General features: G+C 65.6%; 50 protein-coding genes and 1 other RNA gene (2 of these 51 only partly in view). 29 read left to right on the forward strand and 22 right to left on the reverse strand.

Features of this window, described 5'->3' with window-relative positions; genetic code table 11:
* Together ACM42_RS20985 and ACM42_RS20990 are read left to right on the forward strand one after the other, a co-directional pair.
* Window positions 1-1644, forward strand: partial view of a xanthine dehydrogenase family protein molybdopterin-binding subunit gene (locus ACM42_RS20985; protein WP_271529711.1) — the 3' portion only. It extends 525 nt beyond the left edge of the window; only the last 1644 of its 2169 coding nucleotides appear in the window; the start codon falls outside the window, past its left edge; the stop codon is at window positions 1642-1644.
* Window positions 1641-2984 (forward strand): c-type cytochrome, encoded by a 1344-nt coding sequence (locus ACM42_RS20990; RefSeq protein WP_271529712.1) that lies wholly within the window; start codon window positions 1641-1643, stop codon window positions 2982-2984. The genes ACM42_RS20985 and ACM42_RS20990 overlap by 4 nt, the downstream gene beginning before the upstream one ends.
* A gap of 207 nt (window positions 2985-3191) precedes the next feature.
* On the opposite strand, the gene ACM42_RS20995 is transcribed toward ACM42_RS20990, so the two are convergent.
* The 5 genes from ACM42_RS20995 to ACM42_RS21015 all read right to left on the reverse strand — a co-directional run bounded on the left by ACM42_RS20995 (window position 3192) and on the right by ACM42_RS21015 (window position 5888).
* On the reverse strand, window positions 3192-4016 hold the full coding sequence (locus tag ACM42_RS20995; protein WP_271529713.1) for a TIGR00282 family metallophosphoesterase: 825 nt from the start codon (window positions 4014-4016) through the stop codon (window positions 3192-3194).
* On the reverse strand, window positions 3994-4590 hold the full coding sequence (locus ACM42_RS21000) for a 5-formyltetrahydrofolate cyclo-ligase (protein ID WP_271529714.1): 597 nt from the start codon (window positions 4588-4590) through the stop codon (window positions 3994-3996). The genes ACM42_RS20995 and ACM42_RS21000 overlap by 23 nt, the downstream gene beginning before the upstream one ends.
* A 186-nt stretch (window positions 4591-4776) precedes the next feature.
* Window positions 4777-4937, reverse strand: a non-coding RNA gene (gene ssrS / locus ACM42_RS21005) — 6S RNA.
* Window positions 4938-5187: 250 nt separating this feature from the next.
* The gene (locus ACM42_RS21010) at window positions 5188-5571 is read right to left on the reverse strand and encodes a cell division protein ZapA (protein ID WP_028182480.1); all 384 of its coding nucleotides are present in this window, start codon (window positions 5569-5571) and stop codon (window positions 5188-5190) included.
* On the reverse strand, window positions 5568-5888 hold the full coding sequence (locus tag ACM42_RS21015) for a DUF4164 domain-containing protein (protein WP_014439722.1): 321 nt from the start codon (window positions 5886-5888) through the stop codon (window positions 5568-5570). Before ACM42_RS21015 ends, ACM42_RS21010 begins: the two co-directional genes overlap by 4 nt.
* Window positions 5889-6256: 368 nt before the next feature.
* On the opposite strand from ACM42_RS21015, the gene tkt reads away from it, so the two are divergent.
* The 8 genes from tkt to ACM42_RS21055 all read left to right on the forward strand — a co-directional run bounded on the left by tkt (window position 6257) and on the right by ACM42_RS21055 (window position 15951).
* Window positions 6257-8242 (forward strand): transketolase, encoded by a 1986-nt coding sequence (tkt, locus tag ACM42_RS21020; protein WP_271529715.1) that lies wholly within the window; start codon window positions 6257-6259, stop codon window positions 8240-8242.
* A gap of 150 nt (window positions 8243-8392) precedes the next feature.
* Window positions 8393-9400 carry a type I glyceraldehyde-3-phosphate dehydrogenase gene (gene gap / locus ACM42_RS21025; protein ID WP_271529716.1) on the forward strand — a complete coding sequence of 336 codons (1008 nt, stop codon included), beginning with the start codon at window positions 8393-8395 and terminating at the stop codon, window positions 9398-9400.
* 151 nt (window positions 9401-9551) lie between these two features.
* Window positions 9552-10748 (forward strand): phosphoglycerate kinase, encoded by a 1197-nt coding sequence (locus ACM42_RS21030; RefSeq protein WP_271529717.1) that lies wholly within the window; start codon window positions 9552-9554, stop codon window positions 10746-10748.
* Between the two features lie 39 nt (window positions 10749-10787).
* Entirely contained in the window at window positions 10788-11855 is a 1068-nt protein-coding gene (fba, locus tag ACM42_RS21035) for a class II fructose-bisphosphate aldolase (RefSeq protein WP_271529718.1), read from the forward strand.
* A 376-nt stretch (window positions 11856-12231) separates the two neighbouring features.
* Window positions 12232-13272 carry a class I fructose-bisphosphate aldolase gene (locus ACM42_RS21040; protein WP_271529719.1) on the forward strand — a complete coding sequence of 347 codons (1041 nt, stop codon included), beginning with the start codon at window positions 12232-12234 and terminating at the stop codon, window positions 13270-13272.
* 3 nt (window positions 13273-13275) lie between these two features.
* A complete protein-coding gene (locus ACM42_RS21045) occupies window positions 13276-13965 on the forward strand; it encodes a thiamine phosphate synthase (RefSeq protein ID WP_271529720.1) in 690 nt (229 codons plus the stop codon).
* Window positions 13966-13973: 8 nt separating this feature from the next.
* Window positions 13974-15050 (forward strand): tetratricopeptide repeat protein, encoded by a 1077-nt coding sequence (locus tag ACM42_RS21050; protein WP_271529721.1) that lies wholly within the window; start codon window positions 13974-13976, stop codon window positions 15048-15050.
* Window positions 15051-15159: 109 nt separating this feature from the next.
* Window positions 15160-15951: an inositol monophosphatase family protein gene (locus tag ACM42_RS21055; RefSeq protein ID WP_271529722.1), complete on the forward strand. Its 792-nt coding sequence runs from the start codon at window positions 15160-15162 to the stop codon at window positions 15949-15951.
* Window positions 15952-16022: 71 nt separating this feature from the next.
* On the opposite strand, the gene ACM42_RS21060 is transcribed toward ACM42_RS21055, so the two are convergent.
* From ACM42_RS21060 to ACM42_RS21070, 3 genes are all read right to left on the reverse strand, one after another.
* Window positions 16023-19181: a multidrug efflux RND transporter permease subunit gene (locus ACM42_RS21060; protein ID WP_271529723.1), complete on the reverse strand. Its 3159-nt coding sequence runs from the start codon at window positions 19179-19181 to the stop codon at window positions 16023-16025.
* Between the two features lie 6 nt (window positions 19182-19187).
* The gene (locus tag ACM42_RS21065) at window positions 19188-20381 is read right to left on the reverse strand and encodes an efflux RND transporter periplasmic adaptor subunit (RefSeq protein WP_271529724.1); all 1194 of its coding nucleotides are present in this window, start codon (window positions 20379-20381) and stop codon (window positions 19188-19190) included.
* 228 nt (window positions 20382-20609) lie between these two features.
* Window positions 20610-21629: an SAM-dependent methyltransferase gene (locus ACM42_RS21070; protein WP_271529725.1), complete on the reverse strand. Its 1020-nt coding sequence runs from the start codon at window positions 21627-21629 to the stop codon at window positions 20610-20612.
* A gap of 168 nt (window positions 21630-21797) precedes the next feature.
* Between ACM42_RS21070 and ACM42_RS21075 the strand changes: the two genes are divergently transcribed.
* The 3 genes from ACM42_RS21075 (at window position 21798) to ACM42_RS21085 (ending at window position 24433) form a co-directional block, all read left to right on the forward strand.
* Entirely contained in the window at window positions 21798-22811 is a 1014-nt protein-coding gene (locus ACM42_RS21075; protein WP_199751374.1) for a flagellar motor protein MotA, read from the forward strand.
* Window positions 22812-22958: 147 nt separating this feature from the next.
* Window positions 22959-23987, forward strand: coding sequence for a peptidoglycan -binding protein (locus ACM42_RS21080; protein ID WP_271529726.1), 1029 nt, complete (start codon window positions 22959-22961; stop codon window positions 23985-23987).
* A complete protein-coding gene (locus ACM42_RS21085) occupies window positions 23987-24433 on the forward strand; it encodes a GNAT family N-acetyltransferase (protein ID WP_271529727.1) in 447 nt (148 codons plus the stop codon). The genes ACM42_RS21080 and ACM42_RS21085 overlap by 1 nt, the downstream gene beginning before the upstream one ends.
* 53 nt (window positions 24434-24486) lie before the next feature.
* Here ACM42_RS21085 and ACM42_RS21090 read toward each other — a convergent pair whose 3' ends face one another.
* Window positions 24487-26337, reverse strand: a complete 1851-nt coding sequence (locus ACM42_RS21090; RefSeq protein ID WP_271529728.1) for an ABC transporter ATP-binding protein/permease — start codon at window positions 26335-26337, stop codon at window positions 24487-24489.
* A gap of 196 nt (window positions 26338-26533) precedes the next feature.
* On the opposite strand from ACM42_RS21090, the gene rpmE reads away from it, so the two are divergent.
* Window positions 26534-26761: a 50S ribosomal protein L31 gene (gene rpmE / locus ACM42_RS21095; RefSeq protein ID WP_028182497.1), complete on the forward strand. Its 228-nt coding sequence runs from the start codon at window positions 26534-26536 to the stop codon at window positions 26759-26761.
* Window positions 26762-26872: 111 nt separating this feature from the next.
* Here rpmE and rcdA read toward each other — a convergent pair whose 3' ends face one another.
* Both rcdA and ACM42_RS21105 read right to left on the reverse strand, forming a co-directional pair.
* The gene (gene rcdA, locus ACM42_RS21100; RefSeq protein WP_271529730.1) at window positions 26873-27382 is read right to left on the reverse strand and encodes a protease adaptor protein RcdA; all 510 of its coding nucleotides are present in this window, start codon (window positions 27380-27382) and stop codon (window positions 26873-26875) included.
* A gap of 609 nt (window positions 27383-27991) precedes the next feature.
* Window positions 27992-28183, reverse strand: a complete 192-nt coding sequence (locus ACM42_RS21105) for a DUF1192 domain-containing protein (protein WP_271529731.1) — start codon at window positions 28181-28183, stop codon at window positions 27992-27994.
* 113 nt (window positions 28184-28296) lie between these two features.
* Between ACM42_RS21105 and ACM42_RS21110 the strand changes: the two genes are divergently transcribed.
* Both ACM42_RS21110 and ACM42_RS21115 read left to right on the forward strand, forming a co-directional pair.
* Complete coding sequence (locus ACM42_RS21110) at window positions 28297-29295, forward strand: NAD(P)H-quinone oxidoreductase (protein WP_271529732.1); 999 nt, start codon at window positions 28297-28299, stop codon at window positions 29293-29295.
* A 151-nt stretch (window positions 29296-29446) separates the two neighbouring features.
* On the forward strand, window positions 29447-32323 hold the full coding sequence (locus tag ACM42_RS21115) for an EAL domain-containing protein (RefSeq protein WP_061880935.1): 2877 nt from the start codon (window positions 29447-29449) through the stop codon (window positions 32321-32323).
* Window positions 32324-32516: 193 nt separating this feature from the next.
* On the opposite strand, the gene ACM42_RS21120 is transcribed toward ACM42_RS21115, so the two are convergent.
* Window positions 32517-32780 (reverse strand): DUF7662 domain-containing protein, encoded by a 264-nt coding sequence (locus ACM42_RS21120; RefSeq protein ID WP_271529733.1) that lies wholly within the window; start codon window positions 32778-32780, stop codon window positions 32517-32519.
* Window positions 32781-32924: 144 nt separating this feature from the next.
* On the opposite strand from ACM42_RS21120, the gene ACM42_RS21125 reads away from it, so the two are divergent.
* Window positions 32925-34421: a sensor domain-containing diguanylate cyclase gene (locus ACM42_RS21125; protein ID WP_271529734.1), complete on the forward strand. Its 1497-nt coding sequence runs from the start codon at window positions 32925-32927 to the stop codon at window positions 34419-34421.
* Between the two features lie 196 nt (window positions 34422-34617).
* Here ACM42_RS21125 and ACM42_RS21130 read toward each other — a convergent pair whose 3' ends face one another.
* On the reverse strand, window positions 34618-35493 hold the full coding sequence (locus tag ACM42_RS21130) for a UTP--glucose-1-phosphate uridylyltransferase (protein ID WP_271529735.1): 876 nt from the start codon (window positions 35491-35493) through the stop codon (window positions 34618-34620).
* 205 nt (window positions 35494-35698) lie between these two features.
* Here ACM42_RS21130 and ACM42_RS21135 point away from each other — a divergent pair, with 205 nt between their 5' ends.
* Together ACM42_RS21135 and ACM42_RS21140 are read left to right on the forward strand one after the other, a co-directional pair.
* Entirely contained in the window at window positions 35699-37084 is a 1386-nt protein-coding gene (locus ACM42_RS21135) for a lytic murein transglycosylase (RefSeq protein WP_271529736.1), read from the forward strand.
* Between the two features lie 168 nt (window positions 37085-37252).
* Window positions 37253-38965: an SGNH/GDSL hydrolase family protein gene (locus ACM42_RS21140; protein ID WP_271529737.1), complete on the forward strand. Its 1713-nt coding sequence runs from the start codon at window positions 37253-37255 to the stop codon at window positions 38963-38965.
* A 165-nt stretch (window positions 38966-39130) separates the two neighbouring features.
* Here ACM42_RS21140 and ACM42_RS21145 read toward each other — a convergent pair whose 3' ends face one another.
* Both ACM42_RS21145 and ACM42_RS21150 read right to left on the reverse strand, forming a co-directional pair.
* Window positions 39131-39499, reverse strand: a complete 369-nt coding sequence (locus ACM42_RS21145) for a CsbD family protein (protein ID WP_271529738.1) — start codon at window positions 39497-39499, stop codon at window positions 39131-39133.
* Window positions 39500-39559: 60 nt separating this feature from the next.
* Entirely contained in the window at window positions 39560-40297 is a 738-nt protein-coding gene (locus ACM42_RS21150) for an SDR family NAD(P)-dependent oxidoreductase (protein ID WP_271529739.1), read from the reverse strand.
* A 97-nt stretch (window positions 40298-40394) separates the two neighbouring features.
* Between ACM42_RS21150 and ACM42_RS21155 the strand changes: the two genes are divergently transcribed.
* Together ACM42_RS21155 and ACM42_RS21160 are read left to right on the forward strand one after the other, a co-directional pair.
* Window positions 40395-41174: an SDR family NAD(P)-dependent oxidoreductase gene (locus ACM42_RS21155; RefSeq protein WP_271529740.1), complete on the forward strand. Its 780-nt coding sequence runs from the start codon at window positions 40395-40397 to the stop codon at window positions 41172-41174.
* 98 nt (window positions 41175-41272) lie between these two features.
* Entirely contained in the window at window positions 41273-42160 is an 888-nt protein-coding gene (locus ACM42_RS21160; protein WP_271529741.1) for a TauD/TfdA dioxygenase family protein, read from the forward strand.
* Window positions 42161-42380: 220 nt separating this feature from the next.
* On the opposite strand, the gene ACM42_RS21165 is transcribed toward ACM42_RS21160, so the two are convergent.
* Window positions 42381-43025, reverse strand: a complete 645-nt coding sequence (locus tag ACM42_RS21165) for a YqgE/AlgH family protein (RefSeq protein WP_028178395.1) — start codon at window positions 43023-43025, stop codon at window positions 42381-42383.
* Window positions 43026-43166: 141 nt separating this feature from the next.
* Here ACM42_RS21165 and ACM42_RS21170 point away from each other — a divergent pair, with 141 nt between their 5' ends.
* A complete protein-coding gene (locus ACM42_RS21170) occupies window positions 43167-44006 on the forward strand; it encodes a protein-disulfide reductase DsbD domain-containing protein (RefSeq protein ID WP_271529742.1) in 840 nt (279 codons plus the stop codon).
* 83 nt (window positions 44007-44089) lie between these two features.
* Window positions 44090-45466: a flippase gene (locus ACM42_RS21175; RefSeq protein ID WP_271529902.1), complete on the forward strand. Its 1377-nt coding sequence runs from the start codon at window positions 44090-44092 to the stop codon at window positions 45464-45466.
* Window positions 45467-45477: 11 nt separating this feature from the next.
* Here ACM42_RS21175 and ACM42_RS21180 read toward each other — a convergent pair whose 3' ends face one another.
* On the reverse strand, window positions 45478-46452 hold the full coding sequence (locus ACM42_RS21180; protein ID WP_271529744.1) for a LysR family transcriptional regulator: 975 nt from the start codon (window positions 46450-46452) through the stop codon (window positions 45478-45480).
* 135 nt (window positions 46453-46587) lie between these two features.
* Here ACM42_RS21180 and ACM42_RS21185 point away from each other — a divergent pair, with 135 nt between their 5' ends.
* From ACM42_RS21185 to ACM42_RS21210, 6 genes are all read left to right on the forward strand, one after another.
* A complete protein-coding gene (locus ACM42_RS21185) occupies window positions 46588-47610 on the forward strand; it encodes a carbon-nitrogen hydrolase family protein (protein WP_271529745.1) in 1023 nt (340 codons plus the stop codon).
* Window positions 47611-47676: 66 nt separating this feature from the next.
* A complete protein-coding gene (locus ACM42_RS21190) occupies window positions 47677-48996 on the forward strand; it encodes a substrate-binding protein (protein ID WP_271529746.1) in 1320 nt (439 codons plus the stop codon).
* A gap of 9 nt (window positions 48997-49005) precedes the next feature.
* Entirely contained in the window at window positions 49006-49881 is an 876-nt protein-coding gene (locus ACM42_RS21195; protein ID WP_014439677.1) for a branched-chain amino acid ABC transporter permease, read from the forward strand.
* On the forward strand, window positions 49878-51752 hold the full coding sequence (locus ACM42_RS21200; RefSeq protein WP_271529747.1) for a branched-chain amino acid ABC transporter ATP-binding protein/permease: 1875 nt from the start codon (window positions 49878-49880) through the stop codon (window positions 51750-51752). The genes ACM42_RS21195 and ACM42_RS21200 overlap by 4 nt, the downstream gene beginning before the upstream one ends.
* Window positions 51739-52443 carry an ABC transporter ATP-binding protein gene (locus ACM42_RS21205; protein ID WP_194389927.1) on the forward strand — a complete coding sequence of 235 codons (705 nt, stop codon included), beginning with the start codon at window positions 51739-51741 and terminating at the stop codon, window positions 52441-52443. The genes ACM42_RS21200 and ACM42_RS21205 overlap by 14 nt, the downstream gene beginning before the upstream one ends.
* A gap of 169 nt (window positions 52444-52612) precedes the next feature.
* Window positions 52613-53437: a sulfite exporter TauE/SafE family protein gene (locus tag ACM42_RS21210; protein ID WP_131871933.1), complete on the forward strand. Its 825-nt coding sequence runs from the start codon at window positions 52613-52615 to the stop codon at window positions 53435-53437.
* Window positions 53438-53569: 132 nt separating this feature from the next.
* Here ACM42_RS21210 and ACM42_RS21215 read toward each other — a convergent pair whose 3' ends face one another.
* The 5 genes from ACM42_RS21215 to cysW form a co-directional block, all read right to left on the reverse strand.
* Window positions 53570-54358, reverse strand: a complete 789-nt coding sequence (locus tag ACM42_RS21215; protein ID WP_271529748.1) for a 3-hydroxybutyrate dehydrogenase — start codon at window positions 54356-54358, stop codon at window positions 53570-53572.
* 1 nt (window position 54359) lies between these two features.
* Window positions 54360-55535: a patatin-like phospholipase family protein gene (locus ACM42_RS21220; RefSeq protein WP_271529749.1), complete on the reverse strand. Its 1176-nt coding sequence runs from the start codon at window positions 55533-55535 to the stop codon at window positions 54360-54362.
* A 78-nt stretch (window positions 55536-55613) separates the two neighbouring features.
* The gene (locus ACM42_RS21225) at window positions 55614-56117 is read right to left on the reverse strand and encodes a CAP domain-containing protein (protein WP_271529750.1); all 504 of its coding nucleotides are present in this window, start codon (window positions 56115-56117) and stop codon (window positions 55614-55616) included.
* Between the two features lie 127 nt (window positions 56118-56244).
* Window positions 56245-57279, reverse strand: coding sequence for a sulfate/molybdate ABC transporter ATP-binding protein (locus ACM42_RS21230; RefSeq protein ID WP_271529751.1), 1035 nt, complete (start codon window positions 57277-57279; stop codon window positions 56245-56247).
* Window positions 57269-57671, reverse strand: partial view of a sulfate ABC transporter permease subunit CysW gene (gene cysW, locus ACM42_RS21235; RefSeq protein WP_271529752.1) — the end only. Its footprint extends 509 nt past the window's final position; 403 of the gene's 912 nt are visible here — the last part of the coding sequence; its start codon lies beyond the right edge, outside the window; the stop codon is at window positions 57269-57271. The genes ACM42_RS21230 and cysW overlap by 11 nt, the downstream gene beginning before the upstream one ends.

Here is a 57671-nt window from a genome sequence, read left to right on the forward strand (position 1 = left end):
GCGCTCGCAGCCCAAGGTCAGACGCCGCCGAAGGACGCTGCGCTGAAGGACCCCAAGGATTTCGTCATCATCGGCCAGCCCTTGAAACGGCTCGACACGCCGGACAAGGTCAACGGCAAGGCCGTCTACGGCATCGACGCGATCCTGCCCGGCATGAAGTTCGCGACCGTCGCCGCCTGCCCGGTATTCGGCGGCAAGGTCGGCAAGGTCGACGACAGCGCCGCGGTGAAGCTTCCCGGCGTGCGCAAGGTCGTCGTGCTCGAGGACATGGTCGCCGTGATCGGCGATCACATGTGGGCGGCCAAGAAGGGGCTCGAAGCGCTCAAGATCGAGTGGGACGAGGGGCCGAACGCCGAGATCACCACCAAGGACATCTGGGACGACCTGCGCAAGGCCAGCCAGAAGGACGGCGCAGTCGCAAAATCCGACGGCGACATCGCCAAGGCGCTCGCGAGCGGCGACAAGTTCGAGGCGGCCTACGAGCTGCCCTTCCTGGCGCACGCCTCGATGGAGCCGATCAACGCCACGGTGCACGTGAAGCCCGACTCCTGCGAGATCTGGACCGGCACGCAGATCATGACGCGCGTGCAGTCGGAGGCCGCGAAAGCCGCGGGCCTGCCGATCGACAAGGTGATCGTCAACAATCACCTGCTCGGCGGCGGCTTCGGCCGCAAGCTCGAGCCTGACATGGTGGTGGCGGCGGTGAAGATCGCCAAGCAGGTCGACTATCCCGTGAAGGTGGTATGGACCCGCGAGGAGGACATCCAGCACGACGTCTACCGCCCGGTCTATCGCGACCAGATCAAGGCGTCGCTGGTCGACGGCAAGGTCGCGGGGTGGAGGTACAAGGTCGCCGGCTCCGCCGTGCTGGCGCGCTGGCTGCCGCCGGCGTTCCAGAAGGGCATCGACATCGACGCGATCGACGCCGCGGTGGATGCTCCTTACGACTTCGCCAACTTCCATGTCGAATATGTCCGCGCGGAGCCACTGTCGGTGCCGACAGGTTTCTGGCGCGGCGTCGGCCCGAACAACAACGTGTTCGCGGTCGAATGCGCGATGGACGAGCTCGCGCGCAAGGCGGGCAAGGACCCGATCGAATTCCGAAAGTCCATGCTGACGAAGAATCCGCGCATGCTCGCGGTGCTCGACCAGGTCGCGGAGAAATCCGGCTGGGGGCAAAAGCTGCCGCCGCGCGTCGGCCGCGGCGTCTGCGTGCAGCCGTCATTCGCGAGCTTCATCGCAACGGTGGTGGAGGCCGAGATCGACGACATCGGCGAGATCACGCTCCGCCGCATCACCTCGGTGGTCGACACCGGCATTGCCGTCAACCCCGACACCGTGAAGGCGCAGATCGAGGGCGGGCTGATCTTCGGGCTCACGGCCGCACTCTATGGCGAGATCACCATCGACAAGGGCCGCGTGCAGCAGTCGAACTTCCACGACTACCGCATGATGCGCATCAACGAGACGCCGAAGATCGAGGTGATCGTCGTCAAGAGCGGCGAGGCGCCCGGCGGCATCGGCGAAGCCGGCGTCAATGCCGGACCGCCGGCGCTACGCAACGCGATCTATGCCGCAACCGGCGTGGCGCTGCGGCGCCTGCCGATCGATCGGAAACTGCTGGCTGCGGGGAAGAAGGCATGAGCGGCAAGATGCGTATCCTCGCAGGTCTCGTTGTGATCGCCATTGTCGCGGTGGCGCTCGGCGTCTTCATCATCCGCGGACCCGGTCCGCTCGACTTCGCAGGCGACACGAAAGTGGCGCTGGCGGATTACCGTGCGGGCAAGCCGACCGGCGTGCCGGCGAAGCTGGAGAAAGCCGGCATCGTCGAGCGCGGCGAATATCTCGCCAAGGCCGCCGACTGCATGGTCTGCCACACCAAGCCGGGCGAGAAGGAGTACTCCGGCGGGCTCGCCTTCAAGCTGCCGTTCGGCACGCTCTATTCCACCAACATCACGCCGGACAAGGACACCGGCATCGGCAATTACAGCGACCAGGATTTCCTGAACGCGGTCCAGCACGGCAAGCGCCGTGACGGCGCGCGGCTCTATCCGGCGATGCCCTACACGTCCTACACCTTCATGACCGACGAGGACGTGCTGGCGGTGAAAGCCTATCTGTTCAGTCTGCCGGCGGTGCGCGCGAAGGCACCGGACAACACGCTGTCGTTCCCGTTCAACCAGCGCTGGGCGATGATCGTCTGGTCGGCGGTATTCAATCCGGACACGCGCTTTGCGCCCGACACCTCGAAGAGCCCGGAGTGGAACAGGGGCGCGTATCTTGCGGAGGCCTTGGCGCATTGCGGCGAGTGCCACACCCCGCGCAATCTCGGCTTTGCGCTGGACAACCGCAGGAAGTTCGCCGGCGCCATCACGGCGGGCTGGCGCGCCTTCAACATCTCCTCGGACAAGGCCACAGGCCTCGGCAACTGGAGCGACCAGGATCTGATCTCGTATCTGTCGCTCGGCCATGCGCCGGGTCATGGCTCGGCCTCGGGTCCGATGGGTGAGGCGGTCGACCACAGCTTGAGCAAGCTCGCCCCCGAAGACATCCGCAGCATCGTTGCTTACCTGCGCAGCGTGCCGCCGCAACCTTCGCCCGACCTGCCCGCCACCACGGCACCGGTCGCCCCCGCCTCGCACCGCGACGGCGTCACGGCGGACGCCCGCGGCAAGCAGGTGTTCGCCAGCGCCTGCGCCAGCTGCCATGGCTGGAGCGGCGAGAGCCCGGTGTCGCCGATGGCGACGCTCACCGGCACCTGGGCCGTCAACGACCCCGCCGCCACCAATGTCGCGCAGATCGTGCTCTCGGGCACCAAGCGCCACACGCCTGACGGCGCGCTGTCGATGCCCGCATTCGGCAAGGCCTACACGGACGACGAGATCGCGGCGGTGGCGAACTACGTCACGGCGCGGTTCGGAACGAAGGGCTCGAAGCTGACGGCGAAGGACGTGGCGGAGTTGAGGGAGCAGACGGCGGAGTAGCGTATGGCGAGATTGATGCGTGATCGCGCGTCAATTTCCGTTGTCGTCCCGGACAAGCGTAGCGAAGCGGAGCGCAGATCCGGGACCCATAACCACAGGATGTGGTTTGGCGAAGACTCGCAGTTACCAGCTTCGTGCAACAACTTCTCCCTGGGGTTATGGGTCCCCGCCTTCGCGGGGACGACACCTAGGGTGGAGCGTGGTTCTTCAGCTCAGCCAGAACTTCGGCGTCGCCGGCTCCAGCCTTCCGCCCACACGTACCGGCGCAATTTTGAGCGCAAGGCCCGTGGCGTCATCCGTCTCCACCGCGACGCCGCTGAGCGTCGCCACGCCCGCGGCAGGCTCGAACCGGGCCGACGGAATCCCCGATGTGAACCGGCGCAGCGGTTCTTCCTTCTGCATGCCGATGATGGAATCGTAATCGCCGGTCATGCCGGCGTCGGTCATGTAGGCGGTGCCGCCTGCGAGGATCTGGTGGTCGGCGGTCGGCACATGGGTGTGTGTGCCGACGACGAGGCTGGCGCGGCCGTCGCAGAAGAAGCCGATGCCCTGTTTCTCGCTGCTCGCCTCGCAATGAAAATCAACGACGATGGCGTCGGCGGCGACGCCGAGCGGGCAGGCGCCGAGCTCGCGCTCGAGCGCCGCGAAGGGATCGTCGAACGGGGTCATGAAGACGCGACCCAAAGCGTTGACGACGAGGGCATGCTTGCCGTTCTTGGTCTCGACCAGCGCGGCGCCGCGGCCGGGCGTGCCGCGCGGATAGTTCGCCGGACGCACCAGGCGATCGGCGCGCTCGATGAACACCAGCGCCTCGCGCTGGTCCCAGGAGTGATTGCCGAGCGTCACCGCATCGGCGCCGGCCTCGAGGAATTCCTGGTAGATCGCTTCCGTGATGCCGAAGCCGCCCGCCGAATTCTCGCCGTTGACGACGACGAAATCGAGCGACCAGTCCTTGACCATGCCGGGCAGATATTCGGCGATGGCCTCGCGCCCGCTACGGCCGACGACATCACCCACGAAGAGAATGCGCAACTTCAGAACTCCGGAAATCGAACACGTCCGATTCCGTTAGCACATAATCCAGCGCGACGTCGTGCGATAGTGCCGGAACCGCCTCGATTTCCTGCGCCGCAAAGGCAAGCCCGATGCCGATGATGTGCTTCGTTTTCCGCAGATGCGCGAAGGTGAAATCGTAATGCCCGGCGCCATAGCCGATGCGATGGCCGAGACGGTCGAAGGCCGCGAGCGGTGTCAGCATGATGTCGGGGATGACCTCGGCCGCTGCCGGCGACGGCTCGGGAATGCCGAGCGGACCGAGCATCAGGCGGTCGTTCGGATGGAAGATGCGGAAGATCAGCGACTGGCCACGCGCGGTGACGCAAGGCAGCGCCAGATTTGCGCCCTGCTCGGCGAGCTTTCGCATCAACGGCATCGGATCGATCTCGTTGCGGATCGGCGAATAGCCGGAGACGATGCTGCCGGGCAGCAGCTCGAACGGCAACCCGCGCTTGGCGAGTTTTGCGGCTGCGGCGATGCGCTTCTTGTCGCTCAGCGCGTCACGCCTGGCGAGGGCCTTGGCACGGAGTTCGGCTTTGGAAGCGGACATGCGCTTTGGTCCCCACGTCATCACCCGCGAGTGCGGGTGATCCAGTATTCCAGAGGCGGTGGTGATTCACACAGAGGCCGCGGCGTACTGGATGCCCCGCCCCGTGCGCAATGCGCACTCGGGGGGCATGACACCTGTTGAACTGGCCGCAGTCGTTTCAACAAGCACAAACCAAGCAGACAAAAGTACGAAGCCGCGAACGCCGTTGAAGCACTCGATCCCGGAGTTCCCTACGAAAGTAGGTGGGCACCATATGTCCGGGCCCACGGGCCCGGCCAGGGACAGTTCCCTAAAGGATCGATAAGGCCCCGGGGATATATGGCTCCTGACGCACGTCGCAGCCTCGCCTGGGCAATGTAACAACTGTACTGGGGAAGTGCCAGTGCGGCACATCAGACCGGATGGTGTTTGGGTGAAACGCTCGCGCCGCGGGCTGGCTCAGCCTCTCCCGCTTGCGGGAGAGGTCGGCGCAGCGCGCCGGGTGAGGGTTGTCTCCTCTTGGGGGGTTCTCGATTGTCGAAACACCCTCTCCCCAGCCCTCCCCCGCAAGCGGGGGAGGGAGTGCGCCAGCTTCGTTGCAACCATCGAGGCTTTCACCTACCCGATCGCGATGCCGCCTCCGACGGTCCGGTTCAGGACCTGGGTCGACTTCTCGATGCGTTCGGCCGCGGCGTTGAGCGCGTTCACCACTGCGGTCTGCGTCATCCGGGCGCGTTCGACGGCGGCGTTGCGGAAATCCCGGAGCTCGACCAGCTCCTGCTCCATGGTACGGATGCGGTTGCCGGCGTCGATCAATTCGTCGCACACCGTCAGCGCCGCCATCACCGTGAGGCGCGCATCGCCGATCTCGCCGAATTTTCCGCGCAGCGACTGGATGCGCGTCTCCAGGCTCTCGGCGAGCTTGAGCAGCCGCACCTCCTGGCCCTCCTCGCAGGCCATGCGGTATTGCCGGCCGTTGATGGTGACGTTGATGTGGCTCATCCGTCCTCTCCGGTATCGAGCACCGAGCGTATCGTGACGATTGCGGAATCCAGCCGGTCGGAAATCTCGCGATTGGTGCGCTCGAGCTTGCGCGCCTTCACCAGCGCGCCGTCGAGCTCGTCGGCGAGACGCGAGCGATCAGCGCCGAGCGCCTGGATCCGCGCCGCGAGCTCGTTCTCGTCGCGATCGGCATCGCGTCGCCGCTCGACCGCGCTTTCGAGTGCGTCGAGCGCGGCCGTGAGCCTGCGGGTCGCAATCTCGATCTCGACGGCGGATGATTCCGTCATGGCAGAGCTATTGGACACGCGATCGTTCATGCAGTCAGCGGCGGAACCTGGCGGCCTTTGCCCAGTGGCCTTTCCCTGGAGCTTGCCGTCCGGCAAAAGACTCGGTTCGGCAAGCGGTTAGAAGCAGAAATTTACGTGGCAAGCTAGCCCAGCGCAACGCCGCCGCAAAACTATGCACCGATCAATCGGGACGCGGCTGCGATCGTCCGATTCCGTCCGGCATGATCGCGGGGGAAAACCGATCTCCCCATGGCAACTTTTACGGCTAAACCGGCGTTTGAGTGCCTTGGACTCCCGGAACCGAGGTGCTATCCCAGCCCCGACCCTTTCAGTGGCCGCCAGGCTCCTCCCGCGCGGGCGTACCTCGCCAAGCGCCTCATTTCAGACGGATTTCAGACATGACGCAGGTCGATCACACCCGTATGGCCAACGCGATCCGCGGCCTTTCGATGGACGCTGTCGAGAAGGCGAAATCGGGCCATCCCGGCCTGCCGATGGGTGCCGCCGACATCGCCACGGTGCTGTTCACGCAGTTCCTGAAATTCGACGCCGCCGCGCCGGCCTGGCCGGACCGCGACCGCTTCGTGCTCTCGGCCGGCCACGGCTCGATGCTGCTCTATTCGCTGCTGTACCTGACCGGCAATGCCGAGATGACGCTGGACCAGATCAAGCAGTTCCGCCAGGTCGACTCGCTCACCCCCGGTCACCCCGAGAATTTCCGCACCAAGGGCATCGAGACCACCACCGGCCCGCTCGGCCAGGGCATCTCGACTGCGGTCGGCATGGCGCTCGCCGAGAAGATGCTGGCCGCCGAGTTCGGCAAGAAGATCGTCGACCACCACACCTATGTGCTCGCCTCAGACGGCGACCTGATGGAAGGCGTGTCGCAGGAAGCGATCGCGATGGCCGGGCACTGGAAGCTCAACAAGCTGATCGTGCTCTACGACGACAACGGCATCTCGATCGACGGCCCGACCTCGCTCTCCGATTCCGTCGACCAGGTGAAGCGCTTCAAGTCGGCGGGCTGGGCCGCCGAGAAGATCGACGGCCAGGATCAGGCAGCGATCGCCGCCGCCATCGCCCGCGCGCAAAAATCCAACAAGCCGACGCTGATCGCCTGCCGCACCACCATCGGCTTCGGCGCGCCGCACAAGGCCGGCACCTCGAAGGTGCATGGCGAGGCGCTCGGCGCCGATGAGCTCAAGGCCGCCAAGGAAAATCTCGGCATCTCGCTCGAGCCGTTCTTGGTGCCCGACGACGTGCTGAAGGCGTGGCGCGCGGCCGGCAGCCGCGGCGCCGCGGCACGCCAGGAATGGGAAGCACGGCTCGGCGAGCTCGGCAGCCGCAAGCGCGCCGAATTCGAGCGCCGCCTGCGCCATGAGCGGCCGGCATCGCTGGCCAAGGCGCTGAAGGCACACAAGAAGGAGCTGCTGGAGAAGCCGCTGACGGCCGCGACGCGCAAATCGTCGGAGGCTGCGATCGAGGCGATCGCCGCCGCGATGCCGATGGAATTCCTGGCCGGCTCGGCCGATCTCACCGGCTCCAACAACAACAAGGCGAAGTCGGCGACCGCCTTCTCGGCCAAGACGCCGAAGGGCCGCTTCATCCATTACGGCATCCGCGAGCACGGCATGGCCGCCGCGATGAACGGCATCTTCCTGCACGGCGGCTTCGCGCCGAACGGTGCGACCTTCCTGGTGTTCACCGACTACGCACGTCCCGCGATGCGCCTCGCCGCGCTGATGGGCACGGGCGTCGTCTACGTGATGACGCACGATTCCATCGGCCTCGGCGAAGACGGGCCGACCCATCAGCCGGTCGAGCATCTCGCCGCGCTTCGCGCCATTCCGAACATGCGTGTGTTCCGTCCCTGCGATTCCATCGAGGTCGCCGAGTGCTGGGAGCTCGCGCTCAACCGCGTCGACGGTCCGACCGTGCTGGCACTGACGCGGCAGAACCTGCCGCAGCTGCGTACCACCGCACCGAATGACAATCCCTGCGCAGCCGGCGCCTATGAGCTGGTCGCAGCCCAGGGCGAAGCCAAGGCGACGCTGTTCGCCTCCGGCTCCGAAGTCGAGATCGCGGTCGCGGCCCAGAAGCAGCTCGCGGAACGCGGCATCGCGTCACGCGTCGTCTCCGTTCCCTCGCTCGAGCTGTTGTTAGCGCAACCAGAGGCCAAGCGTGCCGCAATCATCGGCAACGCGCCGGTCAAGATCGCCATCGAGGCCGCCGTGCGCTGGGGCTGGGACGCCGTGATCGGCCAGGCCGGCGAATTCATCGGCATGCATTCCTTCGGCGAAAGCGGTCCCGCCAAGGAGCTTTACAAGCATTTCGGCATTACCGCCGAGGCTGCGGTTAACGCTGTGCTGAAGCGCATTTCCTGAGAGTTGAGCTTGCCCCAAAAAAGGACTACGTAATCTCTCATATGATCAAGCACCGCCCGGCCGAACCGGGCGCCCGCCCCTAAAAAAACCCTCGCAGGCGCACGAAAGCGCGTTGTGCGGGATGACAACGGTCATTGAAGGAGACGAAACATGGCAGTCCGCGTCGGAATCAACGGTTTTGGCCGCATCGGCCGCAACGTCCTGCGGGCTATCGCCGAGTCAGGCCGCAAGGACATCGAGGTGGTCGGCATCAACGATCTCGGCCCGGTCGAGACCAACGCCCATCTGCTCCGTTTCGACAGCGTCCATGGCCGCTTCCCCGGCACCGTCACCGTCGATGGCGACTCCATCAGCTTCGGCAACGGCAAGATCAAGGTGACCGCCGAGCGCGATCCCGCGAAGCTGCCGTGGAAGGATCTCGGCGTCGACATCGCGCTGGAATGCACCGGCATCTTCACCTCGAAGGACAGGGCCTCCGCGCATCTGACCGCCGGCGCCAAGCGCGTGCTGGTCTCCGCGCCGGCCGACGGCGCCGATGCCACCATCGTCTACGGCGTCAACCACGACACCCTCACCAAGGATCATCTGGTCGTCTCCAACGGCTCCTGCACCACCAACTGCCTGGCGCCGGTTGCCAAGGTGCTGAACGATCTCGTCGGCATCGAGACCGGCTTCATGACCACGATCCACGCCTATACCGGCGACCAGCCGACGCTGGATACGCTGCACAAGGATCTCTACCGCGGCCGCGCCGCGGCGATGTCGATGATCCCGACCTCGACCGGTGCTGCGAAAGCGATCGGTCTCGTGCTGCCCGAGCTGAAGGGCAAGCTCGACGGCGTCGCGATCCGCGTGCCGACCCCGAACGTCTCGGTGGTCGACCTCAAGATCGTCGCCAAGCGCGCCACCGACGCCAAGGAGATCAACGCGGCGATGAAGCGCGCCAGCGAGCAGCAGCTCAAGGGCATCCTCGGCTACACCAGTGCGCCGAACGTCTCGATCGACTTCAACCACGATCCGCACTCCTCGACCTTCCACGAGGACCAGACCAAGGTGCAGAACGGCACGCTGGTGCGCGTGATGTCCTGGTACGACAACGAGTGGGGCTTCTCGAACCGCATGGCGGACACCGCCGTCGCGATGGCGAAGGTGATCTGAGCAAGGTCTCGTGTCCCGGGCGCGGTGCAGCGCCTAAGCGCTGCTCCGCAGAACCGGGACCATTCAACCGCGGGACTCGCTGTCATGTGGGTCCCGGTTCTGCAGCGCACCGCTTCGCGCTGCGCAGCGCCCGGGACAAGAGAGCCCAGAGATGACCAACAAATTCCGCACCCTCGACGACGTCGACGTGAAGGGCAAGCGCGTATTGCTGCGCGTCGACCTCAACGTGCCCATGGAGAACGGGCGCGTCACCGATGCCACCCGGCTCGAGCGCGTCGCGCCGACCATCACCGAAATCTCGAACAAGGGCGGCAAGGTCATCCTGCTCGCGCATTTCGGCCGGCCGAAGGGGCGCGATGCCAAGGACTCGCTCAAGCCCGTCGCCGAGGCGCTGTCGAAGGTGGTGAAGAAGCCGGTCGCCTTCGCGGACGACTGCATCGGCGAGCCTGCGGCCGAGGCCGTGGCCGGCTTGAAGGACGGCGACATCCTCTGTCTCGAAAACACCCGCTTCCACAAGGAAGAGGAAAAGAACGATCCGGCCTTCGTCGCGGAGCTCGCAAAGCTCGGCGACATCTGGGTCAACGACGCCTTCTCGGCCGCGCACCGCGCCCACGCCTCGACCGAAGGCCTCGGCCACAAGCTGCCGGCCTATGCCGGCCGCACCATGCAGGCCGAGCTCGATGCGCTGGAGAAGGCACTGGGGTCCCCGACCAAGCCCGTCATCGCGATCATCGGCGGCGCCAAGGTCTCGACCAAGATCGACCTGCTCGAGAATCTCGTGACCAAGGTCGACGCGCTCGTGATCGGCGGCGGCATGGCCAACACCTTCCTGCACGCCCAGGGCGTCGCGATCGGCAAGTCGCTGGCCGAGAAGGACCTCGCGCCGACCGCGCTGCGCATCATGGAGAAGGCGGACGCCGCCAACTGCGCCATCATCCTCCCCGTGGATGCGACCGTCGCCTATCATTTCGCGGCCAACGCGCCGTCGCATGCCTATGGGCTCGATGCGATCCCGGCCGACGGCATGATCCTCGATGTCGGCCCGCAATCGGTCGCGCGCGTCCACGCGGCGATCGACGATGCGGCGACCCTGGTCTGGAACGGACCGCTGGGCGCCTTCGAGATGCAGCCGTTCGACCGCGGCACGGTCGCGGCCGCCAAGCATGCGGCCGAGCGCACCAAGGCCAAGAAGCTGGTCTCGATCGCGGGCGGCGGCGACACTGTCGCTGCGCTCAACCAGGCCCATGTGGCCGGTGACTTCACCTATGTGTCGACCGCCGGTGGCGCGTTCCTCGAATGGATGGAAGGCAAGCCGCTGCCCGGCGTCGAGGTTCTGCGTATCAAGTAAGCAAGCGGCCTTGCAGGCCCCAACGGGAGAAAGACACAGATGGCTCGGATCACGTTACGTCAACTGCTCGACCACGCGGCGGAGAACGATTACGGCGTACCGGCCTTCAACATCAACAACATGGAGCAGGCGCTGGCGATCATGGACGCGGCCAACCAGGTCGATGCGCCCGTCATCATCCAGGCCTCGCGCGGCGCCCGCTCCTACGCCAACGACGTCATGCTCAAGCACATGATGGACGCGGTGACGGAGATCTATCCGCACATTCCGGTCTGCGTGCATCTCGATCACGGCAACGAGCCGGCGACCTGCATGACCGCGATCCAGGCCGGCTTCACCTCGGTCATGATGGACGGCTCGCTCAAGGCCGACGGCAAGACCCCCGGCGACTGGGGCTACAATGTCGGCGTCACCAAGACCGTGACCGACATGGCCCATCTCGGCGGCATCTCGGTCGAAGGCGAGCTCGGCGTGCTCGGCTCGCTCGAAACCGGCATGGGCGACAAGGAAGACGGCCACGGCGCCGAGGGCAAGCTCAGCCACGACCAGCTCCTGACCAATCCGGACGAGGCGGTGAAGTTCGTCAAGGAGACCAAGGTCGACGCGCTCGCGATCGCGATGGGGACTTCTCACGGTGCCTACAAATTCACCCGCAAGCCCGACGGCGACATCCTCGCCATGAACGTGATCGAGGAGATCCACCGCAAGCTGCCGAACACCCATCTCGTCATGCACGGCTCCTCGTCGGTGCCTCAGGATCTCCAGGACATCATCAACGCCTATGGCGGCAAGATGAAGCCGACCTGGGGCGTGCCTGTCGCCGAGATCCAGCGCGGCATCAAGAACGGCGTGCGCAAGATCAACATCGACACCGACAACCGCATGGCGATGACCGGCCAGATCCGCAAGGTGCTCAAGGACAATCCGGAAGAGTTTGACCCGCGCAAATATTTGAAGCCGGCGATGGAAGCGATGACCAAGCTGTGCAAGCAGCGGCTTCAGGAGTTCAATACCGCCGGCCAGGCCTCCAAGATCAAGAAGGTGCTGACCACCGCCGAGATGGCCAAGCGCTACGCCAAGGGCGAGCTCGACCCCAAGGTGGCGTAAGCGATCCCCACGTCGCGTAGCGATCGCGACGGTGGCGTAAGCCACATACTCTCTCCGTCATTCCGGGGCGCCGCAAAGCGGCGAGCCCGGAATCCATAACCACGGCCTAGAGCATGATCCGGAAAAGTGCGAAGCGGTTTTCCGAAAAGATCATGCTCAAACAAGGACCTAAGGCGCGATGACGATTCATCCAAATCTCATCGCGCTTTAGTTATGGATTCCGGGCCTGCGCCTCTCGGCGCATCCCGGAATGACAGTTTTCTTGTGGTACGGTACTTCCTCCCCCCTTACCCTGCGACGAACGTTAACTCGGCAATTGCCCGAGAACGGTCTATTTTTGCGGGCAAGGGCAGACTTGTTTTGGGAGGACCTCTCGATGAATCTGACTGAGCTCAACAGGATCGCCACCGCCATGGTCGTATCAGGCAAGGGCATCCTCGCCGCCGACGAATCCTCCGGCACCATCAAGAAGCGCTTTGACGCCATCGGCGTGGAATCGACGGAAGAGAACCGCCGCGACTATCGCGAGATGCTGTTTCGCGCCAAGGACGCCATGAGCCAGTACATCTCCGGCGTGATCCTCTATGACGAAACGATCTGGCAGGATGCCAAGGACGGCACGCCGCTGGTCAGGCTGATCGAGGAGAGCGGCGCCATCCCGGGGATCAAGGTCGACGAGGGCACGCAGGCCCTGCCGATGTGCCCGGGCGAGCTGGTGACCGTCGGGCTCGACAGGCTCGCCGAGCGGCTGAAGAAATACTACGAGCGCGGCGCGCGCTTTGCCAAATGGCGCGCGGTGATCGACATCGGCAGCGGCACTGACGGCCGGGGCATCCCCTCGATGACCGCCATCAGCGTCAACGCCCACGCGCTGGCGCGCTACGCCGCGCTGTGCCAGGCCGCGCAGATCGTGCCGATCGTCGAGCCGGAAGTGCTGATGGACGGCGAGCACGACATCGACCGCTGCTATGAGGTGACGCAACGCGTGCTCAACAAGACGTTCCAGGAGTTGCGCGTGCAGCGCGTCGCGCTCGAAGGCATGGTGCTGAAGCCGAACATGGCAATCTCAGGCAAGAAGTGTCCGCAGCAGGCGCCCGTCGAAGAGGTCGCGGAGAAGACGATACGGCTGCTCAAGGCCTGCGTGCCCGCAGCCGTGCCTGGCATCGCTTTCCTCTCCGGCGGCCAGTCCGACGAGGAGGCGACCGCGCATCTCAATGCCATGCATAGACTCGGCCCGCTGCCCTGGGGCCTGACCTTCTCCTACGGCCGCGCGCTCCAGGCCGCGCCGCAGAAGGCCTGGTCCGGCAAGGCCGAGAACGTCGCGGCCGGACAACGCGCCTTCAGCCATCGCGCGCGGATGAACGGCCTCGCCTCCAAGGGCGAGTGGCAAAGCAGCCTGGAACAGAAGGCAGCCTAGATCTTGTCGAACAAACCGCCTCCGCCGCGCCCGGCGCCGCGTCTCTACCTCGCGACGCCTATTGTCGAGGACCCCGCGAGGCTCGTCGCCGAGTTGCCGGGGCTGCTCGCTTCGGCCGACGTCGCGGCCGTGCTGCTGCGGCTGAAGGAGACCGACCAGCGCACCATGATCTCGCGCGTCAAGGCGTTGGCACCGCCGGTGCAGAAGGCAGGCGCAGCCCTCCTCGTCGACGGCCATCCTGACATCGTCGCGCGCGGCGGCGCCGACGGCGCGCACCTCACCGGCCTTGCCGCGCTGGAAGAGGCGGTGCCCTCGCTCAAGCCCGATCGCATCGCCGGCGTCGGCGGGCTTGCCACGCGCCACGATTCCATGAGCGCGGGCGAGATGGGCGCCGACTATATGCTGTTCGGCGAGCCCGACGAGAAAGGCCAGCGCCCGTCATCCCAGGCCATCGCCGAACGGCTGGACTGGTGGGCCGAGCTGTTCGAGCCGCCCTGCGTCGGCTTTGCCACGTCGCTGGAAGAGGCCCGCGATTTCGCCGCCAGCGGCGCCGATTTCGTGCTGGTCGGCGACTTCATCTGGGCCGATCCGCGCGGGCCCAAGGCCGCGCTGGTCGAGGCCGACGCTGCGATCAAGAAGGCCCATGCGACGGCGCCGGCGAGCCAGGATCCTGCGGGTCAGGAGCACGGCTAGCGCCCGACATGAAGCTTCCGCACACCACCATGCTGGCCGCGCTGCTGCTCACGGCGCCCGCGGCCGCGCAGCTCCAGATCACGCCGCCGGCTGCAACGCCGAGCGCTCCCGCCGAAAAACAGAAGCCCAAGCCGCACACGATCACCAAGAAGAAGGAGGTCGCTCCCGCGCCGAAACCTTCGGCCTCCCCCAAGCCGTCCCCCTCGCCCAAGCCGGCCGCGACCGTGATCCCCGCGCCGCCGACCGACGATCCCAACGTCGATCTGGTGTTCGGCGCCTATCAGCGCGGCCAGTACAAGACGGCATTCGAGCTCGCCACCGCCCGTGCACAAGCCGGCGATTCCAAGGCGATGACCATGCTCGGCGAGCTCTATTCCAACGCCATGGGCATCCGGCGCGACTACGCCAAGGCGGCCGGATGGTACAAGCGCGCCGCTGATTCCGGCGATCGCGAGGCGATGTTCGCGCTCGCCATGCTGCGCATGTCGGGCCGCGGCGGCCCGGTCGACAAGGGCGAGGCGGTCAAGCTGATGGCCTCCGCCGCCAAGCTCGGCGAGCCCAAGGCCGCCTACAACCTCGCCTTGCTCTATCTGGACGGCCAGACCCTGCCGCAGGACGTCAGGCGCTCGGCGGAGCTGCTGCGCCAGGCCGCCGATGCAGGCCTGCCCGAGGCGCAATACGCGCTCGCGACTTTCTACAAGGAAGGCACCGGTGTGCCGAAGGACGCGGAACGCGCGGTGCGGCTGCTCCAGGCCGCCTCGCTCGCCGACAATGTCGATGCCGAAGTCGAATATGCGATCGCGATGTTCAACGGCACCGGCACGCCGAAGAACCAGCCGGCGGCCGTCGCGCTGCTTCGCAAGGCGTCCCGCCAGGGCAGCGCGATCGCGCAGAACCGGCTGGCATGGGTGCTGATCAACGGCGTGGGCACACCCATGGACAAGGTCGAGGGCTTCAAATGGCACCTGGTGGCCAAAACGGCCGGCAAGGGCGATCCTGAACTCGACAAGCAATTATCCGATCTGCCCGCGGAGGAGCGGGCCAAGGCCGAGGCCGCCGCCAAGAAATGGCTCGGGACCAAATGACTTGACGCAATGACTTGACGCAAGCGCCCCCGCAGGGCACCCAATCCTCAAACAGGCGCGATGTCCCGCCCTTGCCCCTGATCCCCGCCCCCGACCAAGTCCAGAGCTCATGCTTTATTCCGCCACTATCAACGTCATGGTCAAGGCCGCGCGCCGCGCCGGCCGCAGCCTCAAGCGCGATCTCGGCGAGATCGAGCATCTCCAGGTCTCGCTGAAGGGGCCGGCGAATTTCGTCTCGCTCGCCGACAAGCGCGCCGAGGAGATCCTCTATCAGGACCTCGCCAAGGCCCGGCCCGGCTACGGCTTCATCGGCGAAGAGGGCGGCACCCGCGAAGGCACCGACAAGAGCCACACCTGGATCGTCGATCCGCTCGACGGCACCACCAACTTCCTGCACGGCATCCCGCAATTCGCGATCTCGATCGGCCTCGCGCGTGAGGGCACGATCATCGCCGGCGTGATCTACAACCCCGCCAATGACGAGCTCTACATCGCCGAGCGCGGCAAGGGCGCCTTCCTCAACGACCAGCGCCTGCGCGTGGCCGGCCGCCGCCAGCTCAACGAATGCGTGGTGGCCTGCGGCCTGCCCCATATCGGCCGCGGCGACCACGAGGAATTCCGCCGCGAGATGACCGCGATCCAGAATCGCGTCGCGGGCCTGCGCCGCTTCGGCGCCGCTTCGCTCGACCTCGCCTTCGTCGCCGCCGGCCGCCTCGACGGCTATTGGGAGCGCAACCTGCAGCCGTGGGACATCGCCGCCGGCCAGATCATGGTGCGCGAGGCGGGCGGCACGGTGAGCGACATCGACACCCCGGGCGATGCGCTGGTAACCGGGCACGTCGTGTGCGGCAACGAGTTCGTGCACGGGGAGTTGGTGAAGATTTTGCGGAAGACGGCATAAGGCGAAAGCCGCCGGCTTCGCCTCGTCATTCCGGGCTCGCATCGCACGCCCGGGAATGACGGAATGAACCGTCAGTGGCTCGTGTGCGCCCGCGCCGGGGGCCCGTAGGCCTCATGGTCCTTCGCCGCCGCCGGCTCCCGGTCCCCGCCCAGCACGCGCTGCACCGAGACGAAGAACACCGGCACCATCAGGAGCGCCAGGATCACCACCGCGATCATACCGCCCATCACGATACTGCCCAGCGCCTGCTGGCTGGCGCCGCCGGCACCATGCGCGATCGCCATCGGCAGCACGCCGCAGATGAAGGCGAGGCCGGTCATCAGGATCGGACGGAAGCGCAGGCGACAGGCCTCGATGGTGGCTTCCACCAGCGGCTTGCCTTCCTTGCGCAGATCCTTCGCGAACTCGATGATCAGGATCGCGTCCTTCGCGGCGAGGCCGATGATGGTGATCAGGCCGACGGTGAAGTAGACGTCGTTGGGCAGGCCGCGCAGCATGGCGGCGACGACGGCGCCGACGATGCCGAGGGGCACGGTCAGCAGCACCGCGAGCGGAATGGTCCAGCTCTCGTACAGCGCTGCCAGACACAGGAACACCACGAATACCGAGAGCGCCAGCAGGAACGGCGCCTGCGAGCCCGAGAGCTTTTCCTGGAGCGATTGTCCGGTCCATTCATAGCCGAAGCCGCGCGGCAGTCTGTCAGCAAGCTGCTCCATCTCGGCGATCGCATCGCCCGAGGTGAAGCCGGGTTTCGCTTCGCCGGAGATGCGCACCGCCGGATAATAGTTGAAACCGGCGATCTGCGTCGGACCGCGTGCCCATTCCACCGTGGCAAAGGACGAGAACGGCACCAGCTGGCCGCGGCTGTTCTTGACGTTGTAGTTGAGGATGTCCTCGGTCCGCATGCGGTCGCGCGCGTCGGCCTGCACGACGACACGCTGCATGCGGCCGCGGTTCGGGAAGTCGTTGATGTAGTTCGAGCCGAGATTGGTCGAGATCGTGTTGTTGATGTCCTCGAAGGTGACGCCGAAGGCGCCGGCCTTCTCGCGGTCGATCATGAGATTGACCACGCCTGCCTCGGGCAGGCCTTCGATGTAGACCTTCTGAAGCACCGGGCTCGCATTGGCCGCCGCGATCAGCTGGTCGGCAGCGCGCATCAAGGCCGAATAGCCCTTCTGGCCGCGGTCCTGAAGGCGGAACGAGAAGCCGGAGGAGTTGCCGAGATTGTCGATCGGCGGCGGCTGCAGCGCCGAGATCTTGGCGTCGCGGATCGATGAGAGGTCGCGGTTGATGTCGTTGACGATCGCCGCGGCGGAATCCTTGGGCCCTCGCTCCGACCAGTCCTTCAGCGTGATGAAGGCCTGCGCGGTGTTCATGCCCTGGCCGGAGAAGCTGAAGCCCGTGAGGAAGGTGACATCTTTGACTCCCGGCCGTGCGGCAAGATATTTTTCGACCTTCTCGATCACGGCCTCGGTGCGGGCGTAGGACGAATCCGACGGCGTCTGCACGTCGGTGGTGACGAAGCCCTGGTCGTCGACGGGCAGGAAGCCGCCGGGCAGGCTGACGAAGGCCCAGGACAGGCCGACCAGCAGCGCGGCATAGACCAGCATCAGGCGTCCGGTGCGCTTCAGCGAGAAGCCGACTGTACCCGCGTAGCGGAACCGCGCGGCCTCCAGCATGTGATTGAACCAGCCGAACACGAAATTGCTGGAATGACCGTGCCCCTTGGCGACAGGCTTGAGCAGGGTCGCACACAGCGCCGGCGTCAGCGACAGCGCGAGGAAGGCGGAGAAGCCGATCGCGGCGACCATGGTGACGGAGAACTGGCGGTAGATGATGCCGACCGAGCCCGGGAAGAACGCCATCGGCACGAACACCGCCATGAGCACCAAGGTGATGCCGATGATGGCGCCGGTGATCTGCGACATCGCCTTGCGCGTGGCTTCCTTCGGCGGCAGGCCTTCCTCGGCCATGATGCGTTCGACGTTCTCGACCACGACGATGGCGTCGTCGACGAGGATGCCGACCGCAAGCACCATGCCGAACATCGAGAGCATGTTGATGGAGTAGCCGGCGAGCAGCAGCGTGGAACAGGCGCCCAACAGCGCCACCGGCACCACGATGGTCGGAATGATGGTGTAGCGGATGTTCTGCAGAAACAGGAACATCACGACGAACACCAGCACCACGGCTTCCACCAGCGTCGTCAGCACCTTCTTGATCGAGGCCTCGACCACGGGCGTGATGTTGTAGGGGATCTCGTAGGTGATGTTGGCCGGGAAGAAGCGCGACAGCTCCTTCATCTTCGCTTCGACCGCGCTCGCGGTCGCCAGCGCATTGCCGGTCGGCGACATCAGCACCGACAGACCCGCGGTCGGCTTGCCGTTGAGGCGCGTGTTGAACTGGTAGCTGAGCCCGCCGACCTCGACGCGCGCGACATCGCGCAGGCGCACGGTCGAGCCGTCGGCATTGGCGCGCAGGATGATGGCGCCGAATTCGTCCGGCGAGGAGAGTTGCCCCTTGACCAGCACCAGCGTCGAGGTGCGTTGGCTGGACGTCGAGGGTTCGGCACCGATGCTGCCGGAGGCCACCTGCGCGTTCTGCGCGGCGATGGCCTTGTTGACGTCATCGGCGGTCAGCCCATAGCCGACGAGCCTGGCCGGATCGACCCAGACGCGCAAGCTGCGCTCGGTCGAATACAACGTGGCGCGACCGACGCCGGGAATGCGGCGGATCTCACCCAGCACGTTGCGGATCATGAAGTCGCCGAGGCCGACCTCATCCAGGCTGCCGTCGGTCGAGCTCAGCGTGATGATCTGAAGCACCGCACTGGAGGCTTCCTCGATCAGGATGCCCTGCTGCATCACCGCGCGCGGCAGGCGCGCCTCGACGCGCTTGATGCGGTTCTGGACTTCCACCGAGGCGTCGTTGGTATCGGTGCCCGGCTGGAAATTGGCGATGATCTCGACCTGCCCGAGCGAGTCGCTGGTCGATTCGAAATTGAGAATGCCGGAGGCGCCGTTGAGCTCCTCCTCGATCAGCCGCGTGACGCTGTTGTAGAGGTTTTCAGGCGACGCACCGGGATAACTGGTCGAGATCGAGATCGAGGGCGGCGCGATGATCGGATATTGCGCGATCGGCAGCAGCGGCACCGCGATCGCACCGATCAAGCAGATGAACAGCGCGACCACCCAGGCGAAGATCGGCCTGTCGATGAAAAAGCTCGGCATAGCGCGTTACCGCGTGAGCTGCTGGGCGTGCCGGTTGTCCGCGGTCGCTTCCACCTCCGACCAGGATTGCGGCTTGACCTTGTCGCCGGCCGCGAACTTCTGGAACCCTTCGACCACGACCTTGTCACCGGCCTTCAGGCCTTCGGTGACGAACCAGAGTCCGTCCTGCACCGATCCCGTGCGCACCGGCTGCACCGCGATGTGGTTGTCGTCCTTGACGACGAACACCTCGCTGCCACCGCCGCCGTTGCGCTGGACCGCCTGCTGCGGCACCGCGATCGCGTCGGAATCGAGACCCTGGTCGATTCGGACCCGGACATACATGCCCGGCAGCAGTTCGCGCCTGGGATTGGGGAACTCGCCGCGCAACGTCACCTGCCCGGTGTGGGCGTCGACCTTGGCGTCGGAGAACAGCAGCTTGCCGTCGAGCGAATAGATGGTGTTGTCGTCGAGCACCAGGCGCACCTTGGCGGCATCGGCGGCGATGCGATCGAGGTCGCCGGTCTCGAAGGCACGGCGGAGCTGGTTGAGTTCATTCACCGACTGGGTGAAGTCGGCATAGATCGGATCGAGCTGCTGGATGGTGGCGAGATTGGTCTCGTTCTGCACGGCGAGCGCGCCTTCGCTGACCAGCGCCGCACCGACCACGCCGTCGATCGGCGCGCGTACCGTGGCATAGTCGAGATTGAGCTTGGCCCGCGCGAGCTCGGCCTTGCGGCCCTCGACCTCGGCATGGGCCTGGCGTTCGACCGCGATCGCCTTCTCGTTCTCGGCTTCCGGGGCAGCGCGATCCTTGGTGAGGGTGGCGATGCGATGCGCCTGCTGTTTGGCCTGCATCAATGCCGCTTCGGCCTTGGCAAGCGCGGCCTCGTTGGCCATCACCTCGACCTCGAACGGACGCGGATCGATACGGTAGAGCGGATCGCCCGCCTTCACCTCGCTGCCCTGGCGGAACAGACGCTGGACCACGGTGCCGGAGACGCGCGGCCGCACGTCGGAGACGCGCGTCGGCGCGATACGGCCTGGCAGTTCGCGCACCACGGCGCGCGGCTGCGGCTTGACGACGACGACGCTCACGTCAGGGGCGGTCGGCTGAGCGGCGGATACGGCGGAGCTGGATTCGTCGCAAGCACCAAGGAGCGGCGCAAGGGCCGCGAGCATCAATGCAACGCATGCCGATCGCGCGCGAAGTCCTGACATGAAATGTGGTGCCCCGATGTTGTTGATACTGATCACGCTCCGTGGGCCCGTGCTGGACTCCTTTCGCGCGCCGATGGCCTCAAAATAGAATGGACTTGCTGCGACGCAACGCGTGTTGCGGGCGGCTCATTGTCACACGGCCTAACCCGTTGACTTCAGCTGTCTTTTAGCGACTCACCTGATTGTGAATCCAGTTCCACCGCCGCGTGCTGCGACCGAACACCGCAATCAATCGGCGGCCTTCATCCGATAATGGCTGATTCCCCATTCGGTTCCACCGGCGTAGCCGAACAGGCCGGATGTTGCGAGGAGGAACCAGCGCCAGCGACGCATCCAAAGAGCAGTCTCCTCGCCATAGACCCTGCGCAAGGACGCCTCGATGGGCCCGCGATGCGCATCGAAATTGGCGAGCCAGTCGTTGGCGGTGCGCTGGTAATGCGTACCGCTCCAGCACCATTCCTTCTCGATCGCAAAGATATCGTCGAATTGCCTGACGAGGTGATGACTCGGCATCAGCCCGCCCGTGAAGACGTGCTGCGCGATCCAGTCGTTGCGGTCGAGCCTGTCGAACAGCTGCGAGCCCGCGCGATGGGTGGCGACGTGCATGAAGAACCGCCCCTCCGACGCGAGCCATGACCGCACGCGTGTCATCAGCTTGCGCCAGTTCGTCATCTGCCCGAACATCTCGACCGAGACGATGCGGTCGAACTGGCCTTCGGGCGCGAACACGTTCATGTCCGCGGTGACCGCGCGCAGGTTCAGGAGTCCGCGGAGCCGCGCCTCGTCCTCGACATGAGCGCGCTGCGCTTGCGAGCTCGACACCACCGTCACCTTTGCATGGGGAAACTGCCGCGCCATCCACAGCGACAGCGAGCCCCAGCCGCAACCGAGCTCGAGGATGGTCTGGCCGTCGGCAAGACCGGCATGCTCGACGGTCTGGCGCAGCGCCTCCTCCTCCGCCTCCTGCAAGGTGCTCGCGTCGGTCCTGTAGAAGCAGGAGGAGAATTTACGGTTGGGGCCGAGCACTTCGGCGAAGAAGGAAGCAGGCGCCTCGTCGTGCCGGGCCCCCGCGCCCTCGGCAACCGGCCGCAGCATCATCCGCCCGGCAAAGGCGGCATCCTCGGCGGCGCCCAGCGCCGACAGGCGAGTCGCCGTGCGGGAGCACAAGCGCTGGATCGCGGCACGGATGACCACATCCGGCAGCGGCACGTGTTCGGCACTCCCAATGATCGCGGAAACGACGCTCATGCGCCTCCCGAATGGCGAGCTTCTGCAGATACCTGCTCATCAAAGCGCCGCTTCCGGTCCGGGTTCCCCAGGCTGTCCCCGAAATTGGCGCATCCGGCGCTTTTTTTGGGCGGGCGCTGTGCCATAGTGCGCACCGCAAGCAAGCTTACGTAACGGATGATACCGGCCATGCCGTCTGGCACTTCCCGCTCCACCTTGGATATCGAGTACACGAAACTGTCCTCGCCCAGCGTCTTCCTGGTGCGGATGCTGGTCTTCCTGGTGCTGTGCACGCTGGTAGGCGTGGTGCTCTACAAGCAGATCATCCAAGCTTTCTTCGCCAATCCCGGGCTCAATGCCCTGATCGGGGCAGTGCTGTTCATCGGCATCGTGCTGGCCTTCCGCCAGGTCATCCGGCTCTATCCCGAGGTCTCCTGGGTCAACAATTTCCGCATCGCCGACCCCGGCCTGGCGCCGGCCCGGCACCCGAAGCTGCTGGCGCCGATGGCGGCGATCCTCGGCGGCGAGCGCTCCGGGCGGATGACCATCACCCAGACCACGATGCGGCATTTGCTCGATTCCATCGCGACGCGCCTGGACGAGGCCCGCGACATCTCGCGATACATGACCGGCCTCCTTGTCTTCCTCGGCCTGCTCGGCACCTTCTGGGGCCTGATCGAGACGGTCGGCTCGGTCGGCAAGGTGATCGACGGGCTTAAGGTCGGCGGCGATGCCGGCTCGCTGTTCGACACGCTCAAGGAGGGCCTCGCCGCCCCGCTCGGCGGCATGGGGATCTCGTTCTCCAGCTCGCTGTTCGGTCTCGCCGGCTCCCTGATCCTCGGCTTCCTCGACCTGCAATCGAGCCAGGCGCAAAACCGCTTCTACACCGACCTCGAAGACTGGCTCGCCACCACCGTGCGCGAATATGGCAACGGCGAAGCGCCCGTTGCGGCAGGCGGCGGCGTCGCCAGCGGCGAGCTCCAGGCCGCGGTCGAACGGCTGCGCTCCGTGTTCGAGGAAGGCAGCGCCAGCCGTGGCACCACGGCTGCGATGGCAAGCCTTGCCGAGGCGATCCAGGCGCTGGTCTCGCACATGCGCACCGAGCAGCAGATGATTCGCGAATGGGCCGACGGCCAGGGCGAGCAGAACCGCGAGATCCGGCGCCTGCTGGAGCGCATCGCGCGTCAGCCCGAGAAGAGCTGAGGCGGTATCGTGGCCCGGACGCGACGCAGCATGAAATGATGCGTCGTTGAGGCGGGGCCCAGCGTCAGGGACAATATGGGTCCCGGCTCTGCGCAGCAGCGTTGCACGCTGCAGCGCGTCCGGGATACGAAAGTGGAGACGGACAACATGGCTCTAGCGCGCGGCCGCCGCAGCGAAGGCGCCTTCAACTACTGGCCCGGCTTCGTCGACGCGCTGTCGACGCTGGTGCTGTCGATCGTGTTCCTGCTGTCGGTGTTTCTGGTCGTACAGTTCTTCCTGTCGCAGGAGGTCACCGGCAAGGACAAGGCGCTGGAGCAGCTCAACGCCAAGATCGCCCAGCTCAACGAGCTCCTGTCGCTGGAGAAGCTCGGCAAGCTCAGCCTCGACGACCAGGTCTCGCAATTGAAAGCGGGCCTCGCTTCGGCCGAGTCCGAGCGCGACCGCATCAAGGGTCTCTATGACGGCCTTGCTGCCGCCGGCAACGACGCGCAAGGCAAGACCGCCGAACTCGGCAAGGCCCTGGACTCGGAGAAGGCCGTCTCGGCGCGGGCCCTGGCGCAGATCGAGGTGTTGAACCAGCAGATCAGCGCGCTGCGCCGGCAATTGGCAGCTCTGGAAGAGGCGCTGGATGCCAGCGAGAAGCGCGACAAGGAATCGCAAAATCGAATTGCCGATCTGGGCTCTCGCCTGAACGTTGCCCTGGCGCAGCGCGTGCAGGAATTGTCGCGCTACCGCTCCGAATTCTTCGGCCGCCTGCGCGCCATCCTCGGCAACCGCCCCGACATCCGCATCGTCGGCGACCGCTTCGTGTTCCAGTCCGAAGTGTTCTTCGACACCGGCCAGGCGACCTTGCTGCCCGAGGGCCGCGCCGAGCTCGACACGCTGGCGACTGCGCTGATCGAGCTCGACAAGAAGATCCCGAGCGAGATCCCCTGGGTGCTGCGCGTCGACGGCCATACCGACGTGCGCCCGGTCAGCGGCGCGAACTTCAAGTCGAACTGGGACCTGTCCGCGGCGCGCTCGATCTCGGTGGTGCAATATCTGATGTCGCTCGGCGTGCCCGCCCAGCGCCTCGTCGCGGCCGGCTTCGGCGAATTCCAACCTCTCGATCCCGCCAACACCGAGGAGGCCTACAAGCGCAACCGCCGCATCGAGCTGAAGCTGACGGAGCGGTAGTGAGCGCGCTCCAGCTTCGCCCCTACCGCCCCGAGGATGAAGCGGCTGCGATCGAGCTCTGGCATCGCACCTGGCAGCAGGCCTATCCGCAGATCGACTTTGCGGCACGGCTGGAATGGTGGCGCGAGCGCTGGCGCAAGGACCTGGTGCCGAAGGCCTCGATCGCGGTGGCGGAGCAGGACGGTGCGCTGATCGGTTTCGTCACGATCGATGGCGAAGGCTATCTCGACCAGCTCGTGGTCGATCCGGAGCACTGGGGCTCGGATGCTGCGCGGCTGCTGGTGGATGAGGCCAAGCGTCTCTCGCCGGCAGGCATCACGCTGCTCGTCAACAAGGACAATGCCCGCGCCATCCGCTTCTACGAGCGCAACGGCTTTGCCCATGGCGGCGACGATGTGAACCCGACCTCGGGCCGGCCGGTGCTGAAGATGGAATGGCGGGCGTGATGCCCCGGCACTTTCCGCCGTCATTGCGCTCGCGATGACGCCGTATGAGGCGTCTACGCCCCTTCGAACTGCAACCGCGCCAGCCTTGCATAAAGTCCGTTCGCCGCCACGAGCTCGGCATGCGTGCCCTGCTCGACGATCCGGCCCTGGTCCATCACCAGGATGCGGTCGCAGGAGAGCACGGTTGCGAGGCGATGCGCGATCACCAGCGTGGTGCGGTGGCGCATCAGCTCTTCCAGCGCGGTCTGCACCAGCGTCTCGCTTTCGGCGTCGAGCGCGGAGGTGGCCTCGTCCAGCAGCAGCAGCGGCGCATCGCGCAGGATGGCGCGCGCGATCGCGATGCGCTGGCGCTGGCCGCCGGAAAGCGTCACGCCGCGCTCGCCGAGCGCCGTCTCGAAACCTTCGGGCAGGCGGCGGATGAACTCGGCGGCATGCGCCAGCTCGGCGGCGCGCTCGACCTCGGCATCGGTCGCATCGGGCCGGCCGAAGCGGATGTTCTCGCGGGCGGTCGCGGCGAACACCACCGAGTCCTGCGGCACCAGCGCGATGCGGGCGCGGAAATCGCGCGGGTCGGCGGATTTGACCGGCACGCCGTCGAGCGAGATCGTCCCGCTGCGCGGATCGTAGAAGCGCAGCAAGAGATGAAAGATGGTGCTCTTGCCGGCGCCGGAGGGACCGACGATCGCGACCTTCTCGCCGGGGCGCACGGTAAACGACACGGCGTCGAGCACCTTGACGTCGGACCGCGCCGGATAGGCGAAGCTGACCTGATCGAAACCGACCTCGCCGCGCGCCGGCACCGGCAGCGCCCGCGGCGCCGCGGGCGCGGTGATCTCGGGCCTCACATGCAGGATCTCGAACAGGCGCTCGGCCGCGCCCGAGGCCGCCGAGACCTCGCCCCAGACCTCGCTGAGCTGGCCGAGGCCCGCCGCGGCGAACACGGCATAAAGCACGAACTGGCCGAGCCGGCCCGGCGTGATCGCGCCGCTCAGCACGTCGTGCGAGCCGATCCAGAGGATGGCGACAACGCTCGCGAACACGATGAAGATGATGATGGCCGTGAGCACGGCGCGGGCCTGGGTCGAGGTTCGAGCGGCCTCATAGGCCTGTTCGACCTCGCCGCCGAAACGCTTCTCGGCAAATTGCTCGCTGGTATAGGCCTGCACGGTGCGGATCGCGCCGACCAGCTCGCCGGCATAGGCCGAGGCTTCGGCGAGCGTGTCCTGCGCATTGCGCGACAGGCGCCGCACCCAGCGCCCGAAGGCCACCAGCGGCAGCACGATCAGGGGAATGGCCAGCAGCACGAAGCCGGACAGCTTCGGGCTCGTGATCACCATCATCGCCGCGGCGCCCAGAAACATCATCAGGTTGCGCAGCGCGATCGAGACCGAGGCGCCGACGGCCGATTTGAGCTGGGTGGTGTCGGCGGTCAGGCGCGAGATCAACTCGCCGCTGCGGGCGGAATCGAAGAAGGCGGGGGAGAGCGAGAGCAGATGGGCGAAGACGTCGCGCCTGAGGTCGGCGACGATGCGCTCGCCGATCGTCATCACGAGGTAGTAGCGCGCCGCGCTCGCCAGCGCGAGCACACCCACCACCGCGAGCATCACCGAGAAGTAGCTGTTGATCAGCTCGATGCCCTCAGGCGTCAGGCCGAAATCGATCATCCTGCGCACCGCGATCGGCACCAGCAGCATCGTCAGCGCGGCGACCGTGAGCGCGACGAAGGCCAGCGCCGCCCGGCCGCGATAGCGGCTCACATAGGGCGCGAGCGCAAGTAGCGGCCGCAGCTTGGCGCGCCCCTTGGCGGGCTCTTCGATCAGCTCGGCCTCGATCGACGAGATGTCCGCGGCGTTCATTGCGGGCCGATTGACATCCTGGTCATCAAGCCGTTCCACTGCGCTCATGATATCCGACCTATTGCATTGGTTTGCTCCCAATAGGCCGGTGCAAGGGTAGTGGCAAATCCGGGAAGTCCCCTAGGGGCAAACCCGGTTCGACAACCGGCACGGCTTGTTTTGCCGGGTATCGTGCGGTATAGAGCCGCCCAAATCCGTCATTCGCTAGCCACCCAAGAAGGCGCCGGAGCGCCGAGGAATTGCCATGAAAGCCGAAATTCATCCGGATTATCATACGATTAAGGTCGTCATGACCGACGGAACCGAGTACCTGACCCGCTCGACCTGGGGCAAGGAAGGCGACACGTTGAACCTCGACATCGACCCGAAGTCGCACCCGGCCTGGACCGGCGGCTCCACGCAGATCATGGACCGCGGCGGCCGCGTCTCGCGCTTCCAGAAGAAGTTTTCGGGCTTTCTCAAAAAGGATTGAGCCGGCCGCAAGGCCGAGACGCAAAACGCCCCCGGCAGACCGGGGGCGTTTTTTGTTTTCTACCACACCGTCATTCCGGGTTCGCGCGCCCCGGAACGACGATGAAATAGCTTACCGCTCGAACGCCGCCTTCAGCGCGTTGAGGTGCGGCACCAGCGGGTTGCCGATCGCCACGTGCTCGACCGGCGGGGTGTGGATCGTGCTGTCGAGGCGGCGCACGCGAGTCTGCAGACTCATCGAGCGATGGATCAGGTCCTGGAGCTGCGCGGGCAGCTTCTCGACGGTGTCGGCGGGACCGGGATCGGCGGCGGTGAGCTTGACCTTGGTCTTCTCGCGGTTGGCCTGGCTCAGCGTCATCTCGCCCTCCTTCACCGCGCGGTGCAGCAGCAGCCAGGAAGCAAGCTGCATCAGGCGCGTGGTGAGGCGCATGCTCTCGGTCGCATAGGTGAGGCTGACGGCGCGATCGAGTGCCTTGGCCTCGACGCGGCCGGCGCCGTCGAGATAGGCGGCGGTCTCTTCGACGAGGTCCATGCCTTCACGGAACAGAGCGCCGAACGCCGCAGAATTGGTGAACCGCTCGCTGAGCTGAACGAGAGCGCCTTCGGCCTGCAAACGTTCCATGGTTAACGCCCCTTACGCAACTGTTTGACTGTCCGGCTTGGCGCCGGCTTATGATGAACAAATCATTGCGCGCCGGGAGCGCGGAGTCCAGTGACAAGCGCGGATATGGTTTCCGCGGGTCATTCCTCGCAATGCAACTGCGCGGATATTCTTGTTTCGACGCGTGTTCTGGACGCGAAGCGGCATCCGCTCCGCTTTGCGCAAAAAAAGAGCCGCCGGAGACCGGCGGCTTTGAAAGTTGATAACAGGGAGGCGTCAAACAGAGTGGACAGGAGCCACTCGGTGTCCAAACGAGGACAGTTCCAGTCATAAACCCGAAAGCTTAATCGACCGTAAACGAGCTAATTTTTTGAGAGTTCGTTAGCCATGTCGGCCAGCGGCCGAGTGGGTGCGGAACAAGAGTTGGCGGTCACCCAACTCAGCGACACACTCCGCCGTCATCCCGGACAAGCGGAGCGCAGATCCGGGATCCATAGCCACCGGCGGATGTGGTGACGGGGACTCGGAGTTGCCGGCCTCGCGCAACGACCTCGTCCTGGGAGTATGGGTCCCGGATCTGCGCGCGCTTGAGGCGCGCTTGTCCGGGACGACCGCTGTTGATGTGGCCGGCTACGTCTTGAAAATGCTGTTCGCCGCATCGCGCGAGGCGCGCTTCCTGGTGGCGGCTTCCTCCAGTCTTGCGATCTCGGTCTTGAGCAGTGCGACGCGCTCGGTCAGTTCCTCGACCGACAACAGTGAAAGATCCTGGCCGATCTCGTGCGTGATCTTCCTGCGCGGGCGGTCGTCGTCTTCCATCGCCATCCTCGTTCCTCCTGCGTTCGCGCGGACCACAATGCCGAGGCGGTTGCCAGCTTGGACCGCGCTGGCTAAGCAAGGGTCTCGTTGCATCCCGCACCTTTGCTCAAGGACCCATCATGGACAAGCTGCCCGCGCAAATGACCGTGATCGCCATCTCCAAGCCCGGCGGACCGGAGGTGCTGGTGCCGGAACAACGCCCCGTTCCGCAGCCCGGTCCGGACGAGATCCTGGTCAAGGTCGAGGCCGCGGGCGTGAACCGGCCTGACGTCGCGCAGCGCTCCGGCGCCTATCCGCCGCCGCCCGGCGCCAGCGACCTGCCTGGCCTCGAGATTGCGGGCGAAGTGGTCGCAGTCGGCAGCAATGCCAGGCGGCACAAGGTTGGCGACAAGGTGATGTCGCTGGTCGCCGGCGGCGGCTATGCGCAGTACTGCATCGCCCAGGATGCCCAGGCGATGAGCGTGCCGCCGGCACTGTCCATCAAGGAAGCCGGCGCGCTGCCGGAAACCCTGATGACGGTCTGGCACAACGTGTTCGAGCGCGGCGGCCTCAAGGCCGGCGAGACGCTGCTGATCCATGGCGGCTCCTCCGGCATCGGCACCATGGCGATCCAGCTTGCGAAAGCATTCGGCGCGAAGGTGTTCGTCACCGTGGGATCGCAGGACAAGATCGACGCCTGCCTCAGGCTGGGCGCCGACCGTGCCATCAATTACAAGACCGAGGACTTCGTCGCCGTGGTCAAGGCTGAGACCAACAACGTTGGCGTCAACCTGATCCTCGACATGGTCGCTGGCGACTATGTCGATCGCAACTATGATGCCGCGGCGGTCGATGGCCGCATCGTCCAGATCGCGACCCTCAACGGCCCCAAGGTCAGCGTCAACATCGCCAAGGTGATGGTCAAGCGCCTGACCCATACCGGCTCGACGCTGCGCCCCCGTACTAATGCGGACAAGGCGGCGATGGTGGCCGCGATCGAGGCGAAAGTGATCCCGCTTCTGCGCGAAGGCCGTATCAAGCCGGTCATGGACAGCGCTTTCCCGCTGGAAAAGGCGGCGGATGCCCACCGGCGCATGGAAACCAGCGCACATATTGGCAAAATTGTGTTGGAGGCCTAGGCCGCCGGCCCACAGGCCAGGCCGGAAACCCTTTGATTTTCCTCGCTTTCGTGGCATCTATCGCGACGCGCCGAACCACTTCGGTCCGGTTTGAATCGCCTTCTAGATTCGCCTTGCACTCAGAGTTTGCGTCGAACGCGGAGAATTGACCTTGCGTCTGATCAGATGCCTCGCGCCCATCGCGCTGGGCCTCATGATTCTTGTCGCCGCGTATCCCGCGCGCGCGCTGGACGCCGTCAGCGTCCGTAGCGACGCGCCCGCGATCGACCTCACCGGCGTGCTCGAGCATCAGCGCAGCGATGCCGATCGCATCCAGGTCTCCACCGCGCCCGGCACCGACGGCATCGTCCGCCGTATCGAGGTGCGCGCCCGCGAAGGCGGGCAGAACTGGGTGGTGTTCGCGCTCGCCAACAACACCGACGACCAGCTCGACCGCCTGATCGTCGCCCCGCACTATCGCATCGTCTCCTCGGGGCTGCTGTGGCCCGACCTCGGCCTGTCGCGCATCGCGACCATCACGCCCTCGATCGGCGACCGGCCGGAACGTCAGGAAAGCGCCACCGCCGACGTGTTCCGCATCACGCTCGACCCCGGCGCCGTCGTCACCTTCGTCGCGGAGCTGCGCACCGACAAGCTGCCGCAGCTCTATCTGTGGGAGCCGGAATCCTACAAGGACAAGGTCAATTCCTTCACGCTCTACCAGGGCATCGTGATCGGCATTTCCGGCCTGCTCGCGCTGGTGCTGACCATCCTGTTCGTCGTCAAGGGCAGCATCATGTTCCCGGCCGCCGCGGCGCTGGCCTGGGCGGTGCTGGTCTATATCGGCGTCGATTTCGGCTTCTGGGGCAAGGTGCTCGACATGTCGAACAACGCCGAGCGCATCTGGCGCGCGGCGGGCGAGGCCATCCTTGCGGCCACGCTGCTGGTGTTCCTGTTCGCGTACCTCAATCTCAGCCGCTGGCACGTGCGCTATTCCCACATCACGATCGGCTGGCTCGCCTTCCTCGGCTCCCTGGTGGCCCTGGCGCTGTTCGATCCGGCCGTGGCCTCCGGCATCGCACGCATCTCGCTGGTGCTGATCGCCTTCGCCGGCTTTGCGCTGATCGTCTATCTCTCCACCCACGGCTTCGACCGCGCGGTGCTCTTGATCCCGACCTGGTTCCTGCTGGTGGTCTGGGTGGTCGCGGCCGGCATGACCGTCGCAGGCTCCGTCACCAACGACATCGTCGGCCCGGCCCTGCTCGGCGGCCTCGTGCTGATCGTGATGCTGATCGGATTCACGGTGATGCAGCACGCCTTCGCCGGCGGCGGCGCCACCACCGGCATCGTCTCCGACATCGAGCGGCGGGCGCTGGCGCTCGCCGGCTCCGGCGATCTGATCTGGGATTGGGACGTCTCCGCCGACAAGGTGTTCACCAGCCCGGAAACCGAAGCCCTGCTCGGACTCAAGCGCGGCACGCTGGAAGGCCCCGCGGCGTCCTGGCTCGAGGTGCTGCATCCGCTCGACCAGGACCGTTTCCGCGCCGCGCTCGACAGCGTGCTCGACCAGCGCCGCGGCCGCCTGGTGCAGGATTTCCGCCTGCGCACGCCGGACGGTCATTTCATGTGGTTCGCGCTGAAGGCCCGCCCGGTGGTCGGCTCCGACGGCGAGGTCTCGCGCGTCGTCGGCACGCTCACCGACGTCACCGAGCTCCGCAACGCCGAGGAACGCCTGCTGCACGATTCCGTGCACGACAACCTCACCGGCCTGCCCAACCGCAAGCTGTTCATGGACCGGCTGGGCGCTGTCGCCAACTTCGCCAAGACCATGCCGACGCTGCGGCCGACGCTGATGGTGATCGATCTCGACCGCTTCAAGCAGGTCAACGATTCCGTCGGCATCGCGGTCGGCGATTCCATCCTGCTGACGCTGGCCCGCCGCCTCACCCGCATCCTGAAGCCGCAGGACACGCTGGCGCGACTGGCCGGCGACCAGTTCGGCCTGATACTGCTGTCCGAACAGGACCCGGCGCGCATCACCGCCTTCGCCGAGACCATCCGCAAGACCATCCGCGCGCCGATCGCCTTCAACGACCGCGAGATTTTCCTCACCGCCTCGATCGGCCTCGCCTTGTCCGACCCTCAGACGCAGCTCACGGACGAGATCATCAAGGACGCCGAGCTGGCGATGTACCACTCCAAGCGCATCGGCGGCGACCGCATCGACGTCTACAAGCCCGCCATGCGCGCGCGGAAGACGGACCGGCTGACGCTGGAGAGCGAATTGCGCCGCGCCATCGAGCGGCAGGAGATCACCATCCTTTATCAGCCGATCGTGCGGCTGGAGGATCGTTCGATCGCCGGCTTCGAGGCCCTGGCGCGCTGGGATCACCCGAAGCTCGGCCGCATGGCGCCGTCGGAATTCATCACCATCGCCGAAGAGACCGGGCTGATCGTCGACCTCGGCATGTTCGTGCTCGACCAGACTGCAAAGCAGCTCTCGGTATGGCAGCGCGCGATGCGCTCGCGCGACCCGATCTTCGCCTCCGTCAACGTCTCCTCGCGGCAATTGCTGCGCCACGATTTGATCCACGACATCCGCACCGTGCTGTCGCGCTCCTCGGTGGCGCGCGGTACGCTGAAGCTGGAGCTGACGGAATCGCTGGTGATGGAGAATCCGGAGCACGCGGCGCAGATGCTGACGCGGATCCGCGAGCTCGGCACCGGGCTGTCGCTCGACGATTTCGGCACCGGCCATTCCTCGCTGGCCTATCTCCAGCGTTTCCCGTTCGACACCATCAAGATCGACCAGTCCTTCGTGCGCACCACCAGCCGCGGCACCCGCCCGGTGATCCTGAAGTCGATCATCGCGCTCGCGCACGATCTCGGCATGGACGTGGTGGCGGAGGGCGCCGAGACCGATTCCGACGCGGTCGAGCTCTACCAGATGGGCTGCGAATACGCGCAAGGCTTCGCCTTCGGCGAGCCGATGGACGCCGATGCGGCGATGCGGCTGCTGACGGAAGTGCGGCTGGAAGCGGCGAGCTAAAGCTCTCTTATCTCACCCTCCCCTGGAGGGGGAGGGTCGATCGCGCGCAGCGCGAGCGGGGTGGGGTGATCGCTCCACTCGGGCACCGTTGGACGTGGAGAGACTGTCACCCCACCCCGGCTCACATTTCGCTGCGCTCAATGTGAGCCTACCCTCCCCCTCCAGGGGAGGGTAGGCAGCGTGGCCAGCCGCACTAGCGCCGCCTATCGTTCTTCTTCTTCGTAAACCGCACGCTCTGACCGTCCGGCATCCGCGTCGCCACGAAGCCGGCGGCGAGGCAGGCTTCGCGTTGCGGCATCTGGATGTCGGGGCTGCGCAGGCTGTCCCACCAGGAGGCACGATGCGCCGCGCGCGGCAGCGCTGCGCCGATGATCTCCTCGATCTGCTCGAAGCTCAGCACGAACTCCTCCTGCTTCTGCCGCATCAGATAGTCGCGCAACGCGTCGTAGTCGTTCACAAGCGTCCTCTCGTCCGAAGTCCCGTCCGGCCTGCCAAAAACCGTTCGACCCATACACCGATTCTTAACTCATTGCGGTAGCTCCGTCCTGCCTTAAACACTACGCAAGCTTTCGGGCGCATCCACTGGTATCGGGAGCGAACGATGCCCTTTGGATGGCGCGAAATCACGGCCCGGCGGCCATGGCGGATTTCGGCGAAGCTGCTGATCATCTCGTCCGTGGTGACGGTGATCGGCTTCTCGGCCATTTGCGTCAACGTCATGCTGGACATGCGCCGCGGCGAGGAGGCGCTCGCCCGCCAGACGCTGGAGAACCTCGCGACCACCATCGAGTCCGACATCGGCCGCAACATCGAAATCTACGACCTGTCGCTGAAGGCGGTCGCCAGCAACATGCTGCTGCCCGAGCTCGCGACTGTCTCCAAGACGATCCGCCACCTGATCCTGTTCGACCACGCGACGACGGCCCGGCATTTCGGCGCCATCCAGGTGTTCGATGCCGAGGGCCGGCTGATCATCGACGCTTCCACGCTCGATCCGCTCACCGAGAACCGGAGCGAGGAGGACTATTTCACGGTCCACCGCGACAATCCCGGAGCCGGGCTCTTCATCAGCCGCCCGATGCTGTTCCGCGGCGCCTATTCCATCGTGCTGAGCCGGCGCATCAGCGATACCGACGGCGGCTTCCTCGGAGTCGTCGCCGGCTCGATCCGCTTCAGCTATTTCCACGAATTGTTCGAGCGGCTGAACCTGGACCCTGAAGACACCATCACCGTGCTCAAGCGCGACCGCACCATCATGATGCGGCGGCCGTTCGATCTCGACGTCATCGGCACGAACCTGAACGACCGCCGGAGCTGGAAAGCCGACAATCTCCGGGCCGGCGCCTCCTATTCCGGACAGGGCCCGGTCGATCCGACGCCGCGGCTCTATGTCCGCAGCGGCGACAGCCGACCGCTATTCGTGGTGGCAGGCAAGCCCCTGGCCGCAGTGTTCGCACTTTGGCAGAGGGAGGCGTTGCGCATCGGCGCCGTGGTGCTGGTGCTCGCGTTGTTCGTGCTGGGATCGACGCTCGTGCTCGCGCGCGAGATCGGGCGGCGCGCCGAGGCCGAACGCAAGCTCGAGGAGATGGCGACGACGGATGCGCTCACGGGCCTGAGGAACCGCCGCAAATTCGATACCGTCATTGATGTCGAATGGCGGCGCGCGATGCGCCAGAGGGCGCCGCTCGCGCTCCTGATGATCGATGCCGATCATTTCAAGGCCTACAACGACACGTTCGGCCACCAGGCCGGCGACCAGGTGCTGGTCGGCATCGCCATCTGCATTTCAGATTCCGTGAGCCGCGCCGGCGACTGCGCCGCGCGCTATGGCGGCGAGGAATTCGCCGTGTTGCTGCCGAACACCTCGGCCGACGACGCCTTCAAAGTCGCCGAGAAGATCCGCCTCAAGGTGCAGGGCTGGTCCGACGATCAGGCGGCCTCGACGGTCTCCTGCGGAATCGCCAGCCTCGTGCCCGCCGCCGGCATGGACTGGCCGGTCCTGGTCGCCGCCGCCGACAAGGCGCTCTATGCCGCAAAAGCCGCTGGGCGCAACCAGTCGGTGGTCGCCAGCATTCCGAAGCTGTCGCGGGTGGCGTGAGGCTGCTCCACGGCTGTGGTGCGGCGCGACGCAATCCGCCACACCATCGGTGTCGTCCCGGCGAACGCCGGGATCCATAACCACAGGCAAGAGTTTGGCGAAGACTGGCCGTTCGGTACTTCGACCGAACGCGAGCGATGGATCACGCGGTATGGGTCCCTGCGTTCGCAGGGACGACACCGAGGAGTATAGCCGCCTACTGCCCCAGATACTTCTTCATCTCGGCGATCAGTCCGTCGCGCAATTCCGGGCGCTTCATGCCGTAGGCGATGTTGGCGCGCAGGAAACCGGGCTTGGAGCCGCAATCATGGCGCTCGCCCTCGAACTCGACGCCGTAGAATTTCTGCGTCTTGGCAAGCCCGATCATGGCGTCGGTGAGCTGGATCTCGCCGCCGGCGCCGCGCTCCTGGGTCTCCAGGATCTTGAAGATCTCCGGCTGAAGGATGTAGCGGCCGGTGATCGAGAGATTGGAGGGCGCCGTGCCCTTGGCCGGCTTCTCGACCATGCCGTCGACCTCGAACATCTTGCCGTTGCGCTTGCCGACGCCGCAGATACCGTATTGATGGGTCAGGTGATCGGGCACCGCCTCGACCGCGATCAGATTGGATTTTTCGCCAAGCGAGGATGCCATCTCGATCATCTGCTTCAGGCAGCCGGGCGTGTTGAGCACGAGCTCGTCGGGCAGTACGACCGCGAACGGCTCGTTGCCGACGATGTCGCGCGCGCACCAGACGGCGTGGCCGAGGCCGAGCGGCGCCTGCTGGCGGGTGAAGCTGACGGCGCCGGCTTCCGGCTGGTTCTGCGCCAGGATGTCCTGCTCGGCCTTCTTGCCGCGCGCGGCCAGCGTCGTGTCGAGCTCGAACATGCGGTCGAAATGATCCTCGATGACACTTTTGTTACGGCCGGTGACGAAGATGAAGTGCTCGATGCCGGCTTCCTTCGCCTCGTCATAGACGTACTGGATCAGCGGCTTGTCGACGATGGTCAGCATTTCCTTCGGCATCGCCTTGGTGGCAGGCAGGACGCGGGTGCCGAGGCCGGCGACGGGGAATACAGCTTTGCGAATTCTCATGTGATTGATCGAATACCTGGGGGCACATGTGACGGGAGCAATGGCATCTTGCTAGCCTGTTTGCAGCCGGCAACAAAGGCGGATGTGGGGCCTCGCCCGGTCGGAGTTAAGAAAAAGGCCGCCACCAAAATTTCACCTTTGTTAAGCTATTGGCAACGCTAACCGGGCCTCCTGTGGCGGATTTTTTCAGGCCGACGGGTGGGACATGATGCAAACGATGGCAGGGCTGGCAAAACGGGCGGGATTTCTGACCGGCGCAGCGATGGTCACTGCCGCCTCGCTGCTGCCGGCCTGCGCGCACGCCCAGGCGCAGAACGGCCTGTCCAACCTGTTCGGCGGCATCTTCTCCGGCGCCAATCCGGCACCTTCGCAAGCGCCTCCCGTCAACGGCGGCGCTCAACCCTGGAGCGGCGAGGACGGCGCCTCGGGCCATCCGTTGATGACGGCCGCCGCGATCCGCGAGGCCGCCGGCAATTTCAGCAATTGCGTCGCCGCGATGTGGCCCGATGCCGCACGGCGCGGCATCACGCAGGAGAATTTTCAGCGTTTCACCGCAGGCCTTGGTCCCGACCTGCGCATCATGGACCTCATGGACTCGCAGCCGGAGTTCACCAAGTCGATCTGGGACTATCTCGACATCCTGGTGAACGACAACCGCCTCGCCAAGGGCCGCGAAATTCTCGCCAAGTACAAGGCGCAGTTCGACGCCACCGAAAGGGCCACCGGCGTCGACCGCTACATCATCGCCTCGATCTGGGGCATCGAGTCCAATTACTCGACGCAGATGGGCGACCGCAGCGTGCTGCAATCGACCGCGACGCTCGCCTGCATCGGCCGCCGCCAGGCCTATTTCAAGGACGAGTTCCTCTCCGCGCTGGAGATCCTCAACCGCGGCGATCTCAGGCCTGAGCAGCTGCGCGGCTCCTGGGCCGGCGCCTTCGGCCCGACCCAGTTCATGCCGACCGCGTTCAAGCGCTTTGCGGTCGACGGCGACGGTGACGGCAGGCGCGACGTCGTCGACAATCCCACCGACCTGATCGCCTCCACCGCCAACAACCTGAAGAAGGACGGCTGGCAGCCCGGCCAGACCTGGGGTTACGAGGTCGCGGTGCCCCAGGGATTCAACTACATGCTGGCCGACCGCGCCAAGGCGATGACGATCGCGCAATGGGAGAAGCTTGGGCTGAAGCGGGCGACGGGGCAGCCCTTCCCGCACCCGGCGGAGAAAGCCTATCTGCTGGCACCGGCCGGCGCGCAAGGACCGGGCTTCCTGATGCTGCAGAACTACCGCGTCATCATGAAGTACAACCCGGCCGAGGCCTATGCGCTGGCGATCGGCCATTTCGCCGATCGCCTGCGCGGAGGGCAGCCCTTCGTACAGCCCTGGCCGCGCCAGGAGCGGGAGCTGGCGCGCACCGAGCGGCTGGAATTGCAGCAGCTGCTGGCCCAGCGCGGCTTCTACAAGGGAACCCCGGACGGCCAGTTCGGCGGCCAGACCCGGGAAGCCCTGCGCAACTTCCAGGCCTCGATCGGGGTGCCCGCCGACGGATTTGCCTCATCGGACGTGCTGGACCGGCTGCGCGGGCGGTAAAATCGCGCCGAAAGTAACCCTGAGGCGGGATTTTGGCAGGCAGCCTTGACGCCAGCGGCTGTTGCCCGGCCTATGGAGAAGAATCTGCAAAGAGAATCGCCCGTTTGCGGCCTGATTCCGTTATTATATCGAGCTGCTTCCAATCCCCTCGCGCGCGCCCGAGATCGCATGTCGAAGAAGTCCCTGTTCAAGGTGCTGACCGAGACCGGCCCGTTGATCGCGCTGGGGACGGCGCTTGCGATTCTGGTCTCGGTCGCAGGACCTGCCTCGGCGCAGTTCTTCAACTTCCCCGGTTTCGGCGGCCCGCCGCAGCGCGCGGCGCCGCCACCACGGGGCGGAGGTGGCGGCGGATGGTTCGGCGGCGACTTCTTCGCACCGTACCCGCCGCAACAGCCGCAGGCGCCGCGCCAGGATTTTTCACGCGCGCCCGCGCCGGCCAAGCGCGACACCATTCCTGAGAAGAACGTGCTGGTGATCGGCGATGCCATGGCCGACTGGCTCGCTTACGGCCTGGAAGACGCCTACAGCGAGCAGCCCGACATGGGCGTGATCCGCAAGCACAAGACCACGTCGGGCCTCATCAAGTATCAGCCGAAGGGTGAGCCCGCGGACTGGGCGGCGGCGGCCAGGGGCATTCTCGAGACCGAGAAGCCCGACGTGATCGTCGTCATGCTCGGCCTCAACGACCGCTCCGCGATCCGCGAGCCCGTCGCCGACAAGGCGGCCGCGGAAAAGGACAAAGACAAGAAGAGCGACAAAGGCGCGCGCGCCAAGCCGCAGGCAAAGCCGGGCGACGCCAAGCCCGGCGAGACGAAGCCCGGCACCGATACCGCGGCCAAGCCGGACGACAAGCCGGCCGATGCCGATCTGCCGCAGGACGATGCCGACAATGCCGATACGCCCGCGGCGGCGCCGGAGAAGACCGCGCGCAACCCGAACGGCCTCTACGAATTCCGCGACGACCGCTGGGTCGAGCTCTACGGCAAGAAGATCGAGGAGCTCGCCAACATCCTCAAGGCCAAGGGCGTGCCGGTGCTCTGGGTCGGCCTGCCCGCAGTTCGCGGAACGAAGGGCACCGCGGACACGCTGTTCCTGGATTCGCTGTACCGTGAGGGTGCGGCCAAGGCCGGCATCACCTATGTCGACGTGTGGGACGGCTTCGTTGACGAGGCCGGCCGCTTCCTCCAGAAGGGCCCGGACTTCGAAGGCCAGATCCGTCAGCTCCGCAGCTCCGACGGCGTCTATTTCACCAAGGCCGGCGCGCGCAAGCTCGCGCATTATGTCGAGCGCGAGATCACGCGCCTGCTTGCGGGACGTTCCGGCCCGATCGCGCTGCCGAGCGAGCCTGCCACCCCCGATACCAGCGCCGAGCCGGGCAAGCCCGCGCCGCGGCCGCTGGCGGGGCCGATCGTGCCGCTGGTTGCAGCCTCGATTTCGACCGATCAATTGCTGGGCGGGCCGGGCACGCGTCCCGCTGCCGTCGATGCGCTCGCGGCCAAGGCCATGGTGAAGGGTGAACCGCTGGCGGCTCCGGCCGGCCGCGCCGACGATTATGCCTGGCCGCGCCGGGAAGTCGGGCGTGAGCAGGCCAAGGGCGACACGCCGATGGCCGCAACGACGCCCGACGGCGGCACGGCTCAGGGGGCGCCAGGAACGGCCGCGGTGATCGCGCCGCCGAAGCTCGCGCCGAAGAAGCCGCAGGTCGCGCCGCAGCAGCCGGCCCAGGCGACGCCCGCAGGCCGGGATTTCTTCGGGTTCGGCTTCGGCTCTCCGCAGCCGCGCCAATGGACGCCGGCCCCGGGGCCGCGCAATCCGAATTCCAATCCAGGGATTCCGCGCCCGCCTGCCAATGTCGGGCGCTCGGCGGAGATATTCCGTTGATTTGAGATGTCATTCCGGGGCGCACGCGGCGCGAGCCCCGGAACGACGTGGTATTGGCTCGGCCCTAAAGCGCGATGAGATTTGGATGAATCGTCATCGCGCGTTAGATTGTTGTTTACGCATGATCTTTCCGGAAAACCGCTTCGCACTTTTCCGGATCATGCTTTAGTAGCGCCAACGCGGCGGCGGGCGGCGCGCGGGTCGGGACATCAGGAGCGCCAGCGCGAAGCCGATGCCGCCGGCGACAAGCAGCGCGCCGAGCGGGTTGTCCTGCACCTTCTGCGCGATCGCCTTCGAGCCGTCGCGGAAGGTCTCGCCGCTGTTCTCGTAGGCGTCCTTGGCATAGCTCGCGGCGGTGTCCGTGGCATCACGCACCGCATCCTTGGCCTGGCCGTAGAGGTTCTGCACCGTGCCTGCAGCCTCCCGTGCCTTGCCCGACGCCTGCGTCTTCGCATCGCCTGCGACGTCTCCGATCGCGCCTTCCGCGCGTCCGGCATATTCCTTGGCCGATCCGACAATCCGATCCGTATCCATGTTGCTCCTCCTCGGGGGTCAACCCAAGTAACCGATCAGGAGCAGTGCAGTTCCAAGGGATCAGAGAATGAGACCGCCATCGACAACCAGCGTCTGGCCGATGATGTAGGACGACAGCGGCGAGGCCAGGAACAGCGCCGCGCCGGCCATGTCGGCCGGCGTGCCCAATCGCCGCAGCGGGATGCGCGCGAGCGCGCCTTCGAGCCGCTTCGGATTGTCGGTCGTCACCTTCGTCATCTTGGTGTCGACGAGCCCCGGCGCGATGCCGTTGACGCGGATGCCGTCCTCGGCCCAGGCCTCGCCCAACGTCCGCGTCAATCCGACCGCGCCGGTCTTCGACGCGTTGTAGGCGGGATTGCCCATGGTGGAATGATAGGCCGCGGTCGAGGACACGATGATCAGCGCGCCCTTCGCATCCCGCAACATGGAATGAAAGCGCGTCGCGCAGGCCATCAGGCTCATCAGGTTGACCTCGACCACCTTGCGAAAGCCGGCCATCTCGAACTCGCCGCGGCGATAGAGCACCGCGCCCTGCGCGAGCACGAGTATGTCGAGCCTGTCGAAGGACGGCTTGAACGCCTCGATCGCTCCGGCATTGCTGACGTCGAGCTGGGCATAGTCGAGCCCCGTGAGATCGGAGCCTTCCTCGATGGAATATTCCGCAGGCCGAGCACGCGTGCCGCAAACCGCGACATGCGCGCCTCTGGTGCGAAAAGCCTGCGCGATGCCGTTGCCGATGCCGCTGGAACCGCCGACCACCAGCACCTGCTTGCCCGAGAAATCGAGTTCGTTCGCCATCGCGGCCTCCCCTTTCGTCTTGCTTGTTTGACCTGTCTGCGGATCGATGCCAGCCTTGTCAATCACAACAAGAACAAGCACAGCGCGAGGAAACAGCATGTCCGACTTCAGGGAGCTCAGCCGGTCCGTGAAGGGCCTCACGGTTCTCGTCACCGGCGCGGCCAGCGGCATGGGGCGCGCGACCGCGCGCGTGTTCGCCGCCGAGCGGGCGAACGTGGCCGTCACGGATTTCGACGAGCAGGGCGCGCATGTTGTCGCCAGGGAAATTGCGGCGAGCGGTGGCGCAGCAAGGGCGTGGAAGCTCGACGTCGCCGACGGCGGCGAGATCAAGCGCGTGGTCGGCGATGTCGCCGCGCATTTCGGGGCAATCGACATCGTCGTCAACAACGCCGGCATCTCCGTGCGTGTCGCGATCGACGACGAGGCCTATGAGGACGCCTGGGCCAAGGGCATCGCCGTGATGCTGACGGCGCATCCGCGCATCATCCGTGCTGCGCTGCCCCATTTGCGCAAGTCGAGGAGCCCGCGCATCGTCAACATCGCCTCGACCGAAGCGCTCGGGGCCACCGCATTGCACAGCCCGTATTCGGCAGCGAAGGGGGGCGTTGCGAGCCTCACCCGCTCGCTGGCGGTGGAGCTCGGCCGCGAGGGCATCACCGTCAACTGCATCTGCCCCGGACCGATCCGCACCGCCATCACCGACCGCATCTCCGAGGAGCACAAGACCATCTACGCCAAGCGCCGCACCGCACTCGGCCGCTACGGCGATCCTGAAGAGGTCGCGCATATGACGCTGAGCCTGTGCCTGCCGGCGGCGTCGTTCCTCACCGGCGCGGTGATCCCGGTCGACGGCGGGCTGATGGCCCGCAACGCGTGAGAGCCATGCGCTCGAAGCGTTGACAACGACTGACGCGGGAGTAGCTTTTTCGTCAACAGAGCGGGGGTAACCGCTCGCGACCCGCGGGAGAGAACGTCATGACGATCGCCATCCGGCAGCTTCAGAAGCATTTTGTCGGCGAGGTTTCCGGCCTCGACTTGCGAAAGCCGCTCACACCGGATGAAGCGCGCCAGGTCGAGGCGGCCATGGACAAATATGCGGTTCTGGTTTTCCACGACCAGGACATCACCGACGAGCAGCAGATGGCTTTCGCGCTGAATTTCGGCCAGCGCGAGGACGCGCGCGGCGGCACCGTGACCAAGGAGAAGGACTACCGGCTGCAATCCGGGCTGAACGACGTCTCCAATCTTGGCAAGGACGGCAGGCCGCTGGCGAAGGACAGCCGCGCGCATCTGTTCAATCTCGGCAACTGCCTCTGGCACTCCGACAGCTCGTTCCGTCCCATCCCGGCAAAATTCTCGCTTTTGTCGGCGCGCGTGGTGAACCCGAAGGGCGGCAACACCGAATTCGCCGACATGCGCGCGGCCTATGACGCGCTCGACGACGAGACCAAGGCGGAGATCGAGGACCTCGTCTGCGAGCACTCGCTGATGTATTCGCGGGGATCGCTCGGCTTCACCGAATACACCGACGAGGAGAAGGAGATGTTCAAGCCGGTGCTGCAACGGCTGGTGCGGACCCATCCCGTCCATCGCCGCAAGTCGCTGTATCTCTCATCGCATGCCGGCAAGGTCGTCGGCATGAGCGTGCCGGAGGGACGGCTGCTGCTGCGCGACCTGAACGAGCACGCGACGCAGCCGGAATTCGTCTACGTGCATAAATGGAAGCTGCATGACCTCGTGATGTGGGACAACCGCCAGACCATGCACCGCGTCCGTCGCTACGACCAGTCCCAACCCCGCGACATGCGCCGCGCGACGGTGGCAGGGACCGAGCCGACGGTGCAGCAGCAGGCGGCGGAGTAGGCGCGTCTTGTTCCGCTGTCGTCCCGGACAAGCGAAGCGCAGATCCGGGACCCAGAATCACCGAACGTGGTTTGGCGAAGACTCGGAGTGACCGGCCTGCCTCGAACGTCGTCCTGGGAGCATGGGCCCGGGTCTGCGCGCGCTTGAGGCGCGCTTGTCCGGGACGACAGCAGAGGGTGACGCACGACACCGGAGGATGTCGCGGGTGCGGCTATAGCAGCTACGCGTGCCCGGCCTCGTTCGAGAGCATGCCGGGATCGATGCCGATCTTCTGCAAGGCGCGGTTGTACTTGTCGTCGACGTCGTCGCCGAAAATCAGATCCGCATCCGCATCGCAATGCAGCCAGCCGTTGCTCTGGATCTCCGTCTCGAGCTGGCCCGGCGCCCAGCCGGCATAGCCGAGCGCGAGGATGGCGTGCTTGGGACCGGAGCCGTTGGCGATCGCGCGCAGGATATCGACGGTCGCGGTGAGGCAGACGCCATCATCGATCCGCAGCGTCGCATTCTCGATGTAGAAGTCGCTGGAATGCAGCACGAAGCCGCGGCCGGTGTCGACCGGTCCGCCCCGCAGCACCTTCATGCTTTCGGCATTCTCCGGCAGCTTGATGTGCTCACCCTTCTTGATGATGCCGAGCTGCTGCAACAGCTCTGGGAAGTCGATGCTGCCGGCGGGGTGGTTCACGATGATGCCCATCGCTCCCTCGGCCGAATGGGCGCAAAGATAGATCACCGACCGCTCGAACCGGGAATCGCCCATCACGGGCATCGCAATCAGGAGACGGCCGTCGAGATAACCGGCCGAATTGGGCAGTGCGGGGCCCGAGCTGCGGGTGCTTTCGCCCGTCCTCTTGCCTGTGGGAGCCATCGGTGAAGCACTCCGGTTTCAATTCCTATCCTGATGTCGGGCTGGTCCGCTGTCAAATCAAGGCTTGCACGGGCCTGATTCAAGTGCACCATCACAAGCAATTCAATGGTTTGGCCGGGGGCCACCCTGTAAAGACGTACCATGCTCACAAGAGTTCCCCTGCGTGCGGCGATTGGCGTCGCGACAACCCTGCTTGCCTCGTCGTTGGCCATCGTAGCACGTGCCGATGACGCTTCGCCGTGGCAGCGCGACGGACATTCCGCGGTGCGGCTGTTGGCGGGATCGCGCAGCGGCGCGGTCCTGCTTGGCGGTATTGCGTTCCAGCTCGAGCCCGGCTGGAAGACCTATTGGCGCACACCCGGCGATTCCGGCGTTCCACCGCGGTTCGACTTCTCGAAGTCCGAGAATGTCGAGGCGGTGACGATCATGTGGCCGGCGCCGCTGAAATTCAACGACGGCGCGGGCGGCCATTCGATCGGCTACCACAACCAGATCGTGCTGCCCTTGCGCATCGTCGCCAAGGCCGCCGACAAGCCCGTGATCTTGCGCGCCGAGATCAATTACGCGGTCTGCGAGAAGCTCTGCATTCCCGTCGAGGCCAGCGCCGAGCTCGGCTTCAACAGCGTCGCCTCGACCGAGGATGCGAACTTGCGTGCTGCGCTCGACACCGTGCCCAAGCCCGCCAATATCGGCGACCCCAATCCGCTCACCATCCGCGACGTCAAGCGTGACGGGCCCAAGAACGTGGTGGTCGACGTGGTGACGCCGGACAGCCGCAACGTCAATCTGTTCGTGGAAGGGCCGACGCCCGATTGGGCGCTGCCGATTCCGGCGCCGGTGCCGCACAGCCCGCCTGGGGTGATGCGGTTCTCTTTCGAGCTCGACGGACTGCCGCCGGGCGCCAAGCCGGATGGTGCGGCGCTGAAATTCACGCTGGTCGGGCCTGACAAGGCGTACGAGTTCAATACGAATTTGAATTAGCGCCCCACCCAACCGAATCTTAACGAATGGTTGCTAGTCCCCTGGCATGCCGCAGCATGCGGGATGCCTGGGGACTGTTCGACGTGGCCGTGATGGACGCACAACCCGGAACGACCGGACCGGCCGGGCTGATCGCGCGGCTGCGGGCCAAGCTGACGGGCGGATCGACCGAGGCGTCGCTGACGCGGCGACTCGCCGGCACCATCTTCGTCATCCGCGTGATCAGCGCGGGGCTCGCCTATGTCTCGCAGGTTCTGCTTGCGCGCTGGATGGGCACGTCCGAGTACGGCATTTATGTCTATGTCTGGACCTGGGTGCTGCTGCTCGGCAGCATGATGGATTTCGGCATCTCCGCCTCCGCGCAGAAGATCATCCCGGAGTACCGCGCCAGCGACGCGCAGGCGCTGCTGCGCGGCTTTCTCTCCGGCAGCCGCTGGCTGACCTTTGCCGTGTCCGCGCTGGTCTCGCTCGCCCTTGCCGGCATCGTCAAGCTGCTGTCGCCCTGGATCGATCCGGCCGAGGAACTGCCGCTCTATATCGGCTGCATGACGCTGCCCGCCTTCGTCGTCGCCAACACCCAGGACGGCATCGCGCGCTCGCATGACTGGATGCAGCTCGGCCTGATGCCGCAATTCATCATCCGCCAGGCGTTGATCATCGGCCTCACGGCCGCGGCCTTCCTGCTCGGCTATCATCTCGGCGCGGTCGCCGCGATGGTCGCGAGCGCAGGTGCGGTGTGGATCGCGATGACCGGGCAGATGCTGGTGCTGAACCGCAAGCTCGCCGATCACATCGGGCCGGGCCCCAAGGCCTACGACATCAGGGGCTGGCTCGCCATCTCACTACCGATCCTGCTGGTCGAGAGCTTCTACCTGCTGCTCTCCTACACCGACGTGCTGGTGCTGCAGCAATTCCGTCCCTCAGAGGAAGTCGGCGTCTATTTCGCTGTGGTGAAGACGCTGGCGCTGGTCTCGTTCATCCACTACGCGATGTCGGCAACGACGGCGCATCGCTTCGCGGAATACAATGCGCTCGGCGACAAGGCGCGCCTCTCGGCCTATGTGGCGCACGCCATCAACTGGACGTTCTGGCCGTCGCTGGCTGCGACCATCGTGCTGCTGGCGCTCGGCAAGCCGCTGCTGTGGCTGTTCGGGCCGCAATTCGTGGTCGGCTACGACATCATGTTCGTCGCCGCGATCGGGCTCGTGGTGCGCTCCGCGATCGGCCCGGTGGAGCGGCTGCTCAACATGCTCGGCCAGCAGAAGATCTGCGCGCTGGCCTATGCACTGGCCTTCGTGATGAACGTCGTGCTCTGCATTGCGCTGGTACCGCCCTATGGCGGCCATGGCGCCGCGGCCGCGACCTCGATCTCGCTGACCTTCGAGACGGTGCTGCTGTTCTGGATCGTGCGGCAGCGCCTCGGACTGCACGTGCTGGCGTTCGGCCGCCGCACGGCTTAACCGTCGCGCCTTCAGCCGCTCTGAAATGCGACGACCGCGGCATCCGCCACCAGCAGCGCGTCGAGCATCTTGCGGCCTGACGTATCCGCCTGCATCAGTGGGTCGGACTTGAACATCGCCTTGAGATAGCTCGAGACGGCCCGGATGCGCGGCACGAACTGGAGGTCGCTGTGGACGTTGATCCAGACGTCGCGCGTCGTCGACATCTTCTCGTGCAACACCGGAACCAGATCGCTGCGGCCAGCCACCGCAAAGCTCGGCAGCAGCACAAGGCCGATGCCGCCGGCCGCGGCGTTCATCTGCGCGATCATGCTGTTGGAGTGAAAGCTGACCGGAGGATTGCGGATGATGTCGTCGAGCCAGCGCACCGAGTCTAGCTGGATCAAATCGTCGATGTAGGTGACGAAGCTGTGGCGCGCGAGGTCCGCGAGCCGTTCGGGCATGCCCTCGCGAGCGAGATAATCTTGTGAGCCGTAGAGGGCGAGCTGAAAGCTGCCGAGCCGCTCGGACACCATGCCCTGTCCCGGCGGACGGAAGAAGCTCAGGAAAAGATCGGCCTCACGGCGATTGACTGAGACCGCCTGCGGGGAGGTCAGGAGCTCGACGGTGAGATCGGGATAACGTTGCCGCAGCGGTGCGAAGCGGAATGCGAGATAGAGCGAGGCGATACCTTCCATTGTCGCGAGCCGGACGCGGCCCGCCATCCGGCTGCCGCCGCGCTGCACGTCCTGATGCATCGCAATGACAGCGCTCTCGATCCGCTCGGCGTGACAGAGCAGGCGCTCGCCGGCTTCGTTGACACGCAACCCCTGCGGCGAACGCTCGAACAGCGTCGCGCCGAGCGCGCATTCGAGATGCGCGATCCGCCGGCTGATGGTGGATTGGTCGACCCGCAGACGCTTGGCCGCGCTGCCCAGGCTGCCGCCGCGGGCTGCGTGAAGAAATATCTTGAGGTCGTCCCAGTCGAGTGCGTTGAACTCCTGCATGTCCACCAGACAGCAAGCGTTGTGCCAGCGACGTACGGTGGGACGGATTGTCGCCCCCTGCAAGCCGTCTTGCAGGATTGTCTGTATCGAGGCCCCGGGGACGCCACTAGCCTGTCCTGAACCAAGGACAAAGCCATGCTTCCTCGCTTCAAGGCCGCCGCGGTCCATGCTGCGCCAGTCTTTCTCGACCGCTCGGCGACCACAAAGAAGGCAATCTCGCTCATCCGTGAGGCAGCCGCCGCCGGCGCCGAGATCGTGGCATTCTCCGAGACGTTCATTCCTGCATTCCCGGTATGGGCTGCGCTGTGGGCTCCGATCGACAATCACGACCTGTTCGTCCGCATGGCTGACCAGTCCGTGCTGGTCGACGGCCCCGAGATCAAGGCGATCCGCGACGAAGCGCGCGCGCTCGGCGTCGTGGTGTCGATCGGCATCAGCGAGAAGTCGCCGGCGAGCGTCGGTGCGATCTGGAATAGCAACCTCCTGATCGGCGAGGACGGCGAGATCCTCAACCACCACCGCAAGCTGGTGCCGACCTTCTACGAGAAGCTGATCTGGAGCGGCGGCGACGGCGCGGGCCTGCGCGTCGTCGAGACCAGGCTCGGCAAGATCGGGCAACTGATCTGCGGCGAGAACACCAACCCGTTGGCACGCTATTCGCTGATGGCGCAGGGTGAGCAGCTTCATATTTCGAGCTGGCCGCCGGTTTGGCCGACCCGCCGGCCGGCCGGTGGCGGCAATTACCACATCGCATCAGCGACCCGGATCCGGGCGAGCGCGCATTGCTTCGAGGCAAAGGTGTTCGGCCTCGTCACCGCGGGCGTGCTCGACAAGGCAGCGCGCGACATGCTGGTGGCGCGCGACGCCTCCGCCGCCGCCGTGCTCGACGCGACACCGCGCGCGGAAACCTTCTTCCTCGATCCGACCGGGGAGCAGATCGGCGAGGCGCTGCGCGACGAGGAAGGCATCCTCTACGCCGAGATCGATCTCAACCGCTGCGTCGAGCCCAAGCAGTTTCATGACGTGGTCGGCTACTACAACCGATTCGACATTTTCGACCTCAGCGTCAACCGCCGCCGGCTCAATCCCGTGTCCTTCACCGGAAACGCGGCGTCCCAGCCGGACGCGGAGAGCGATCACATCGATGCCGGGTCGTGAGCCCGGCTCATACCCAACCGCAATGCACCGGCCGATCCGGCGGTGATCAAACATGGAAGGTGAGTCATGAAGCTCGATCGTCGTCAGATTCTGCTCGGAAGCGCCGGCGCCGCTGCCGGTCTCGTGCTTCCAGGTAGCGCCGCCTGGGCGCAGACGCCGGCCAGCATCGGCACCTTCCCGGACGGCGTCACCGCGGACTCGGTCTTCGTCGGACTGACCATTCCGCTCACCGGGGTCTTCTCCGGCGACGGCGGCGATCTCAAGCTTGGTTACGAACTGGCGATCTCGGAGATCAACGCGGGCGGCGATGCCGCGAAGAAATGGGGCCTGCAAGGCAAGGGCGTGCTCGGCCGCCAGATCCGCTACAAGGTGTCCGACACCGAGGGCAAACCCAATCTCGACGTGCAGAGCGCCACGCAGTTCATCCAGCGCGACAAGGCGATCATGCTTTCAGGCTCGGTGTCGAGCGCCAGCGCAATCGCGCTGGAGGAATTGGGCTCCCGCGAAAAGGTGCTCTACATGGTGGGCATCGCCGGCTCCAACGACATTACCGGCAAGAACTGCCAGCGCTATGGCTTCCGCTCGCAGCAGAACGCCTACATGGCCGCCAAGGCGCTCGCGCCTGTCGTCGCCAAGGCGCTCGGCAAGAACATGAAGACCGCCTTCCTGGTGCCAGACTATACCTACGGCCACACGGTCTATGACAGCTTCGCGACGTTCTCGAAGGAACAGGGCTGGCAACAGGTCGCCAAGGAAGTGGTTCCGCTCGGCACCACCGACTATTCCTCGGCGCTTCTCAACATCGCCAACAGCGGCGCGGACGTGTTCGTCAACATCGCCTTCGGCGCCGACGCGGTCGCCTCGACCAAGCAGGCCGAGCAATTCGGCGTGCTCAAGAAGATGAAACTGGTGGTGCCTAACCTGTCCTCGTTCCAGGACAAGGAGCTCGGCGCCGAAATCATGCAGGGCGTCTATGGCAGCTGCGACTTCTGGTGGACGCTGTCGGATCGCTATCCGCTCGCGAAGGGCTTCGTCGACGCCTTCGTCGCGAAGAACAAGTATCACCCGCGCTGGGGCGCCCATATCGGCTACATGCAGACCTATCTCTGGGCGCTGACGGTCGAGCGGGTGAAGAGCTTCAATCCGGTCGACGTCATCAAGGCGATGGAGGCCTCGAAGGAGCAGCCCTACGAGACCACGATCGGCAAGGTCTATTTCCGCGCCGAGGATCACCAGATGGTGCGTCCGATCCCGGTCCTGCGCGGCAAGGCGCCGGCGGCGATGAAGGGGCCCGAGGACTATTACGAGATCGTCGACGTTGCCGAAGGCGAGAGCGTGATGAATCCGCCGGACCTGTTCGGCTGCAAGCTCGGCTCCTATACCTGAGCCGCCCGGATGCCAAGCTGGCCCGCCCTCGCCTCGCAGGCCTTCAACGGCCTCGCCCTCGGTTCGCTGCTGGCGCTCGTCAGCAGCGGCCTGACCATCATCCTGGGCACGCTCGGTGTCCTGAACTTCGCCCACGGCGCGTTGTTCGCCGTGGGCGCCTATGCGGCCTTCGTCATGCTGCAATACACCCAGTCGTTCCTGCTCGCGATTGCGGTCGGCTGCGGCTTCATGCTGGTGCTCGGCTTCCTGCTCGAGCGCCTGATCATCCGCTTCTTCTACGGCCGGCCGCATGAAGACCAGATCCTCGTCACCTACGGCATCGGCATCGTGCTCGTGGAGTGCGTGCGCGCCGTCTTCGGCGGCAATGCGCAGCGCGTGCCGACGCCGTCATGGGGACAGGGCGCTACGCAGCTCGGATTCCTGATCTATCCGACCTATCGCCTCCAGCTCATCGCCATCATCGCAACGCTGCTGGTCGGCCTCTATCTCGTTCTCTACCGCACTTCGATGGGTCTCGTGGTTCGTGCCGGCATCGAGAACCCCGGCATGGTCGGCATCCTCGGCATCAATCTGCGGCGCACCTTCCTCCTGGTGTTCGCAATCGGCGTCGTCGCAGTCGGCCTCGCCGGAATGCTGTATGCTCCGGTCGTCGCGGTGACCCCGGACATGGGCGCGAATTTCATGGCGCAGTCCTTCGTCGTGATCGTGCTCGGCGGCCTCGGCTCGTTCCCGGGCGCCGTGGTCGGAGGGCTGATCGCCGGCGAGATCGTCAGCCTCACCAGCGCGTTCAACTCCTCCTATTCGGAAGTGATGCTCTACGCGCTGATGGCGCTGCTCCTGGTATTGCGCCCGCAAGGCCTGTTCGGCTCGGAAGGACGGGTATGAACACGTCGCGATCGGGCGGGCTGCGGAGCCACATTCCGGAGCTCGCGATTCTTGCCGGGCTGATTGCGGCACCGGTGGTGCTGCCGCATCTTGGTTTTTCCATCGACCTGCTGACGCGGGTGCTGAACTGGGGACTGATCGGGCTCGGCTTCGACATACTGTTTGGCCTCGCCGGCCTCCTGTCATTCGGCCAGGCCGCGTTCTACGGCGTCGGCGGCTTCGTCACGGCGTATCTGCTGGTTTCCGGCACGCTGAGCAGCGTGTGGCTGGCGCTCGCCGCGGGCACGATATCGGCCGGCGCATTCGGACTCGTCGTCGGCTGGCTCGCGGTGCGCCGCATCGGCATCTACTTCACGATGATCACGCTGGCGTTCGGCCAGATGGCCTATTTCATCGAGAACTCGCCGCTGTCGCACTATACCGGTGGCGAGAACGGCATTCCCGGAGTGCCGGTGCCCGTGCTCGGCTTCGGCGAGCATGCCATCCGCATCGGCGCAGGCCTGCCGATGTACGTGCTGTTCGCGGTGATTTTCTTTGGTGGCTACGTACTGGCACGCCGCATCGTCCGCTCTCCCGTGGGCGCGATCCTGCTCGCGATCAAGGAGAACACCGCGCGCGTCGCAATGCTCGGCCACAACGTGCCGGCCTACAAGCTCGCAGCCTTCGTCATCGCCGCGCTCTACGCCGGACTCGCCGGCGGCCTGCTCGGCTCGTTCCAGAGCTACATGCCGCCGGACGCGTTCTCGCTGGAGACGTCCGGCCAGCTCGTGGTCCAGACCATCGTCGGAGGCGCCAACACCCTGATCGGACCGCTGGTCGGCGCCGCGGTCTGGCTGTGGCTGCGCGACAATCTCCAGCTCATTCCCGGCCTCACCACGCTGTGGAAGCTGGTGCTCGGCATCGCCTTCATCGTCCTGGTCGTCGGCCTGCGTCGCGGCATCTGCGGCGAGATCATCCATTGGTGGACCGAACGCCGAACTCTCGCCGCGCGGCAGGCCGCAGAGGCCGTGACCGAGGCGATCGAGGCCGGCGGCGCGGTGAAAACTGCATCGAGCAGGGGACGCGACACCGCCCTGCCATTGCCGTCACCCGCCACCGGCGACAGCGACATTGCCCTGGAAGCCTGCGCGCTGGCGCGGCACTATGGCGGGCTGAAGGCGGTTGACGGCGTCTCGTTCAAGGTGCGCTGCGGCTCCATTCATGCCGTGATCGGCCCGAACGGCGCCGGCAAGAGCACGCTGTTCAAGATGCTGCTGGACGAGGTCAGCCCGACCTCGGGTCATGTGCTGTTGTTCGGATCGCAAGTGACCGGCCACGGGGTCAGCCGGACCGCGCAGTTCGGCATCGCCAAGTCCAACCAGTTGAACCAGCTCTTTCCGAATCTCTCGGTGCGGAAGAATTTGCGCATCGCCGCCTTGGCGCGCTGCCGCGGACCGCTGCGGATCGACCTGCTGCGAACGGCCAACAGCCTGCCGGAGGTGGAGGCACAGATCGACGCGATCATGGCGCTGCTCCATCTTGCAACGCGCGCCGACACGCCGGCGCACATCCTCGCCTACGGCGAGAAGCGCCGGCTCGAGATCGGCATGGCGTTTGCGACGAGCCCGAAGGTGCTATTGCTCGACGAGCCCCTCGCCGGCATGAGCCCGTCGGAACGCGCCGCGACCTGCGCACTGATCCGCGACATCGCCCAGACCTGCACCATCGTCATCGTCGAGCACGACCTCGACGCGATCTTCGGCCTCGCCGAGCGCATCACCGTGCTCTACGAAGGCCGCCTGCTCGCCGACGGCACGGCGGACGAGATCCGCGGCAACCAGCAGGTTCAGGATGCTTACCTCGGAGGGCTTCACGCGCATGAGCCTGCTTGAAGTCGACCGCATCAACACGCTTTACGGCGATTCCCATGTCCTGTTCGACCTCTCGATCCGGGTCGAGGAGGGCGAGGTCGTGGCGCTGCTCGGTCGCAACGGCGCCGGCAAGACCACGACGCTGCGCTCGATCATGGGTGTGCTCGCTCCGAGGAGTGGCGAGATCCGGCTCGATGGCAAGCCGATCAGCGGTCTCGCTCCATCCGCCATCGCTAACATGGGCGTGCAGCTCGTCCCCGAGGAGCGCGCGATCTTCGGCGGCCTCACGGTAGAGGAGAACCTGCGCATCGCGGCCTTGACCGCGCCGAACGCGTGGTCGTTCGAGCGCATCTACGGTGTGTTTCCGCGCCTGAAGGAACGACGCAAGTCTCTCGGACGAACGCTGTCGGGCGGCGAGCAGCAGATGCTCTCGATCGCCCGCGCGCTGATCCGCGACGCCCGCATCATCCTGCTCGACGAGCCGTTCGAGGGACTGGCGCCGCTGATCGTGCGCGATCTCGTCAACGTTGCCGCAGGTCTTGCCCGCGAGGGACGCACCATGATCGTGGTCGAGCAGAACGTCGCCGCAGCGCTGAGCTTCGCCACCCGCGTCTACGGCCTCAACAACGGCCATGTGGTGTTCGAGGGCACCTCCGCCGAGCTTACCGCCAACCCTGACCTGGCGCGGGATTTCCTCGGCGTCGGCGCGTGAGCACCGCGAACGGCTGTTTCGCGAGAGGGCACCGATTTGGGCGAAACGACTGTCTGTCGCCGCCCCGCGGAAATATTTCTCTTATTTGATCCAACGACTTGCCCGTCAGGGAAAGTTTATTCTACGTCGTATTGCCCATCCGACGAGATCAACCTAAGATTCCCCTGATATGTTCGATCCACTCTACGTCGCTTCCGGATTCGCCGTCGGCCTGCTTGTCGGCATGACCGGCGTCGGCGGTGGCTCGTTGATGACGCCGCTGCTGATCCTGTTGTTCGGTGTCCACCCTTCCACCGCGGTCGGCACCGACCTGCTCTATGCCGCTGCCACCAAGACCGGCGGCAGCGTGGTGCATGGCTGGTCGCGCAGCGTGCACTGGCCGGCGGTGCTGCGGCTCGCCTGCGGCAGCATTCCGGCCAGCGCGGTGACGCTGCTGGTGCTGTGGAAGCTCGACCTCAAGAGCGATGCCGAGCGCAGCCTCGTCAATCTGGTGCTGTGCTTTGCGCTGCTGCTGACTGCAACCTCGTTGATTTTTCGCAAGTCGATCATGGACCGCTATCGAAAGCGCCTCGAGCAGGTCGACGCGCGCACCACTTTGATTGCGACCGTGATCACCGGCGTCGTGCTGGGCGTGCTGGTCTCGATCTCCTCGGTCGGCGCCGGCGCGGTCGGCGTGACCGTGCTGCTGCTGCTTTATCCGCGCCTGCCGATGGCGACCATCGTCGGCTCCGACATCGCCCATGCGGTGCCGCTGACACTGGTCGCCGGCATCGGACATTGGGCGCTCGGTGACGTCGACTGGGCGCTGATGGGCGTGCTGCTGCTGGGCTCTCTGCCCGGCATCATCGTCGGCAGCTATAGCGCGACGCGCGTGCCCGAGACGGTGCTGCGGCTGACGCTTGCCTGCGTGCTGTTCGTGGTCGCCGGCCGGATCGTCTTCGCGGAACTGAACCTGTCGTCGGCCATCGTCACGGCGCTGGCCTGGAGCCATTGAGGCCGGGACCGGACGACAGAATCGTAGGGTGGGCAAAGCGAAGCATGCCCACCATTTCACTTCGATGGGACGCATGGCGGGCACGGCGCAACGCGCCTTTGCCCACCCTACGGCACCACCGCATCGTCGTGCTTACTCCGCGGTCCAGCCGCCGTCGATCGACAGGTTGGTGCCGGTGATCTGCGCGGCGTCGTCGCTGCACAGGAACAGCGCGAGCGCGGCGACCTGCTCGGAGGTGACGAACTCCTTGGTCGGCTGCGCATCGAGCAGCACGTCGTTGATGACCTGCTCGCGTGTCAGGTTGCGCGCCTTCATCGTGTCGGGGATCTGCTTCTCGACGAGCGGCGTCCAGACATAGCCCGGGCTGATGCAGTTGCAGGTGATCTTGTGGGTCGCGACTTCCAGCGCCACGGTCTTGGTGAGACCGGCGATGCCGTGCTTGGCCGAGACATAGGCCGACTTGAAGGGCGAGGCGACCAGCGAATGCGCGGACGCCGTGTTGATGATGCGGCCCCAGCCCTTCTTCTTCATGCCGGGAACGGCGGCACGGATGGCATGGAAGGCCGAGGACAGGTTGATCGCGATGATCTGGTCCCACTTCTCGACCGGAAACTCCTCGATCGGCGAGACGAACTGGATGCCGGCATTGTTGACGAGGATGTCGACCGAGCCGAACGTCTTCTCGCCGAGCGCGATCATGCCGGCGATCTCGGCGGGCTTGGTCATGTCGGCAGGCGAGTAGATCGCCTTGACCTTGAAGTCGGACTCGATCTTGGCGCGTTCCTTCTCGATGTCCTCCGGTGAGCCGAAGCCGTTGATGACGACATTGGCACCGGCGGCAGCGAAGGCGCGTGCATAGGCGAGCCCGATGCCGCTGGTCGACCCGGTCACGACGGCGTTCTTGCCTGACAGACTACCCATTCTATTCGCTCCTTTTTGCCGGGGGCGCGGTGACGTCCCCCGTGAGATCGTAGGTCACCATGGTCTCGCTGGACTGGGGCCGCTCGAGCCAGTCCCTGTGGCGCATCGACAGATGCACGTCGCGCACGCCAGCTTCCCAATGCTCGACCATGGCGACGTGCGAGAAGTCGTAATCCTTGGACGAGGATTCGTAGTTCTTGCTGCGGTAGATCAGATGCACCACGGTGACGGTGCTTTCGCGCGACACTTTCGCCAGGAATTCGACGGAAGGATCGTTCTTGAGATAGTCCGGCAATTTGCTGATCAGGTCGCGCACGGCCCGGCGCGCGTTGTGCAGCTGCTTGTTCTTGTCGGTGTTCATCCGCGTGCGGCTGGAATAGCGGATGTCCTTCTCGCGCTCGGCGGCTTCCAGCAGCGAGTTCGGCAGGTCGCCGCGCGCGGAGAACAAATCGACCTGGAAGATCAGCATGTCGCGTTCGACCTCGGCATCGAGCACGTAGTCGAGCGGGGTGTTGGAAGCGATGCCGCCGTCCCAGTAATGTTCGCCGTCGATGTTCACGGAGGGAAAGCCCGGCGGCAGCGCGCCGGAGGCCATGATGTGCTCGGGGCCGATGGTCTTGCCGAGCTTCTTGAACTCGTAATTGTCGAAATATTTGAAGTTGCCCGAGGTGACGCCGACTGCGCCGACCGACAGCCGTGTCTTCAGATCGTTGATGCGGTCGAAATCGACGAGACGCTCCAGCGTCTTCTTCAGCGGCGATGTGTCGTAATAGCTTTCCGCTTCGGGATGCCCCGGCGGCCAGAGCGGCGCCGGCGGAATGCGCGGCGTGAAGAAGCCGGGCACGCCGAAGGTCGCAATCAGCGCAGCACTGGTCGAATTGAACAACTCGCGGCTGTGGTCGCTCTTGCCGATCGGCTTCCACGGTACCGGCGCCGAGACCATCTCCCAGAACTCCTTGAGCCGCTTGACCCGCGTCTGGCCCTCATTGCCGGCGATGATGGCAGCGTTGACCGCGCCGATGGAGATGCCGGCCACCCATCCCGGCTCGAAGCCGTAGCCGCACAGCGCCTGATAGGCCCCGGCCTGGTAGGAGCCCAGCGCGCCGCCGCCCTGGAGAACCAGGACGCGTTGCGCATTCGTCGGGATTGTTGCGATTTCCGGACTATGATCGGCCATAAGGGAACAATAGCAAAAGGCGAGCTACCGTGGCGACACTCCGTCGCGGCGTCAATGCATCCCCGGATCAAGTCTGGCTTATCGGGACTCCGTCGAGGCCAGGATCATGGTCCAGAACACCTTGTATTTGGTGCCGGGAGCATAGCTCGCCGCGATGCCTAATTTTGTGACACCGCCCTTGAGCATGTTGGCGCGGTGAGGAGGCGAGTCGCGCCAGCCGGAGAACGCTTCCGCCAGCGTATGATAGCCGGCCGAGACGTTCTCGACCGCCACGGTCGCGGGATAACCGCCGGCGGCCAGACGCTTGGCCAGCGGCGCGCGGACGTCGTGGTCCATCTTGTTGGCCGCCGCCATCGCGCCCGACTGGGACTCGGCGAGCCGCATCAGGTCGGGATCGATCACGACGGTGCCCAGCCCGTTGTTCTGGCGGTATTGCGAGATCATCACCGCAGCCGCCTGCGCATCGAGCTTGGAACCCGGAACCGCCATGTCGGTGTACATGGATGGCTGCTGGACCGGTGCTTCGTTGCCGGCACAGCCGGCGAGCAGCAAAGTGATGAGAATTGCGGCCGCAGCGCGCATGAATCGAGGCCCCCAAAATGAGGGGCCGTTGTTGCATATCAACCGTGGCTGAAAGGTGAATTTTGAAGAAAATCAACGCAAGTCGTTCGGGGACGACGTGCATCAGCGAACCCGGAATGACGGGTGTTCAACCCGCAAATATCCGGTAGCGGCGGGGCTCCAATCCGATGGTGTCGCCGGCGCGAAGTTCCTTGTCGCGAGGGGCATCGATCTCGATGGTCTGGCCGCCCGAGAGCGCGACCTCGGCGCGCTGCACGGGGCCGAAATTGCGGACATGCCGGACCGCGCCCTCGAAGGCGCCGCTGCCGGGTGGGCCGACCAGCATGTCATGTCGCCGCACGAACAGCTTTGACGCGCCAGGCGCAATTCCGTCCGCTGTGAGCCGAAGCGGCCGGCCGTCGAGCCTGACAGCACCGCCCTCGACCTGGACCGGCAGCTCGATGGACTCACCGATGAAGCCATGGACAAACGCGCTCGCCGGGCTCTCGTAGACGTCGTCGGGCGTGCCGATCTGCTCGATCCTGCCCTTGTCCATCACCACGACGCGGTTCGCGACTTCCAGCGCCTCCTCCTGGTCATGGGTGACGAAGATCGAGGTGACGTTGATCTCGTGATGCAGCGCGCGCAGCCACTTTCGCAGCTCCTTGCGGACCTTGGCATCGAGCGCGCCGAAGGGCTCGTCGAGCAGCAGAATGCGCGGCTCGATCGCGAGCGCGCGGGCGAGCGCGATGCGCTGGCGCTGGCCGCCGGAGAGCTGGCTCGGATAGCGGTCGGCGAGCCAGTCGAGTTGCACGAGATCGAGCAGCTCCTTGACGCGCGCGCGGATCGCAGCCTCGTCCTTGCGGACCGCGCGCGGCTGCACGCGCAGGCCGAAGGCGACGTTCTCGAACACGCTCATGTGGCGGAACAGCGCATAGTGCTGGAACACGAAGCCAACATGCCGCTCGCGCGCGCCCTGCGCCAGCGCGTCCTCGCCATTGATGAAGACTTCGCCGGAATCGGGCCAGTCGAGCCCGGCGACGATCCGCAGCAGCGTGGTCTTGCCGGAGCCGGACGGACCGAGCAGCGCCACCAACTCGCCGCTGTCGACCTTGAGATCGACGCCGTCGAGGGCTTTGAAGCTGCCGAACGTCTTGACGAGATTCCTGACTTCAATGGTCACTTGGGTCTTGTCCTTCGTCCAGATGGCGTTCGAGAACGGTCTTCGCGATCAGCGTGATCAGCGCCAGCATTGCGAGCAGCGAGGCGATCGCGAAGGCGGCGACGAACTGGTACTCGTTGTAGAGAATCTCGACCAGGAGCGGCATCGTGTTGGTTTCGCCGCGGATGTGTCCGGAGACGACGGAGACCGCACCGAACTCGCCCATCGCACGCGCGTTGCAGAGCAGGACGCCGTAGAGCACACCCCATTTGATGTTGGGCAGGGTAACGCGGAAGAAGGTCTGCAGGCCGGAGGCTCCGAGCGAGATCGCGGCCTCCTCCTCCTGCGTGCCCTGCTCCTGCATCAGGGGGATCAGCGCGCGCGCCACGAACGGGAAGGTCACGAAGGTGGTG

Source organism: Bradyrhizobium sp. CCBAU 25338 (assembly GCF_028128965.1).
GTDB lineage: Bacteria > Pseudomonadota > Alphaproteobacteria > Rhizobiales > Xanthobacteraceae > Bradyrhizobium > Bradyrhizobium liaoningense.

Bases quoted from the DNA above. Each gene is read 5' to 3' on its own strand.
- ACM42_RS21065 (WP_271529724.1), bottom strand. From the start codon at position 20,381: ATGTCAGGACTTCGCGCGCGATCGGCATGCGTTGCATTGATGCTCGCG.
- ACM42_RS21135 (WP_271529736.1), top strand. From the start codon at position 35,699: ATGATGCAAACGATGGCAGGGCTGGCAAAACGGGCGGGATTTCTGACC.
- tkt (WP_271529715.1), top strand. From the start codon at position 6,257: ATGACGCAGGTCGATCACACCCGTATGGCCAACGCGATCCGCGGCCTT.
- ACM42_RS21110 (WP_271529732.1), top strand. From the start codon at position 28,297: ATGGACAAGCTGCCCGCGCAAATGACCGTGATCGCCATCTCCAAGCCC.
- ACM42_RS21220 (WP_271529749.1), bottom strand. From the start codon at position 55,535: ATGGCCGATCATAGTCCGGAAATCGCAACAATCCCGACGAATGCGCAA.
- ACM42_RS21170 (WP_271529742.1), top strand. From the start codon at position 43,167: ATGCTCACAAGAGTTCCCCTGCGTGCGGCGATTGGCGTCGCGACAACC.
- rcdA (WP_271529730.1), bottom strand. From the start codon at position 27,382: ATGGAACGTTTGCAGGCCGAAGGCGCTCTCGTTCAGCTCAGCGAGCGG.
- ACM42_RS21155 (WP_271529740.1), top strand. From the start codon at position 40,395: ATGTCCGACTTCAGGGAGCTCAGCCGGTCCGTGAAGGGCCTCACGGTT.
- ACM42_RS21200 (WP_271529747.1), top strand. From the start codon at position 49,878: ATGAACACGTCGCGATCGGGCGGGCTGCGGAGCCACATTCCGGAGCTC.
- ACM42_RS21180 (WP_271529744.1), bottom strand. From the start codon at position 46,452: ATGCAGGAGTTCAACGCACTCGACTGGGACGACCTCAAGATATTTCTT.
- ACM42_RS21000 (WP_271529714.1), bottom strand. From the start codon at position 4,590: ATGTCCGCTTCCAAAGCCGAACTCCGTGCCAAGGCCCTCGCCAGGCGT.
- ACM42_RS21125 (WP_271529734.1), top strand. From the start codon at position 32,925: ATGCCCTTTGGATGGCGCGAAATCACGGCCCGGCGGCCATGGCGGATT.
- ACM42_RS21130 (WP_271529735.1), bottom strand. From the start codon at position 35,493: ATGAGAATTCGCAAAGCTGTATTCCCCGTCGCCGGCCTCGGCACCCGC.
- ACM42_RS21060 (WP_271529723.1), bottom strand. From the start codon at position 19,181: ATGCCGAGCTTTTTCATCGACAGGCCGATCTTCGCCTGGGTGGTCGCG.
- ACM42_RS21040 (WP_271529719.1), top strand. From the start codon at position 12,232: ATGAATCTGACTGAGCTCAACAGGATCGCCACCGCCATGGTCGTATCA.
- gap (WP_271529716.1), top strand. From the start codon at position 8,393: ATGGCAGTCCGCGTCGGAATCAACGGTTTTGGCCGCATCGGCCGCAAC.
- ACM42_RS21140 (WP_271529737.1), top strand. From the start codon at position 37,253: ATGTCGAAGAAGTCCCTGTTCAAGGTGCTGACCGAGACCGGCCCGTTG.
- ACM42_RS21195 (WP_014439677.1), top strand. From the start codon at position 49,006: ATGCCAAGCTGGCCCGCCCTCGCCTCGCAGGCCTTCAACGGCCTCGCC.
- ACM42_RS21030 (WP_271529717.1), top strand. From the start codon at position 9,552: ATGACCAACAAATTCCGCACCCTCGACGACGTCGACGTGAAGGGCAAG.
- ACM42_RS21080 (WP_271529726.1), top strand. From the start codon at position 22,959: ATGGCTCTAGCGCGCGGCCGCCGCAGCGAAGGCGCCTTCAACTACTGG.
- ACM42_RS21165 (WP_028178395.1), bottom strand. From the start codon at position 43,025: ATGGCTCCCACAGGCAAGAGGACGGGCGAAAGCACCCGCAGCTCGGGC.
- ACM42_RS21010 (WP_028182480.1), bottom strand. From the start codon at position 5,571: ATGAGCCACATCAACGTCACCATCAACGGCCGGCAATACCGCATGGCC.
- ACM42_RS21090 (WP_271529728.1), bottom strand. From the start codon at position 26,337: ATGAGCGCAGTGGAACGGCTTGATGACCAGGATGTCAATCGGCCCGCA.
- ACM42_RS21070 (WP_271529725.1), bottom strand. From the start codon at position 21,629: ATGAGCGTCGTTTCCGCGATCATTGGGAGTGCCGAACACGTGCCGCTG.
- rpmE (WP_028182497.1), top strand. From the start codon at position 26,534: ATGAAAGCCGAAATTCATCCGGATTATCATACGATTAAGGTCGTCATG.
- ACM42_RS21145 (WP_271529738.1), bottom strand. From the start codon at position 39,499: ATGGATACGGATCGGATTGTCGGATCGGCCAAGGAATATGCCGGACGC.
- ACM42_RS21185 (WP_271529745.1), top strand. From the start codon at position 46,588: ATGCTTCCTCGCTTCAAGGCCGCCGCGGTCCATGCTGCGCCAGTCTTT.
- ACM42_RS21050 (WP_271529721.1), top strand. From the start codon at position 13,974: ATGAAGCTTCCGCACACCACCATGCTGGCCGCGCTGCTGCTCACGGCG.
- fba (WP_271529718.1), top strand. From the start codon at position 10,788: ATGGCTCGGATCACGTTACGTCAACTGCTCGACCACGCGGCGGAGAAC.
- ACM42_RS21225 (WP_271529750.1), bottom strand. From the start codon at position 56,117: ATGCGCGCTGCGGCCGCAATTCTCATCACTTTGCTGCTCGCCGGCTGT.
- ACM42_RS20990 (WP_271529712.1), top strand. From the start codon at position 1,641: ATGAGCGGCAAGATGCGTATCCTCGCAGGTCTCGTTGTGATCGCCATT.
- ACM42_RS21015 (WP_014439722.1), bottom strand. From the start codon at position 5,888: ATGAACGATCGCGTGTCCAATAGCTCTGCCATGACGGAATCATCCGCC.
- ACM42_RS21055 (WP_271529722.1), top strand. From the start codon at position 15,160: ATGCTTTATTCCGCCACTATCAACGTCATGGTCAAGGCCGCGCGCCGC.
- ACM42_RS21210 (WP_131871933.1), top strand. From the start codon at position 52,613: ATGTTCGATCCACTCTACGTCGCTTCCGGATTCGCCGTCGGCCTGCTT.
- ACM42_RS21105 (WP_271529731.1), bottom strand. From the start codon at position 28,183: ATGGCGATGGAAGACGACGACCGCCCGCGCAGGAAGATCACGCACGAG.
- ACM42_RS21205 (WP_194389927.1), top strand. From the start codon at position 51,739: ATGAGCCTGCTTGAAGTCGACCGCATCAACACGCTTTACGGCGATTCC.
- ACM42_RS21075 (WP_199751374.1), top strand. From the start codon at position 21,798: ATGCCGTCTGGCACTTCCCGCTCCACCTTGGATATCGAGTACACGAAA.
- ACM42_RS21215 (WP_271529748.1), bottom strand. From the start codon at position 54,358: ATGGGTAGTCTGTCAGGCAAGAACGCCGTCGTGACCGGGTCGACCAGC.
- ACM42_RS21190 (WP_271529746.1), top strand. From the start codon at position 47,677: ATGAAGCTCGATCGTCGTCAGATTCTGCTCGGAAGCGCCGGCGCCGCT.
- ACM42_RS21160 (WP_271529741.1), top strand. From the start codon at position 41,273: ATGACGATCGCCATCCGGCAGCTTCAGAAGCATTTTGTCGGCGAGGTT.
- ACM42_RS21150 (WP_271529739.1), bottom strand. From the start codon at position 40,297: ATGGCGAACGAACTCGATTTCTCGGGCAAGCAGGTGCTGGTGGTCGGC.